The 54,081-nt window shown below is 57.5% G+C and carries 63 protein-coding genes (1 of these 63 only partly in view); 37 read left to right on the top strand and 26 right to left on the bottom strand.

The window, feature by feature from the left end:
• Positions 1 to 213 carry the start of a metal-dependent hydrolase gene (locus AC2FIP_RS18725; RefSeq protein WP_496787678.1) on the bottom strand. The gene continues 282 nt to the left of window position 1, outside the view, so only the first 213 of its 495 coding nucleotides appear in the window; it begins with the start codon at positions 211 to 213; the stop codon falls past the left edge of the window.
• Positions 213 to 983 (bottom strand): FCD domain-containing protein, encoded by a 771-nt coding sequence (locus AC2FIP_RS18720; RefSeq protein ID WP_142639185.1) that lies wholly within the window; start codon positions 981 to 983, stop codon positions 213 to 215. Before AC2FIP_RS18720 ends, AC2FIP_RS18725 begins: the two co-directional genes overlap by 1 nt.
• Positions 984 to 1,133: 150 nt before the next feature.
• Between AC2FIP_RS18720 and AC2FIP_RS18715 the strand changes: the two genes are divergently transcribed.
• The 5 genes from AC2FIP_RS18715 to AC2FIP_RS18695 all read left to right on the top strand — a co-directional run bounded on the left by AC2FIP_RS18715 (position 1,134) and on the right by AC2FIP_RS18695 (position 7,737).
• A complete protein-coding gene (locus AC2FIP_RS18715) occupies positions 1,134 to 2,324 on the top strand; it encodes an aminotransferase-like domain-containing protein (protein WP_496787676.1) in 1,191 nt (396 codons plus the stop codon).
• A gap of 44 nt (positions 2,325 to 2,368) precedes the next feature.
• Positions 2,369 to 2,776, top strand: coding sequence for a hypothetical protein (locus tag AC2FIP_RS18710; protein ID WP_496750815.1), 408 nt, complete (start codon positions 2,369 to 2,371; stop codon positions 2,774 to 2,776).
• Positions 2,777 to 2,916: 140 nt separating this feature from the next.
• Complete coding sequence (locus tag AC2FIP_RS18705; protein WP_496787674.1) at positions 2,917 to 6,372, top strand: chromosome segregation SMC family protein; 3,456 nt, start codon at positions 2,917 to 2,919, stop codon at positions 6,370 to 6,372.
• A gap of 54 nt (positions 6,373 to 6,426) precedes the next feature.
• Complete coding sequence (locus tag AC2FIP_RS18700; protein WP_496698455.1) at positions 6,427 to 6,777, top strand: hypothetical protein; 351 nt, start codon at positions 6,427 to 6,429, stop codon at positions 6,775 to 6,777.
• Between the two features lie 162 nt (positions 6,778 to 6,939).
• Positions 6,940 to 7,737 carry a class II glutamine amidotransferase gene (locus AC2FIP_RS18695; RefSeq protein WP_271951405.1) on the top strand — a complete coding sequence of 266 codons (798 nt, stop codon included), beginning with the start codon at positions 6,940 to 6,942 and terminating at the stop codon, positions 7,735 to 7,737.
• Between the two features lie 20 nt (positions 7,738 to 7,757).
• Here AC2FIP_RS18695 and AC2FIP_RS18690 read toward each other — a convergent pair whose 3' ends face one another.
• From AC2FIP_RS18690 to AC2FIP_RS18680, 3 genes are read right to left on the bottom strand one after another with little or no spacing between them, the layout of a single operon-like run.
• Positions 7,758 to 8,921 carry a lytic murein transglycosylase gene (locus AC2FIP_RS18690; protein ID WP_496787672.1) on the bottom strand — a complete coding sequence of 388 codons (1,164 nt, stop codon included), beginning with the start codon at positions 8,919 to 8,921 and terminating at the stop codon, positions 7,758 to 7,760.
• Positions 8,922 to 8,932: 11 nt separating this feature from the next.
• Positions 8,933 to 9,853, bottom strand: coding sequence for an adenosylcobinamide-phosphate synthase CbiB (gene cbiB, locus AC2FIP_RS18685; RefSeq protein WP_496709619.1), 921 nt, complete (start codon positions 9,851 to 9,853; stop codon positions 8,933 to 8,935).
• Positions 9,850 to 10,815, bottom strand: coding sequence for a threonine-phosphate decarboxylase (locus AC2FIP_RS18680; protein ID WP_496787669.1), 966 nt, complete (start codon positions 10,813 to 10,815; stop codon positions 9,850 to 9,852). The genes cbiB and AC2FIP_RS18680 overlap by 4 nt, the downstream gene beginning before the upstream one ends.
• Before the next feature lie 182 nt (positions 10,816 to 10,997).
• Between AC2FIP_RS18680 and AC2FIP_RS18675 the strand changes: the two genes are divergently transcribed.
• Positions 10,998 to 11,360 carry a response regulator transcription factor gene (locus tag AC2FIP_RS18675; RefSeq protein ID WP_271951393.1) on the top strand — a complete coding sequence of 121 codons (363 nt, stop codon included), beginning with the start codon at positions 10,998 to 11,000 and terminating at the stop codon, positions 11,358 to 11,360.
• On the opposite strand, the gene AC2FIP_RS18670 is transcribed toward AC2FIP_RS18675, so the two are convergent.
• Positions 11,342 to 12,331: a glutathione S-transferase family protein gene (locus AC2FIP_RS18670; RefSeq protein WP_496787667.1), complete on the bottom strand. Its 990-nt coding sequence runs from the start codon at positions 12,329 to 12,331 to the stop codon at positions 11,342 to 11,344. The two genes, AC2FIP_RS18675 and AC2FIP_RS18670, sit on opposite strands and share 19 nt — an antisense overlap.
• A 212-nt stretch (positions 12,332 to 12,543) precedes the next feature.
• On the opposite strand from AC2FIP_RS18670, the gene AC2FIP_RS18665 reads away from it, so the two are divergent.
• Positions 12,544 to 12,897 carry a hypothetical protein gene (locus AC2FIP_RS18665; RefSeq protein ID WP_496787666.1) on the top strand — a complete coding sequence of 118 codons (354 nt, stop codon included), beginning with the start codon at positions 12,544 to 12,546 and terminating at the stop codon, positions 12,895 to 12,897.
• Between the two features lie 35 nt (positions 12,898 to 12,932).
• Here AC2FIP_RS18665 and AC2FIP_RS18660 read toward each other — a convergent pair whose 3' ends face one another.
• Positions 12,933 to 14,105 (bottom strand): MalY/PatB family protein, encoded by a 1,173-nt coding sequence (locus AC2FIP_RS18660; protein ID WP_496787665.1) that lies wholly within the window; start codon positions 14,103 to 14,105, stop codon positions 12,933 to 12,935.
• Positions 14,106 to 14,199: 94 nt separating this feature from the next.
• On the opposite strand from AC2FIP_RS18660, the gene def (AC2FIP_RS18655) reads away from it, so the two are divergent.
• Genes def (AC2FIP_RS18655) through AC2FIP_RS18635 form a run of 5 tightly spaced genes read left to right on the top strand, consistent with a single transcriptional unit; the run spans position 14,200 to position 16,607 of the window.
• Positions 14,200 to 14,718 carry a peptide deformylase gene (gene def / locus AC2FIP_RS18655; RefSeq protein WP_496787663.1) on the top strand — a complete coding sequence of 173 codons (519 nt, stop codon included), beginning with the start codon at positions 14,200 to 14,202 and terminating at the stop codon, positions 14,716 to 14,718.
• Positions 14,715 to 15,209, top strand: coding sequence for a peptide deformylase (gene def / locus AC2FIP_RS18650; protein ID WP_496787662.1), 495 nt, complete (start codon positions 14,715 to 14,717; stop codon positions 15,207 to 15,209). The genes def (AC2FIP_RS18655) and def (AC2FIP_RS18650) overlap by 4 nt, the downstream gene beginning before the upstream one ends.
• A gap of 2 nt (positions 15,210 to 15,211) precedes the next feature.
• Positions 15,212 to 16,126, top strand: coding sequence for a methionyl-tRNA formyltransferase (fmt, locus tag AC2FIP_RS18645; RefSeq protein ID WP_496787660.1), 915 nt, complete (start codon positions 15,212 to 15,214; stop codon positions 16,124 to 16,126).
• 6 nt (positions 16,127 to 16,132) lie between these two features.
• Complete coding sequence (locus tag AC2FIP_RS18640) at positions 16,133 to 16,369, top strand: hypothetical protein (protein WP_142639214.1); 237 nt, start codon at positions 16,133 to 16,135, stop codon at positions 16,367 to 16,369.
• Between the two features lies 1 nt (position 16,370).
• Positions 16,371 to 16,607: a GlsB/YeaQ/YmgE family stress response membrane protein gene (locus AC2FIP_RS18635; protein ID WP_496714026.1), complete on the top strand. Its 237-nt coding sequence runs from the start codon at positions 16,371 to 16,373 to the stop codon at positions 16,605 to 16,607.
• A gap of 7 nt (positions 16,608 to 16,614) precedes the next feature.
• On the opposite strand, the gene AC2FIP_RS18630 is transcribed toward AC2FIP_RS18635, so the two are convergent.
• The 6 genes from AC2FIP_RS18630 to AC2FIP_RS18605 all read right to left on the bottom strand — a co-directional run bounded on the left by AC2FIP_RS18630 (position 16,615) and on the right by AC2FIP_RS18605 (position 20,442).
• A complete protein-coding gene (locus tag AC2FIP_RS18630; RefSeq protein WP_496692194.1) occupies positions 16,615 to 17,244 on the bottom strand; it encodes a trimeric intracellular cation channel family protein in 630 nt (209 codons plus the stop codon).
• Positions 17,241 to 17,708, bottom strand: coding sequence for a ribonuclease HI (rnhA, locus tag AC2FIP_RS18625; protein WP_496692195.1), 468 nt, complete (start codon positions 17,706 to 17,708; stop codon positions 17,241 to 17,243). Before rnhA ends, AC2FIP_RS18630 begins: the two co-directional genes overlap by 4 nt.
• Positions 17,701 to 18,285 (bottom strand): class I SAM-dependent DNA methyltransferase, encoded by a 585-nt coding sequence (locus AC2FIP_RS18620; RefSeq protein ID WP_496787659.1) that lies wholly within the window; start codon positions 18,283 to 18,285, stop codon positions 17,701 to 17,703. Before AC2FIP_RS18620 ends, rnhA begins: the two co-directional genes overlap by 8 nt.
• Positions 18,282 to 18,734, bottom strand: coding sequence for a DUF3429 domain-containing protein (locus tag AC2FIP_RS18615; RefSeq protein ID WP_282022242.1), 453 nt, complete (start codon positions 18,732 to 18,734; stop codon positions 18,282 to 18,284). The genes AC2FIP_RS18620 and AC2FIP_RS18615 overlap by 4 nt, the downstream gene beginning before the upstream one ends.
• On the bottom strand, positions 18,731 to 19,681 hold the full coding sequence (gene ispH, locus AC2FIP_RS18610; protein ID WP_271951367.1) for a 4-hydroxy-3-methylbut-2-enyl diphosphate reductase: 951 nt from the start codon (positions 19,679 to 19,681) through the stop codon (positions 18,731 to 18,733). Before ispH ends, AC2FIP_RS18615 begins: the two co-directional genes overlap by 4 nt.
• A 191-nt stretch (positions 19,682 to 19,872) precedes the next feature.
• Positions 19,873 to 20,442: a LabA-like NYN domain-containing protein gene (locus AC2FIP_RS18605; protein ID WP_142639223.1), complete on the bottom strand. Its 570-nt coding sequence runs from the start codon at positions 20,440 to 20,442 to the stop codon at positions 19,873 to 19,875.
• Positions 20,443 to 20,582: 140 nt separating this feature from the next.
• Between AC2FIP_RS18605 and folK the strand changes: the two genes are divergently transcribed.
• The 13 genes from folK to recO all read left to right on the top strand — a co-directional run bounded on the left by folK (position 20,583) and on the right by recO (position 30,553).
• Positions 20,583 to 21,152: a 2-amino-4-hydroxy-6-hydroxymethyldihydropteridine diphosphokinase gene (gene folK / locus AC2FIP_RS18600; protein WP_496787658.1), complete on the top strand. Its 570-nt coding sequence runs from the start codon at positions 20,583 to 20,585 to the stop codon at positions 21,150 to 21,152.
• Between the two features lie 94 nt (positions 21,153 to 21,246).
• On the top strand, positions 21,247 to 21,600 hold the full coding sequence (gene rpoZ / locus AC2FIP_RS18595; protein WP_142639234.1) for a DNA-directed RNA polymerase subunit omega: 354 nt from the start codon (positions 21,247 to 21,249) through the stop codon (positions 21,598 to 21,600).
• A 26-nt stretch (positions 21,601 to 21,626) separates the two neighbouring features.
• A complete protein-coding gene (locus tag AC2FIP_RS18590) occupies positions 21,627 to 23,759 on the top strand; it encodes a RelA/SpoT family protein (protein WP_142639236.1) in 2,133 nt (710 codons plus the stop codon).
• 16 nt (positions 23,760 to 23,775) lie between these two features.
• Positions 23,776 to 24,474, top strand: a complete 699-nt coding sequence (locus AC2FIP_RS18585) for a DUF2062 domain-containing protein (protein ID WP_142639238.1) — start codon at positions 23,776 to 23,778, stop codon at positions 24,472 to 24,474.
• A complete protein-coding gene (locus tag AC2FIP_RS18580) occupies positions 24,467 to 25,213 on the top strand; it encodes a pyridoxine 5'-phosphate synthase (protein ID WP_281995877.1) in 747 nt (248 codons plus the stop codon). The genes AC2FIP_RS18585 and AC2FIP_RS18580 overlap by 8 nt, the downstream gene beginning before the upstream one ends.
• Positions 25,210 to 25,833: a LysE family translocator gene (locus tag AC2FIP_RS18575; RefSeq protein WP_271951355.1), complete on the top strand. Its 624-nt coding sequence runs from the start codon at positions 25,210 to 25,212 to the stop codon at positions 25,831 to 25,833. The genes AC2FIP_RS18580 and AC2FIP_RS18575 overlap by 4 nt, the downstream gene beginning before the upstream one ends.
• Positions 25,830 to 26,249 (top strand): holo-ACP synthase, encoded by a 420-nt coding sequence (gene acpS, locus AC2FIP_RS18570; protein WP_142639245.1) that lies wholly within the window; start codon positions 25,830 to 25,832, stop codon positions 26,247 to 26,249. The genes AC2FIP_RS18575 and acpS overlap by 4 nt, the downstream gene beginning before the upstream one ends.
• Positions 26,250 to 26,306: 57 nt before the next feature.
• Entirely contained in the window at positions 26,307 to 27,146 is an 840-nt protein-coding gene (gene lepB / locus AC2FIP_RS18565; protein WP_271951346.1) for a signal peptidase I, read from the top strand.
• A complete protein-coding gene (gene rnc / locus AC2FIP_RS18560; RefSeq protein WP_142639249.1) occupies positions 27,143 to 27,823 on the top strand; it encodes a ribonuclease III in 681 nt (226 codons plus the stop codon). Before lepB ends, rnc begins: the two co-directional genes overlap by 4 nt.
• 202 nt (positions 27,824 to 28,025) lie before the next feature.
• Positions 28,026 to 28,934, top strand: coding sequence for a GTPase Era (era, locus tag AC2FIP_RS18555; RefSeq protein ID WP_496787656.1), 909 nt, complete (start codon positions 28,026 to 28,028; stop codon positions 28,932 to 28,934).
• A complete protein-coding gene (locus AC2FIP_RS18550; protein WP_496690317.1) occupies positions 28,931 to 29,260 on the top strand; it encodes a DUF1491 family protein in 330 nt (109 codons plus the stop codon). Before era ends, AC2FIP_RS18550 begins: the two co-directional genes overlap by 4 nt.
• A gap of 97 nt (positions 29,261 to 29,357) precedes the next feature.
• Positions 29,358 to 29,732, top strand: a complete 375-nt coding sequence (locus tag AC2FIP_RS18545) for a SemiSWEET transporter (RefSeq protein ID WP_496787655.1) — start codon at positions 29,358 to 29,360, stop codon at positions 29,730 to 29,732.
• A gap of 95 nt (positions 29,733 to 29,827) precedes the next feature.
• Positions 29,828 to 30,553, top strand: a complete 726-nt coding sequence (gene recO, locus AC2FIP_RS18540) for a DNA repair protein RecO (protein WP_496787653.1) — start codon at positions 29,828 to 29,830, stop codon at positions 30,551 to 30,553.
• Here the strand turns inward: recO and AC2FIP_RS18535 are convergent.
• Positions 30,537 to 30,929, bottom strand: a complete 393-nt coding sequence (locus AC2FIP_RS18535; protein ID WP_142639257.1) for an META domain-containing protein — start codon at positions 30,927 to 30,929, stop codon at positions 30,537 to 30,539. The two genes, recO and AC2FIP_RS18535, sit on opposite strands and share 17 nt — an antisense overlap.
• Positions 30,930 to 31,161: 232 nt before the next feature.
• On the opposite strand from AC2FIP_RS18535, the gene AC2FIP_RS18530 reads away from it, so the two are divergent.
• Entirely contained in the window at positions 31,162 to 32,391 is a 1,230-nt protein-coding gene (locus AC2FIP_RS18530) for an SGNH/GDSL hydrolase family protein (RefSeq protein WP_496787652.1), read from the top strand.
• A 2-nt stretch (positions 32,392 to 32,393) separates the two neighbouring features.
• Here AC2FIP_RS18530 and AC2FIP_RS18525 read toward each other — a convergent pair whose 3' ends face one another.
• Positions 32,394 to 32,948: a hypothetical protein gene (locus tag AC2FIP_RS18525; RefSeq protein WP_496692201.1), complete on the bottom strand. Its 555-nt coding sequence runs from the start codon at positions 32,946 to 32,948 to the stop codon at positions 32,394 to 32,396.
• 214 nt (positions 32,949 to 33,162) lie between these two features.
• Positions 33,163 to 34,854 carry an acyl-CoA dehydrogenase family protein gene (locus AC2FIP_RS18520; RefSeq protein WP_496787651.1) on the bottom strand — a complete coding sequence of 564 codons (1,692 nt, stop codon included), beginning with the start codon at positions 34,852 to 34,854 and terminating at the stop codon, positions 33,163 to 33,165.
• 144 nt (positions 34,855 to 34,998) lie between these two features.
• Here AC2FIP_RS18520 and AC2FIP_RS18515 point away from each other — a divergent pair, with 144 nt between their 5' ends.
• Positions 34,999 to 35,763 (top strand): sulfite exporter TauE/SafE family protein, encoded by a 765-nt coding sequence (locus tag AC2FIP_RS18515; RefSeq protein WP_496787650.1) that lies wholly within the window; start codon positions 34,999 to 35,001, stop codon positions 35,761 to 35,763.
• Here AC2FIP_RS18515 and AC2FIP_RS18510 read toward each other — a convergent pair.
• The 3 genes from AC2FIP_RS18510 to AC2FIP_RS18500 form a co-directional block, all read right to left on the bottom strand.
• Positions 35,760 to 36,302, bottom strand: coding sequence for a hypothetical protein (locus AC2FIP_RS18510; protein ID WP_271951321.1), 543 nt, complete (start codon positions 36,300 to 36,302; stop codon positions 35,760 to 35,762). The genes AC2FIP_RS18515 and AC2FIP_RS18510 overlap by 4 nt on opposite strands.
• Positions 36,303 to 36,338: 36 nt before the next feature.
• The gene (locus tag AC2FIP_RS18505) at positions 36,339 to 36,716 is read right to left on the bottom strand and encodes a hypothetical protein (protein WP_246097302.1); all 378 of its coding nucleotides are present in this window, start codon (positions 36,714 to 36,716) and stop codon (positions 36,339 to 36,341) included.
• 272 nt (positions 36,717 to 36,988) lie between these two features.
• Entirely contained in the window at positions 36,989 to 38,587 is a 1,599-nt protein-coding gene (locus tag AC2FIP_RS18500; RefSeq protein ID WP_142639267.1) for a phosphoenolpyruvate carboxykinase, read from the bottom strand.
• A 347-nt stretch (positions 38,588 to 38,934) separates the two neighbouring features.
• Here AC2FIP_RS18500 and AC2FIP_RS18495 point away from each other — a divergent pair, with 347 nt between their 5' ends.
• Genes AC2FIP_RS18495 through AC2FIP_RS18465 form a run of 7 tightly spaced genes read left to right on the top strand, consistent with a single transcriptional unit; the run spans position 38,935 to position 44,358 of the window.
• Positions 38,935 to 39,639: a response regulator transcription factor gene (locus AC2FIP_RS18495; protein WP_142639269.1), complete on the top strand. Its 705-nt coding sequence runs from the start codon at positions 38,935 to 38,937 to the stop codon at positions 39,637 to 39,639.
• 32 nt (positions 39,640 to 39,671) lie between these two features.
• Complete coding sequence (locus tag AC2FIP_RS18490; protein WP_496698416.1) at positions 39,672 to 41,390, top strand: sensor histidine kinase; 1,719 nt, start codon at positions 39,672 to 39,674, stop codon at positions 41,388 to 41,390.
• 4 nt (positions 41,391 to 41,394) lie between these two features.
• The gene (locus AC2FIP_RS18485; RefSeq protein WP_496787649.1) at positions 41,395 to 41,865 is read left to right on the top strand and encodes an HPr kinase/phosphorylase; all 471 of its coding nucleotides are present in this window, start codon (positions 41,395 to 41,397) and stop codon (positions 41,863 to 41,865) included.
• Positions 41,862 to 42,743 (top strand): RNase adapter RapZ, encoded by an 882-nt coding sequence (gene rapZ / locus AC2FIP_RS18480; RefSeq protein WP_496698411.1) that lies wholly within the window; start codon positions 41,862 to 41,864, stop codon positions 42,741 to 42,743. Before AC2FIP_RS18485 ends, rapZ begins: the two co-directional genes overlap by 4 nt.
• Entirely contained in the window at positions 42,740 to 43,153 is a 414-nt protein-coding gene (locus AC2FIP_RS18475; protein ID WP_142639275.1) for a PTS sugar transporter subunit IIA, read from the top strand. Before rapZ ends, AC2FIP_RS18475 begins: the two co-directional genes overlap by 4 nt.
• A complete protein-coding gene (locus AC2FIP_RS18470) occupies positions 43,150 to 43,419 on the top strand; it encodes an HPr family phosphocarrier protein (protein ID WP_142639277.1) in 270 nt (89 codons plus the stop codon). Before AC2FIP_RS18475 ends, AC2FIP_RS18470 begins: the two co-directional genes overlap by 4 nt.
• A 39-nt stretch (positions 43,420 to 43,458) precedes the next feature.
• Entirely contained in the window at positions 43,459 to 44,358 is a 900-nt protein-coding gene (locus AC2FIP_RS18465; protein WP_271951305.1) for a lysophospholipid acyltransferase family protein, read from the top strand.
• A gap of 65 nt (positions 44,359 to 44,423) precedes the next feature.
• Here AC2FIP_RS18465 and AC2FIP_RS18460 read toward each other — a convergent pair whose 3' ends face one another.
• On the bottom strand, positions 44,424 to 45,299 hold the full coding sequence (locus AC2FIP_RS18460) for a 3-hydroxybutyryl-CoA dehydrogenase (RefSeq protein ID WP_142639281.1): 876 nt from the start codon (positions 45,297 to 45,299) through the stop codon (positions 44,424 to 44,426).
• A gap of 162 nt (positions 45,300 to 45,461) precedes the next feature.
• Here AC2FIP_RS18460 and AC2FIP_RS18455 point away from each other — a divergent pair, with 162 nt between their 5' ends.
• Positions 45,462 to 46,283, top strand: a complete 822-nt coding sequence (locus AC2FIP_RS18455; protein ID WP_496787647.1) for a DUF6473 family protein — start codon at positions 45,462 to 45,464, stop codon at positions 46,281 to 46,283.
• 61 nt (positions 46,284 to 46,344) lie between these two features.
• Here AC2FIP_RS18455 and AC2FIP_RS18450 read toward each other — a convergent pair whose 3' ends face one another.
• The 6 genes from AC2FIP_RS18450 to AC2FIP_RS18425 form a co-directional block, all read right to left on the bottom strand.
• Positions 46,345 to 47,274, bottom strand: coding sequence for an electron transfer flavoprotein subunit alpha/FixB family protein (locus tag AC2FIP_RS18450; RefSeq protein ID WP_142639283.1), 930 nt, complete (start codon positions 47,272 to 47,274; stop codon positions 46,345 to 46,347).
• A complete protein-coding gene (locus AC2FIP_RS18445; protein WP_142639285.1) occupies positions 47,274 to 48,032 on the bottom strand; it encodes an electron transfer flavoprotein subunit beta/FixA family protein in 759 nt (252 codons plus the stop codon). Before AC2FIP_RS18445 ends, AC2FIP_RS18450 begins: the two co-directional genes overlap by 1 nt.
• Before the next feature lie 264 nt (positions 48,033 to 48,296).
• The gene (locus AC2FIP_RS18440; RefSeq protein ID WP_142639287.1) at positions 48,297 to 48,869 is read right to left on the bottom strand and encodes a cob(I)yrinic acid a,c-diamide adenosyltransferase; all 573 of its coding nucleotides are present in this window, start codon (positions 48,867 to 48,869) and stop codon (positions 48,297 to 48,299) included.
• On the bottom strand, positions 48,870 to 49,073 hold the full coding sequence (locus AC2FIP_RS18435) for a twin transmembrane helix small protein (protein ID WP_142639289.1): 204 nt from the start codon (positions 49,071 to 49,073) through the stop codon (positions 48,870 to 48,872).
• A gap of 80 nt (positions 49,074 to 49,153) precedes the next feature.
• The gene (locus AC2FIP_RS18430; protein ID WP_496692210.1) at positions 49,154 to 49,981 is read right to left on the bottom strand and encodes an SDR family NAD(P)-dependent oxidoreductase; all 828 of its coding nucleotides are present in this window, start codon (positions 49,979 to 49,981) and stop codon (positions 49,154 to 49,156) included.
• Positions 49,982 to 50,049: 68 nt separating this feature from the next.
• The gene (locus AC2FIP_RS18425; protein WP_246097307.1) at positions 50,050 to 50,652 is read right to left on the bottom strand and encodes an SH3 domain-containing protein; all 603 of its coding nucleotides are present in this window, start codon (positions 50,650 to 50,652) and stop codon (positions 50,050 to 50,052) included.
• 201 nt (positions 50,653 to 50,853) lie between these two features.
• Here AC2FIP_RS18425 and AC2FIP_RS18420 point away from each other — a divergent pair, with 201 nt between their 5' ends.
• Together AC2FIP_RS18420 and AC2FIP_RS18415 are read left to right on the top strand one after the other, a co-directional pair.
• Entirely contained in the window at positions 50,854 to 53,202 is a 2,349-nt protein-coding gene (locus tag AC2FIP_RS18420; RefSeq protein WP_496787646.1) for a DNA topoisomerase IV subunit A, read from the top strand.
• Positions 53,203 to 53,297: 95 nt separating this feature from the next.
• Positions 53,298 to 53,888, top strand: a complete 591-nt coding sequence (locus AC2FIP_RS18415; RefSeq protein WP_496787643.1) for a hypothetical protein — start codon at positions 53,298 to 53,300, stop codon at positions 53,886 to 53,888.
• Positions 53,889 to 54,081: the final 193 nt, after the last annotated feature.

Genomic DNA, 54,081 nt, shown 5'->3' with positions numbered 1-54,081 from the left:
CAGGCCGAGCGTCAGGATGCCGAGCCAGATCAGAGGGCGGTGTGTGAGGTATTCGTGATGGTGGTGGCTGCGATTGTCTACGAAATAGAACCACAGCAAATCGATATCCGGGGCGATGGAACCAATCATCGCAGCGGCAAACGCAGCTTTATCCAATCCGGGCGTCGCAGTGCGAAAGACCAGATACGCACCAGGTAGGTGCCCAATGAACATCAGTGCTGTCCTGTCTCATGGTCCAGGCGCTGCTGCGCAATGGCTTCGTTCCGCAGGGCTTTCTGGTGGTCTTCCATGCAGATGCGAACAAAGCCCAGATGCTCCTGGACTGCAACGCGCGCCGCCTCAGGGTCGCGAGCCTGCAGCGCTGAATTGATTTCCCGGTGCTGATCCAGAATGGCGTCTCGCGTCGTACGCTGCCGGAACATCATCTGCCGATTGTAGAAGACACCCTGTCGTAGCAGGTCGAACATCGACCGCATCATATGCAGCATGACCACGTTGTGACTGGCCTCAATGATGGCCATGTGGAACTGCGCATCCAGATGGGCCTCTTCCTCGGCCGCATTGCGGGCATGGGCGGCTTCCATCTTGTCAAAGATCGCCTGTACGACCTTCAGGTCGCTTTCCGACCCCAGTCTTGCCGCGCGTTCTGCTGCAAGCCCTTCCATGTCCCGGCGGAAGGACAGATAGTCGAAAACCGCCTCGTCATGGCTGCTGAACAACCGGATCAGAGCCGGTGAAAAAGCCGAGCCTAAGACTTCGGCAACATAGATTCCTGACCCCGCCTTGGCTGTCAGCAAACCCTGATGCTGAAGATCAGAAATCGCTTCGCGCAGTGAGGGGCGTGAAACGCCCAGACGGTCGGCCAGTTCCCGTTCTGCAGGTAAACGTTCTCCCGGGCGCAGGATCCCGCGCAGAATCAGCAACTCGATTTGTTTGACCACCGCAATGGACAGCTTTTCAGTTTGGATCTTTTGGAAGGGCATGGCGGCGCGTTTTCGAAATTGGTCAATTCATATGACCACGTATCCGGGCCTGGTTCAAGCAGGGGGGTGGAGTTGAATTTAGGTCAGTAATATTGACATTATAAAATTTGCACCTAGGGTGGGTCGCAACAGGGCAGGAGGAGGCCAAAGATGACCCAGAATCTGTTTGCAACGCGGGCGTCCCGGATGAAAGCATCGGAAATCCGCGAGTTGTTGAAACTTCTTGATCAGCCGGGAATCATCTCGTTCGCGGGCGGCATCCCAGACCCAAACCTGTTTCCCACCGAGGCCTTTGCCCAAGCTTGTCAGGCCGCTTTGAGTGCTGGGCCGCAGGCGCTGCAATATTCAGTCAGCGAGGGCTATGTTCCATTGCGCGAATGGCTTGTGCAGCATATGCGCGAGATCGGCGTCGATTGTAGTGTCGATAACATCCTGATCACCTCGGGATCGCAACAGGCCTTGGATTATCTGGGCAAGCTCTATTTGTCGCCAGGGGATACTGCGTTGATCGGCTGGCCGACCTATCTGGGGGCGATCAACGCCTTTGATGCCTACGAGCCCCGGTTCGACCGTCTCATGCTTAATGGCAATAGAGGTGCCGCCGAATATTCCGAAGCCGCAGGCGAGGGCGCGGTCAAATTCGCTTATCTGTCGCCTGATTTCGCAAATCCAACCGGTGAGACCGTTGACCTACGTGGTCGAGAATACCTGCTGGATCTTGCCGATGATCTGGATATCGCAGTGATTGAGGACGGCGCCTATCAGGCTCTGCGCTATGAAGGAGATGCCATCCCTCCGGTTTTGGCGTTAGAACAGGCGCGAAAAGGGTCGATCGAGTCCTGCCGTACGATCTATTGCGGTAGCTTCTCGAAAACGCTGTCTCCCGGTTTGCGCGTTGGCTGGGTGGTGGCCGCCAAGCCCATTATCTCGCAACTGGTATTGGTCAAGCAGGCGGCGGATTTGCATTCGCCCACGTTGAACCAGATGGCAGTTGAGCAGGTTGCCCGCGCGCATTTTGACACGCACATCCCGCTTTTGCGCCAGACTTATGGTGCCAGGCGCGATGCTATGCTGGATGCGTTACAACAGAACATGCCCGATGGCGTTCAGTGGACGCATCCCCTGGGTGGCATGTTCATCTGGGTGACTCTGCCTACTGGTATGAACGGGGCAGACCTGCTGGCCCGTGCGCTCGACACAGTGAAACTGGCCTTTGTACCGGGTCGGGCCTTTTTCGCAGATGGCTCGGGCGCCAATACGATCCGGTTGAGTTTCTCGAACTCGGATGAGGATACGATCCGCGAAGGTATTCGCCGCTTGGGAATAGTACTTAGGGCCTGAGCGAAGGAAAGGTTCTGTTAACCAGTTTTGGCAATGATGCGGATATGATCCGGATTTTGTCTTTTCTGATGCTGGCAGCATGTTCGGCCGGGACCCCTCACTTTAGCGATGTTCAGGCGACGCGTATCGCTGTGAATGGCAGCGTATTTGATGTTCGCGTGCGCGGAGATCTGGCCGAAGCCGTTCGGGTCAATTCGCAATACGCTCCGCGTCTTGGCCCGATCCGCGAACGAGCGGCCATGGCGATGGCTCAGGTTTCGGGGTGCCCGATACTGGATGTCCTGGGCGACGCGGCCGTGACCGTTGGCGTTTTGGGTTGTGACCGCGCCATGGGCAAGCGGTTGCTGCTGACGGCGGTTTCAGTCCCGAATTACGAATGCATTGATACCGGGCTGTTTCAAGACCTTGGTGACGGCGACGGCTATCAGGTCTTTGAGTGTACAGCCTACTGAATCGCGCTTTTTCTTGCGGATTTAGGCAAGATGTTGTGGATAAGTGGGTCATATATCCCATATCCTGCGCGACTCCGTTGACTCACCCCCAATCCGTTGCGCAGACTTCGAAGGTATAGGAATCACGGGACCCATTGCCTTTGCGCTTTAGCAAACTCAAACTCACCGGCTTCAAAAGCTTTGTTGATCCGACCGATCTGATTATCGCGGATGGGTTGACCGGTGTTGTGGGGCCTAATGGTTGTGGCAAATCCAATCTGCTGGAAGCTCTGCGTTGGGTGATGGGGGAAAACCGACCCAAATCGATGCGCGGTGGCGCGATGGAAGATGTGATTTTCGCCGGGGCCGCCACGCGGCCGGCCCGCAATTTTGCCGAAGTTGTGTTGACCATGGACAACTCCGAGCGGCTCGCGCCCTCGGGTTTCAATGACAGCGACCAGCTTGAGATTGTCCGCCGCATCACCCGAGATGTCGGCAGCGCCTATAAGACCAATGGCAAGGATGTGCGGGCGCGTGATGTGCAGATGTTGTTCGCCGACGCGTCAACGGGTGCACATTCTCCGGCGCTGGTCGGACAGAACCGCATTGCCGAACTGATTAACGCCAAACCCCGCTCTCGCCGCCGCATTCTGGAAGAGGCGGCCGGAATTTCGGGCCTCTATCAGCGCCGACACGAGGCCGAGTTGAAGCTGAAGGGTACCGAGGCCAACCTTACCCGTGTGGATGACGTGCTGGAACAGCTGGGCGGACAGCTGGCGCAGCTGGCCCGTCAGGCGCGTCAGGCCGCCCGCTATCGCGAAATCGGAGAGCAGCTGCGCCAAGCCGAAGGCATGTTGCTCTATCGTCGCTGGAAAGAGGCCGACATGGCCCGCCAGCAGGCCGAGGAAAAGCTGCGCGAACGCCTGACCGAGGCGTCGCGCGCCGAAGCTGATGCACGCTCTGCCGTCGCAAGTCGGGCGGAAATCGAAGAAACCCTGCCACCCCTGCGCGAGGAAGAGGCCATTGCCGCCGCCGTCCTGCAGCGCCAACAGGTGCAGCGGGATCAGTTGTCGGATCAGGAAACCCGCGCCCGTCAGACGATTGAGACATTGACCAATCGCATTCAGCAGCTTGGCAACGATATCGAGCGCGAGGCCGGGCTGAACCGCGATGCGGGGCAGATGATCGAACGGCTGGAATGGGAAGCTCGTGAATTGGCCAAGGCTGCCGATGGCCACGACGAAAAAGTCGCCGAGGCCGCCGAGGTCGCGCGCGAAGCGGCCACTGTCCTGCAAGACCGCGAAGACCACTTGTCACAAGAGACTGAGGATATGGCGCGTCTGGTTGCGCGCCACCAGTCCGGCCAGCGATTGGTCGACGACAGCCGCAAAACGCTGGCCAGGTCGGAAGGTGAAGAGGAAAAGGCCCGCGCAGCGGTGGATGAGGCGAAAACAGCCCTGACCCGCGCCGCCGAGGCATTTGAGGCCGCGCAAGAGGGTGAAGAAGAGGCTCGCGAGGCCTCTGAAGCCGCCGAAGAGGCACTGGCCGCCGCTGACGAGTTACGCAATGAAACCCAGGGCCGCGAGGCCGAGGCGCGTGCGAAAAGATCCGAAGCTGAAGGTGAGCTGGGTGCGATCCGCGCCGAGACCACAGCTCTGGCCAAGCTGGTTGAACGGGATACCGCAGAAGGCGGGCAGGTGCTCGACATGCTGCGTGTGGCTCCGGGTTATGAAAAGGCATTGGGCGCTGCGCTTGCGGATGATCTGAGGGCACCCTTGGTCGAGGGCGACGGGCCATCAGGCTGGGTTCCGGTTGCTGGCTATGATGCCGATCAATCGCTGCCCAATGGGGCCGAGCCGCTGGCCTTGCATGTATCCGGACCGGATCGCCTCAGCCGCCGGATCGCGCAGATCGGTTTGGTTGACGCGGATCAGGGCGCACGCTTGCAAGCCTCGCTGAAACCTGGTCAACGGTTGGTTTCGCGTTCGGGCGACCTATGGCGGTGGGACGGATTCCGTGCCTGGGCCGAGGATGCGCCAAGTGCGGCCGCCCTGCGGCTTGAACAGCTCAACAAACTTGAGGCACTGAAACAGGAACTGGCCCGGACCGAGGCGCAGGCCGACGGGGCCCGCGCCGCGCACGAGACGCTGTCGCAACAACTGGCCGACGTGACCGAGGCTGATCGCCGCGCCCGCGAGGCACGCCGCGCCGCCGATCAGCGCATGGCTGAAACCGCGCGTCTGCTCAGCAGGGCCGAGGCCGATCGCAATCTGGCGCAGGGCAGGCTGGAAACGCTGGCGCTTGCCGTTGATCGCCACAAAGAGGATGCGATGTCCGCCCGTGCCCAGCTGCGCGAGGCCGAGGGCGCCTTGATCGGTCTGGGCAATCTCGACAATGCCCGCGCGCAGGTCGAAGACATCAAACAGACGGTCGAGGCGGCGCGGATCACGATGCTGACTCACCGCTCGTCCCATGACGAGCTGCGCCGCGAGGGCGAGGCCCGTACCCGCCGTACACAAGAGGTCACCAAAGACCTCAGCGGTTGGCGGCACCGCCTGGACAGCGCCGAAAAGCGGATCTCGGAACTGGCCGAGCGCAAGGAAAGTTCCGAGGAAGAGCTATCCGAAGCGATGGCTGCTCCGGGCGAAATCGCCGAGGCGCGTGAAGAGTTGAACGAATTGATTGAAACTGCCGAAGCCCGCCGGGCCGAGGCCGCCGACAAGCTGGCTGCCGCCGAGTCCCGCCAGCGAGAGATTGTGCTGGCTGAGCGCGAAGCGGAACGTTTGGCTTCGGAAGCGCGCGAAAGCCGCGCCGCCGCTGAGGCGCGCTGTGATGCCGCCAAAGAGGCCGTATCGGCAGCGGCCGAGCGTATCGCTGAGGATCAACAGCTAACCCCGAACCAGTTGCTGAACCAGCTGGATGTGAATCCCGACCAGATGCCGGCTGCCGATGCTCTTGAGGCCGAGGTCAACCGCCACAAACGCCAGCGAGATGCGATGGGCGCGGTAAACCTGCGTGCCGAAGAGGACAGCAAAGAGGTTCAGGAAGAATTCGACACGCTGAACGGCGAAAAGGCCGATCTCGAAGAGGCGATCAAAGCGCTGCGCAGCGGCATCTCCAGCCTCAACCGCGAAGGACGCGAACGGCTACTGACCGCGTTTGAACAGGTGAATTCGAACTTCGCCATGTTGTTCAAGCATCTCTTTGGCGGTGGCGAGGCCAATCTGGTCATGGTCGAAAGCGACGACCCGCTGGATGCAGGCCTTGAAATCATGTGCCAGCCGCCGGGCAAGAAACTGTCGACGCTCAGCCTGCTTTCGGGCGGTGAACAGACCCTGACCGCGACGGCCCTGATCTTTGGCGTCTTTCTGGCGAACCCGGCTCCGATCTGTGTTCTGGACGAGGTCGATGCGCCGCTGGATGATGCCAACGTCACCCGGTTCTGTGACCTGCTGGACGAGATGTGCCGCCAGACCGATACGCGTTTCCTGATCATCACCCACCACGCGGTGACCATGGCGCGGATGGATCGTCTGTTCGGCGTCACCATGCAAGAACAGGGTGTCAGCCAGCTGGTTTCGGTTGATCTGAAGAAAGCCGAACAGATGGTCGCCTGACCTCTCACTGCAACGTTATGAGCGGTTTCGTAAGAATTGGGTTAGGCTGCTGCCATGACCCGTTTCCTGATCATCGCCCTACTGACTGCTACCCCTTTAGGGGCCGCGGAATGGACGACCAAGCCCGATGACGTCCCTCTGACCCAACAAGAGTTGATGGCGCTGGCGGGTCGGACGCTGACCTTTTATGATGACGGGCAGTCGCGATACTCGGCTGGCGGGGCCTATTCCTATACCTATGCCAGCGGAGAATCCGCGTTCGGAACCTATTCCATCGCGGAGGATGGCAGTATCTGCGTGCAATACAGAAACGGGTTCGGTCGATGTGATCTTTATGTCCTGAGTGCTGGACGCCTGATCCTGATCACGGAAAAGGGAGAGCGTTTCCCGGTACGGCCCGAGTGACATTGAAGAAACCGCGGCAACTATTGAAATTGATCTGAATATGTGGGTTTTTGGTGGTCATTTAATCGTAATATTTCAAAATTAGATGGGGATCAGGGGCGAATTCTCACCCCGCGTTGTTGTAAGTTCCCGTATCAACAACGGATCAAAAGAGGCGGGTCGATGTGCAGATTTCTGGCTTGGGCGGGTGCGAAACGGTTTCTGGACGAACTTGTTATGGACCAGGAACAGTCGCTGGTGCATCAAAGCAGAAACGCCCTGATTGGCAAAACGCCAATCAACGCGGATGGTTTTGGGTTGGCCTGGTATTCCGGGCGCGAAACGCCGTGTTTTTACAAAGACACCAACCCGGCTTGGTCGGATGCCAACCTGAAACAGTTGACCCATCACACGAAATCGCACCTGTTCCTGGCGCATGTACGTGCCTCAACGGGGACTGCCACGTCGCGGAACAACTGCCATCCCTTTGGCTGTGGTAAGTGGAGCTTTATGCATAACGGGCAGGCCGGCGGCCATGACCGTATCCGCCAACAGCTTGACGGGATGATACCTAGCCACCTGTACGATCATCGCCTTGGCGCAACTGAAAGCGAGGCGATTTTTCTGATTGCCCATGGCGAAGGGTTGGACGCCGAACCCATCGCCGCGATGGAGCGTGCGGTGCACCGTGTCGAGGTGCTTGCCCGCGCCAAAGGAAGCCTACCCCATATGCGCTTTGCCGCCTGCTGGTCCGATGGAGATCGCCTGTTTGCTGCGCGCTATGCCTCGGACCGTTTCGCACCCAGCCTGCATTACAGGCCCTGCGATGATGGGATCATTATCGCGTCTGAGCCGCTGGATGCGAAGAATGGCGATTGGGCCGAGATCCCGGCAAATACCGCCATCGAAACACGCGGCGATAGGCTGCAGATGCATGTGTTTGAGCCGAACGGGCGATCTTTGGACGCCGAAGTCGCCTAGATCGCCGTATCGAAGAGCGACTAGAGCCGGTTCAACAACTCAGCCGTTGGCCAGGCATCCGCAGGCAGGCCTAGTCGTGCTTGCTCTGACTGGACAGCCGCGCGCGTCCCTGCGCCCAGAATCCCGTCGATCTTGCCCACATTATGGCCGCGCGCCTGCAGCTTGCTTTGCAGCTGCTTCATCTGTGCACCCGATAAGCCTTGGGCCGCGTTGCCCGCGTCATAGACCTGTGCCCCTTCAAGCCGGGTGCCGAAATAGGCGGCGGTCAGCACATAGACAAAGCTCTGGTTCCATTCGAAATACACATCAAAATTTGGATAGGCCAGAAAGGCAGGCCCGTTATGCCCTTGCGGTAGGATCAGCGAGGCGGGCAGGTTGGTGAGAGACCCGTTGCGTGCCTGAACGCCCATCGCCTGCCAGTCAGAAACCGAACGCGGTTTGCCCGGGCCCGATAGCGACCAATCCATCCGTGCGGGTACGGTGACCTCTTGCAGCCAAGGCTGCCCCGGTTGCCAGCCCAGATGCGACAGCATCTTGGCGCCCGACATAAGCGCATCGGGCGCAGAGGTCTTTAGCGAAACCTTGCCGTCACCATCGCCATCGATCCCGTTTTCCAGAATGTCTCGGGGCAGCATCTGCACCATTCCAATCTCGCCAGCCCAAGCACCTGACGTGCGGGCCGGGTCGAAATTTCCCCGGCTGTACAGCTCAATCGCAGCGAACACCTGAGGCCGGAACAATTCTGGACGACGGCAATCATGCGCCAGTGTCACCAGCGCATTGCGGGTGTTGAAATCCCCCTGAAACGACCCGTAATCCGTTTCGAACGCCCAAAATGCCAACAGCACCCCGCGCGAGACGCCATATTGCTGCTCGATCCGGTCAAACACTGCGTCGTATTTGCGCGACATGGCCTGCCCGCGGTCGATCCGGTTTTGCGAAATCAGGTGCCGCGAAAAATCAATGAACGGTTTCTGGAACACGCCCTGCGCCCGGTCGGCCCTTAAGACCGCGTTGTCTTGTTTCACACCTTTGAAGAAGGCATTGACGGTGGATTTGTCAAAGCCTTGCTGAACGGCCTCGGCCTTCAACCCCTTCACGAAGGAATTGAAACCCCCGCCACATTGGGCAAACGCAGGTGAAGCAAACAAGGCGGCGGCAACAAGGCCGGAAAGAAAACGCATGGACAGGTCCGTCAGATTATGAAGCTGACCCCAACCCACACTGACACGAGGCCAAGCGCAAGCCCCCATATCCTCCAAAGCATGTCACATGCGCGGAAAACCTCTGGCGCGCCGATGTCGCGCGGGGCCTCGCCGTTGACCCAGGCCAGATCACGGAGCTTTCCGTCATAACTGCGCGGCCCGGCAAGGGCCACGCTCAGTGCGCGTGCCATTGCCGCCTCGGGCCAGCCAGCATTGGGAGAGATATGGCGGCGCGCATCGCCGACCATCTCGCCCCATCTGGCCCATTGGTTTGACAAGATGACGATTAACAGAAAGGTCAGTCGCGCGGGGATCAGGTTGAGGAGATCGTCCAACCGCGCAGCTGCCCATCCGAAATCACGGTATTTATCCGTGCGATAGCCGACCATGCTGTCGGCGGTATTGATCGCCTTGTAGACCAGAAGCCCTGGCAGGCCACCCACCAGAAACCAGAAGGCCGGCGCGATGACTCCGTCGCTGAGGTTTTCAGCCGCGCTCTCGATCGCGGATCGGGCGACCTGTGCTTCGGTCATGTCCTTGGTGTCGCGTGACACGATCATGGCGACCTTCGCGCGCCCATCGACCAGCGAGGTCTGCAAACCCTCGCCAACAGCGCGGACATGTTCCACCAGCGATTTTTGTGCCAACAGCACAGCGCAGATAATGGTGCCGATGATCGGGCCAAGCAAAGACAGAAGCCCCCCAAGCCCAGCGGCACCTGCGACCAGCAGCGCGGCAACAGCTATGCCCTTGAGGCGACGATACGAGCCATGGTTCAGGCGGTCGTCAAGCCACCCGATGAGTTTACCGATCATGACGGCGGGGTGCCCGACGCGCGACCACAGCCAATCCGGCTCGCCCAGGGCCGCATCCAGACACATGGCGCAGACCAGGATAAAGGCGGTGCTCACAAGGCCGCCTCAAGCCGCGCCCAGCCATCTGCCGGTGGCAGGCCAAGGCGCAGATAGGTTTGCGAATAGGGGAATACACGACTCCAGATATGTGCGCGGGCCAGACGGTCTTGCCAGGCACTGGCGTCGTCGACCTGATAGAGCCGGAACAGGCTGGTGCCGCCGATCAGCTGCGCGCCTTTCTGCGTTACCATCCGATCCATCCGAGCGGCATCGGCCGCCAAAAGCAGGCGGGCCTCGTCAGCCCAAGCCGTGTCGCTCAACGCTTGCTCTCCGATCCGCAAGGCGGGACCTGAGACCGCCCAAGGCCCGGTCAGATCGTTCAAACGTGCGATCAGATCGGAGCGTGCGATGGCAAATCCCAGCCGTAGCCCCGCCAGCCCCCAGAACTTGCCAAAGCTTTTCAGCACGATAACTCCGGGCCGGTCGGCAAGATGGATCAGCGAGGCATCGGGCGTGACGTCGCAAAAGCTCTCGTCGATAATCGTCAGGGGGGCATTCACATCGTTCACGCTCCAGATGCGCCCATCTGGGTTGTTGGGGTGCACGATCACGCGCGCCTCGACTGGGCCGGAGTTCTGTAGCGTCCAGCCCTGCGCGGCAAAGGCGGCGGCATGTTCGTTATAGGTCGGAGTGGTAATCTGAACCCGGCCGGTTGCAGCCAACGCAGGAATGCGGGCGATCAGAGCAGATGCGCCGGGTGCAGGCAGGATCTCTGCTCCCTCGGGAACTGACCAGAAACTGCGGGCCGCATCGGCCAGCCGTTCAAATGCGCCATGGTCGGGCAATTCCATCCAATCCGATGGGGTGAGCCCGGCAACTTCGTATGGAACCGGATTGATTCCGGTGGACAGGTCGATCCAATCGGTTCGCTTGCCGCCATAAACTGACATGGCTCCATCCAGCCCACCGCCATGGTCCCGAGCGGCCCGCGGATTCAAATCTCTATTTTCGCGCGCCATCGGGCCCCTCGCCGGAATCACCAAATTTTGCCTGTTTCAAGCGGATTTTTGCCAGTTTTACAAGCAAATCCGCGTGATCAGGGGCGTGCTCCGGCTCGGTTAACACTTTGTTAATGAATTGGCGTGAACACAAACCTTAGGGGTCGGCACCACTCACCATATATGTGCCGAGGTTGTTGAGAATGAATGTATTGATTGTTGAGAGTAACCCCGATTTAGGTCGGGTTTGGAAAAGGCATCTTGAACGCCAGGGTGCCGATGTCACGCTTGTGGCCGGTCAGGAGGATGCAATCCTCGCCCTGTATGGGGCCGAGTTTGAAATCATCGTTCTGGATTTGGTGCTGGAGACCGGCAGCGCTTTGGCCGTGGCTGACTTTGCCAGCTATCGCAGGCCCGAGGCTCGTGTGATTTTCGTGACCAACACCACTTTCTTTTCGGATGGCTCGATCTTTGCCCATAGCCCGAATGCCTGCGCCTATGTGCAAAGCGGCACGCCGCCAGAGGATCTGGCGGCGATGGTTGAGCACTACGCGGCGGGACGCTGATCGCGCCCGTGGGGCTCCAGATAGTTCAGGATCGGGTTCGTCGGGATGATCCGGTGCGGGTTAATGCTCTCATGGCTGTAGTGATAGTGGCGCACGATATGGTTTAAGTTTACGGTCCGCGCGACACCCGGCCACTGGTACAGCTCGCGGGTATAGGCCCACAGGTTGGGATAGTCGATCAGACGCCGCCGGTTGCATTTGAAATGCAGATGGTAGACCGGATCAAACCGGATCAGCGTGGTGAACAACCGCCAGTCGGCCTCGGTGATGCGGTCGCCCATCAGATAGCGGCTGGTGGACAGCCGGTCTTCGAGCCAGTCCAGCGTGTCAAAGAGCGGGCCAACGGCTGCGTCATATGCCGCCTGGCTGGTGGCAAAGCCGGATTTGTAGACCCCGTTATTGATGTCGGAATAGACGCGGGCATTGACCTGTTCGATTTCGTCACGCATCGCCTCGGGCCAGTAATCATCGGTGTTCCCGGTGATCCCGTCAAAGGCCGAGTTGAACATCCGGATGATTTCCGAGCTTTCGTTCGAGACGATGGTTTCCTGTTCCTTGTCCCACAGGATTGGAACGGTTACGCGCCCCGAATAGGCCGGGTCAGCCTTGGTATAGATTTGGTGGGCATAGTCCATTCCGTACAGTACGTCGCCCGCCGCCCCGTGTTCGTCGGTTGCAAATGTCCATCCCTTGTTCAGCATGTCTGGGTGTACGACCGAAACCGGGATCAGATCGGACAGCTCTTTCAGTTCGCGGAATATCAGTGTCCTGTGGGCCCAGGGGCAGGCATGGCTGACATAAAGATGGTACCGGTCAGGTTCGGCTTTGAAGCCGCCCGTGCCGGAGGGCCCGGCGCTGCCATCAGCGGTCAACCAGTTGCGAAATTGCGCCGCGCTACGTTTGAAGGCGCCGCCTGTGGATTTGGTATCATACCATGTGTCGTGCCATTTGCCGTCGACCAATAGGCCCATGGTTGGATCCTCCGTAATGCGGTTTCCCGGAACATACGCTTTGAAGGGGACCGATCCTATGCGAGCCGCCGCGCATTGTGCCTGCGTTTTCGCACAGGTTGGAATGGGATTTCCGTGCAACAGGTTTGGATTCGACCGCGTTGAGTGATCGGCTTCACTGGATTTTTACAGTCTACGTTCCAAAATAGAGTCCGCTGCGGGGGAGTTTTGATATGAGTACCTATGTTTCCAAAGAAATCAGCGCCGAATTGGATGCTGCGCGAATCGCGAGTCTGAAGAAAACCAGCCGACTTCGTGTCGAATTGGGTGACAATACGTACAAAATTCTCCGATTGTGGAGGGATGGCTTCACCGTAGAGGCTGCAACCACGCCTCGATTGCGCGGATTGGTCGATATCTACGATGGCGCGCGTCACTTATATCAATGCCTGATCATTGCCGATGAATGTGAGGCAGGCGAAATGCGCTATGAATTCAAGCGCAGCACGGCAGCCTCCGACAAGGCCCCATTGGATTTCTATCGATCTCCGGACGCGCCCATCGCGCTGCTTGGAAACAAGGACTAGGCTTTTGCCCATCGGGTCTGCCGATGGGCATTCCGCTATTGCAGATCGGAAAACGCGTGTTTCAGCCGTTTGCTGGCCTCTTCAACACGCCCGCGTTGCGTCGCTAGATTGAACCGCTCGAATGTCTCTCCGCCCGCACCAAAGCCGGGGCCAGGCGAGGTGGCGATTTTTGCATCCTCGCGCAGACGCCGGGTAAATTCTGCGTGGTCCATTCCGGTGCCCGAGAAATCAATCCAAGCCAGATAGGTTGCCTGTAAGGGCATTGACCACAGGCCAGGGATTTCTGCGATTGCAGCGTCAAAGATTTTTCGGTTGCTATCAAGATGGGCGATCTGTTCATCCACCCAAGCGGCCCCTTCAGGCGAATAGGCAGCGGTGATCATTGCGACTCCCAATGCGCTGGGATCATAATCCAGTGTCTGGATTCGGTGACGCATCGCAGCGCGCAGGTCCGAGTCGGGGATGATCATATTCCCCGTCCGTTGACCGGCGATGTTGAAAGTCTTGGACGCTGCCGTCAGTGTCACGGTCCAGGGCCGCGCATCCGGCGCGGCGACATCCATCGGAACAAAGGTCGTGCCGGGATAGACCAGATCGTGGTGAATCTCGTCCGAAACCAGAATAAGGTCGTTCCGTTCCGCAAATGCCGCGACTGCGCGCAATTCCTCTGGCGTCCAGACCCGGCCCGAGGGGTTCTGAGGCGAGCACCACAAAAGCATCTTCTCGGTTCCATCCAGCCGCGACTGCGCGTCTTCCAGATCAAGGCCATAGCCGTCGCCGTCGCGCATCAAGGGGCATTCCACCACGCGCCGACCCGACTTGTTCACCTTATGTGCAAACTCATGGTAGACGGGTGTAAAGATGACCACTCCGTCGCCCGGACTGGTCCAGACATCGAGGCAGAGCGCAATCGCATTTCCCAGACCCTGCGACGTCAGAATCCAATCAGAATCGATCTCCCACCCGTGGCGGTTCTTCATCCACCATTGGATGGAATTCAGGTAGTCCGGGTGCATCCAGGAATATCCGAAAACACCGTGATCCGCCGCGTTACGCACAGCGTCGATCACACAAGGCGCCGTAGAATAGTCGGAATCGGCCGTCCACATTGCCAGACCGTCATCCGGCGAAAGGCCATACAGCTTTTCAAGCTTGTCCCATTTCGAACTGTTGGTGCCGCGGCGGTCGATCAGGTCGTTGAATGTCATATCTGCTCCATCTGTCCGGATGAAAGCTAGCCGCAAATTCGGCAGGTGCAAGGGGGGCGTTGCGGCTTAGGGCGTGATGGCCTAAATCAACCTCATGAAACGCAATATACTGATCCATCCCGACCCCCGCCTGAAAAAGATCTGCTCTCCCGTAGTGGATCTGACGGACGAATTGCGCCAGCTGGCTGATGACATGCTTGAGACGATGTATGATGCGCCTGGTATCGGGCTGGCAGCGCCTCAGATTGGGATGCTGGACCGGCTGATCGTTATGGACTGTGTCAAGGAAGAGGACGAGGCTCAACGCCCGCTGATTATGTTCAACCCCGAAGTGGTCGCGTCGTCGGACGAGACGAATGTCTATGAAGAAGGTTGTCTTTCGATCCCTGAACAATTCGCCGAAGTGACACGCCCAAAGGTCGTGGACGTGGCTTGGATCGATCGTGATGGTAACGCGCAGCGGGAAACATTCGATGGCCTTTGGGCAACCTGTGTCCAGCATGAGATTGACCACCTGAACGGGAAGCTGTTCATCGACTATCTCAAGCCTATGAAACGCCAGATGATCACCCGAAAAATGCAAAAGCTGAAACGCGAGCAGGCGCGCGAATGACTATTCGTACCTGCCTGCCATGGCCTGATAAGCGTCTGCGGACCAAAGCCGAAGATATCACCGAAATTACTGACGAGGTTCGTGCCATCTGGGATGACATGATCGACACAATGGAGGCGATGCCCGGCGTCGGCCTTGCCGCACCGCAGATCGGCGTGATGCTGCGGCTCGCGGTGGTCGATGGCTCGACCGAGCGGGGGCGGGCCGTGCGGCTGGCAAACCCTGAGATCCTGCACAGATCGGTCGAATTGCGCGAGCATGAAGAAGCCAGCCCAAACTTGCCTGGCGTGTCGGCCAAGGTGAAACGTCCTCGGGCTGTGACGGTAAAGTTTCTCAATGAAAAAGGCATCATCGACCGCCGTGACTTTGTCGGAATCGAAGCCACCAGCGTGCAGCACCAGATCGACCATCTAAACGGGCAGATGTATTTCGACAGGCTCAGCAAGGTCAAACGCGATATTCTGCTGCGCAAAGCTAAAAAGCTGGGGTAGGCATGCGGCTGATCTTTATGGGGACACCCGATTTCTCGGCTCCGATGCTGGACGCGCTGATTGATGCGGGGCATGAGGTTGCCGCCGTCTACTGCCAGCCTCCGCGCCCAGCGGGCAGGGGCAAAAAGGATCGTCCAACCCCCGTTCATGCTCGGGCCGAGGCATTGGGCCTGACCGTTCGGCATCCGGTCTCATTGAAATCAGCGGAAGAACAGGACGCCTTTGCCGCGTTGAATGCGGATGTGGCTGTCGTCGTGGCCTATGGCCTGTTGTTGCCACAACCGATTCTGGATGCGCCTACTCAGGGATGTCTGAACATTCATGCAAGCCTGTTGCCGCGCTGGCGGGGGGCTGCGCCGATCCATCGGGCGATCATGGCGGGTGATGCGCAAACCGGAATCTGCATCATGCAGATGGAGGCTGGTCTGGATACCGGGCCAGTCCTGTTGCAGCGGGCCACCGACATTGGTGCGCAGGAGACCACAGGGCAGTTGCATGACCGGCTGTCCGAAATGGGCGCTTCTCTGATCGTCGAGGCACTGTCCAAACTGCCGAACCTGACGCCCGAGCCTCAACCCGACGTCGGCGTGACCTATGCCGCCAAGATCGACAAGGCTGAGGCGCGTGTTGACTGGGCCAGACCCGCGGTCGAAATTGACCGTCAGATCCGTGGCCTGTCCCCCTTTCCCGGCGCCTGGACCGAGATGAATGGGGAGCGGATCAAGCTGCTTGGTTCCAAATTGGCCGAGGGGCAGGGTGTTGCAGGAGAGGTTCTTGACGACCAACTGAAGGTTGCCTGTGACGATGACGCGATTGAGCTACTGCGCTTGCAACGGGCGGGTAAAGGGGCGCAGGATAGGGACACTTTTCTGCGGGGGTGGCCGATTGCCGTTGGTACCCGCCTGTCATCGGAGTAGGCCACCATGTTCATGATCCTGATGGGGACTGTCGTTATTGCTGGGATTGTCGGCTATCTGTCCGAGAAATCCGGCTTTACCCATAATGGCATTCTGCAGTCGATCATCATCTGCGTCGGTGGTGCGTTCTTGTTCTATTTCGTGCGCATCATGTTCGGGGTCAGCTTTGGCCCGCCTGGTCTGGATGCAGTGCTGTCCTCGATCGGGGCGCTGATCATCGTTCCGACCCATTGGAGGAAGTGACATGCCCGTCATCGCCCTGATCGTCATCGGCGCCGCTGCGGGTTTTCTGGCCACCCGCCTGATGCGGATCGAGGCAGATATCCCAACCACCATGCTGATCGGTATCATTGGTGCCTTGGTTGGTGGATTTCTTCTGCGGGCATTGGTCACGATGATGGGCTGGCTGTCCGGGTTCATCGGCGCTGTGCTGGGCGCGCTTCTGGTGATCTGGATCTGGCAGACCTATATGCGCCGCTAAGCCTTGATCAAGGGCGACTGCGTGGCGGGCGGCTTTTGTAGACGGGCAGTTTCCAGCCGAACAGCAGCGATCCTGCCCGCAATGCCCAGCAGATCAGGGCGCAGGCGGCAAGCACGGTCAGCTCCTCGAACCCCATCCGGTTGGCAATAACGGCCGCTACCGAGCCTGCAAGGGCGCAAGACACATAAAGCTCACCCTGTTTCAGCACCAGCGGAACCTCGTTGCAGACCACGTCCCGCATCAGGCCGCCAAAGCATCCGGTGGTGACACCCATCAACACCACGATCGTACCGGATTGGTCCAAGGATAATGCGACGCCCGTGCCGGCAGCGACCGCGATGGACAGGGCGAAACTGTCCAGCCAGACCAGCCAGTTATACCGGCTTTCGACCAGATGGGCTGTAAAGAACACAAGGACTGCCGCACTGCAGGCCATCAGGACATAGCTGGGCTGGCCAACCCAGAACACGGGATTCCGATCCAACAGCAGGTCACGCACCGTGCCGCCGCCAACGGCGGTCAGGCAGGCGATAAAGGCAAACCCTACAAGATCAAGCTGCGCGCGACTGGCGACCAATGCGCCGGTCAGCGCAAAAACCAGAACCGAGGCATAATCGAGCAGGTCCAGGCCGTTCATGGCTGCGTCTTCTTGGGCTTGAACGGGGCCATGCCTGCACGGGCCAGTTCGTCGGCTTTTTCGTTTTCCGGGTGACCCGCGTGGCCCTTGACCCATTCCCAGGTCACATCATGACGCACCTGCGCCTCATCCAGCCGTTGCCACAGGTCGACATTCTTGACCGGTTTTTTGTTCGAGGTTTTCCAGCCGTTCTTTTTCCAACCGAATATCCAGCCGGTGACGCCGTTTTTCACATAGGCGCTGTCAGTAATCACGGTGATTTTCGAGGCACGTTCGAGCGTTTCAAGCGCGCTGATTGCGGCCAGAAGTTCCATTCGGTTGTTGGTGGTTTCAGCTTCGCCGCCGCTCAGTTCACGCTGTTTCAGGACGGTGTCGCCGTCCATTGCACGCAGCAACACACCCCAGCCACCCGGGCCTGGATTACCGGAACAAGCACCGTCAGTATAGGCAAACAGTTCAGGCATGGGCCAGCACCAGAATGAAGCCATCGTAAGAACCCGCCAGACCTTTGCCGATCCCGGTCCTAATCCCGTCGATGGTAAAGCCGGCATCTGCCAGGGCCTCCACGATCTCGGTCTGCGAGAAGTAGCTATAATAGCGATCCAGATGATCGCGATGTTCGCCCGTGCCCAGTTTGAGGCCCAGGAAAAAAAAGCCCTGCGGTTTCAGCGCCCGGTGGATGGCCACCAAATGGCGTGGGAAATCCTTGCGGGGCGCGTGCAGCAGCGAGAAGCTGGCGTAGATGCCGTCATATGCGGCCACTTCGGTCACGTCATCGAAAGTACCCAGATGCGCGTCCACGCCATTGGCGCGCGCATAATCAACAAAAGCGGGCGTCGCATCCAGCGCATGCACGCTCAGGCCCTGGCGTAGAAAGAACGCGCTGTCTGACCCGGGGCCCGAGCCCAGATCCAACACATGCCCCTTACCGACGGCATCGACAAATTCCTGACGCGATGTCAGCTGCTCCGGTGGTAGAGGAACCTTGAGGTATTCGGCCACGTTGTTGGTATAGGCGTTGATGGTTTTGGGATCGCTCACAGATAGACTCCGACGGCAAGGCAGGCCAATACGACTGCGGTCAGCAAAATGCGCAACCGCATCCACCAGACCGGTGTTAGCCGCCAATACGAAAAGATGGCATCCAACACCAGTAGCCCGCCAAATCCCCACATCAGATTTGTGCCAGTGCTGACAGGCCCGCTGCCGGTTTTCAGAAAGGCCCACAGGGCGGGTAATGTGGACAGCGCATAACAGGTCGCGGCCTTGCTGCCAGAGGTTTTACTGGAAAACCCCCACAGCACGCCGGACATAAAGCTGAGGATGATCGCCCCATAATACAACTGGATATACGGACCGACAAAACGTGCGCCCAGAGCCTGTCGGCCCCAGTCGTTCAGATCGTCGTTCAGATAGGTCAGAGCGCCCCAGATGAAGGGGATCAGCCCGGCCAACCCCAGAAACAGCGGCGCCCTTGGTATGCCGCTCATGCGGGTTGGCGCAGGACGCGCGGGACTTTGAATTCGACATTCTCGGTCGCTGTTTCAACCATTTCGACCGTCACATCGTAATGCTGTCTGAACGCATCGATAACTTCGTTGATCAGAACCTCGGGGGCAGAAGCGCCTGCTGTCAGAGCGATCGAAGAGATACCTTCGAGTGCGCGCCAGTCGATGTCGGTCGCGCGCTGCACCAGTTGGGCATAGCTGCATCCCGCGCGTGCCGCGACCTCGACCAAACGGCGAGAGTTAGATGAATTCGGCGCCCCCACAACCAACAGGGCATCTGACTTCCGGGCCACAACCTTGACTGCTTCTTGCCGGTTGGTTGTGGCGTAACAGATATCTTCTTTGTGAGGGCCGACGATAGATGGAAATCGGGTCTGAAGCGCTGCAATGATATCCTTTGTATCGTCAACCGACAGGGTCGTCTGAGTGACAAAGGCCAGTTTGTCAGGGTCGCGGACCTGGACGTCTGCAACGTCTGCAACCGTTTCGACCAGCAAAACCTCTCCTTCGGGTAGCTGTCCCATCGTTCCGATAGTTTCGGGATGGCCCTTATGTCCGATCATGATCATCTGCAGCCCGGCTTCGGCGTGGCGCTGTGCTTCGACATGGACTTTGGAGACCAGCGGGCAGGTGGCGTCGACATAGACCATCTGGCGCTGCGCCGCCGTCGCGGGTACCGATTTGGGAACCCCGTGCGCCGAGAATATCACTGGGCGATCGTCGGGGCAGTCTTCCAGTTCATCGACAAAGATCGCACCTTTGGCGCGCAGTCCATCGACCACGAATTTGTTATGGACAATCTCGTGCCGAACATAGACCGGGGCACCCCATTTCTGCAGCGCCATCTCGACAATCTTTATGGCCCTGTCGACACCAGCACAGAACCCGCGCGGGGCGGCGAGATAGAGGGTCAGGGGGGGCTTGGTCATGTCGCGTTCTCCTTACCGACACAGGTAAGTCTTTTCACGGCCATGGTCCAGTCAGGACAATGTCATTGATCCGACATGGTTCAATGCTAGCCAATAGGTGTTTTCAGCACCTGATCTTTGTTTAAAAAGCGCGGCCAGGGTTTCCCCTGACCGCGCTAATTTTCAACCGAGTTTGCTTTGGGGCCAGGTTATTACCCGCCTGCGGCAACGGTGCGCGGTTCCATCGGCATTTCGCGCGGCGGACGACCGATCACGTCGCGGAGATCTTCCAGCTCGATGAAGTTGTCGGCCTGGCGGCGCAATTCGTCCGAGATCATGGGGGGCTGGCTGCGGATGGTCGACACCACAGAAACGCGTACCCCCTGACGTTGCAGGCTTGCGATCAGCGGGCGGAAATCTCCGTCGCCGGAAAACAGCACGATATGGTCTACACGTGGTGCAAGCTCCATGGCATCGACGGTCAGTTCGATATCCATGTTACCTTTGACTTTCCGACGCCCCATGCTGTCGGTGTATTCTTTTGCCGGTTTCGTAACCATGGTGAAGCCATTGTAATGCAGCCAATCAACCAGTGGACGGATGGGCGAATACTCGTCATTTTCAAGTAGCGCTGTGTAATAGAAAGCTCTGAGCATCTTACCGCGGCGCATGAATTCCTGGCGCAGCAGTTTATAGTCAATGTCAAACCCCAGTGCTTTTGCGGCTGCATAAAGATTCGAGCCGTCGATGAACAGCGCTAGCCGTTCGTCTTTATAAAACATAAATAGGTCCTTCCGGTACAAATCAGCGCGCTGCGTGTTACGTGAGTGAGTCTTGGGAAAATACAGCGCATTGATATCTCCATAATTAGGGGTTTTATGGTGTATCGCAAGTATGCAATTCGCCGAATATAGGGAGTAGGATGCGCAAAACCACCTCAAAAGCAGTGCTTGCCCTCGGTGCAAATCTCAAAGTGAGAGGTTTTGAGCCCCATCTGACGCTACGGCATGCCATTGACGCGATTTTGCGCCAGGGGCTGTTGATTCGGGCTGAAAGCCGCTTTTATGCGACCCCTTGTTTTCCTGCGGGCGCGGGCCCGGACTATGTGAATGCGGCCGTGTTGATCGAGACTGAAAGGTCACCCATTGAGTTGCTGCAGATATTGCATGGAATTGAACATGATTACGGGCGCGAGAGGATTCAGCGCTGGGGAATGCGGACGTTGGATCTGGACCTGGTCTGTTACGATGATCTGGTTCTGCCCGACCGCGAGGTTTTTCAAAGCTGGTTATCGCTGCCGCCCGAAGATCAGAAACAGCAGGCGCCGGATCAGTTGATCCTGCCGCACCCAAGGGTACAGGATCGTGCGTTTGTGCTTGTTCCCATGGCGGATGTTGCCCCGAATTGGCGGCATCCGATACTGGACCTGACCGTCAGGGAAATGCTTGCGGGGCTTCCTTCGGACGATATTGCGGCAGTTACCCCGTTATGATTGGTGCATTTGCAGCATTTCCTGCTTGTCAAGGCAGGGATTCGCCCTTAGATAAACCTCTTCCTGACATGGATTCAGTAACGGAGAGCGCCCCATGGCCCGCGTGACGGTTGAAGATTGCGTAGACAAGGTTCCGAACCGGTTTGAACTGGTGATGCTTGCCGCCCATCGTGCGCGCGAGATTTCCGCCGGTGGTCCGATCACCGTTGACCGTGACAACGACAAAAACCCAGTTGTTTCTCTGCGTGAGATCGCTGACGAGACCCAGAGCGCTGATGAGCTGCGCGAGCGGCTGATTGAGGCCAACCAGACCCAAATCGAGGTCGACGAGCCCGAAGAAGACCAGATGGCGCTGCTGATGGGTGCGGAAACAGACAAGCCTGCGGATGACGACATGTCCGAAGAAAAGCTGCTGCGCGCTCTGATGGAGGCTCAAGGCCAGGGGTAATCCCCACAAATGAAGGTGCGGACCGGATGATTTCTGCTGAAGACCTGATTGCGCTGGTCCGCAACTACAATCCAAAAACGAATGCAGACCGCATTGCCAAGGCGTATGAGTTCGGCAAGCAGATGCATGATGGGCAGTTCCGCCATTCTGGCGAGCCCTATTTCACCCACCCCGTTGCCGTTGCCGCCATCCTGACCGAACAGCGTCTGGATGATGCGACTATTATCACGGCGCTACTGCACGATACGATCGAAGACACCAAGGCCAATTACGGCAAAGTGTCTGAGCTGTTTGGCGAAGAAGTCGCCAAGCTGGTTGATGGGGTCACCAAACTGACAAACCTTCAGCTGTCCAGCCGCGAAACCAAACAGGCCGAGAACTTCCGCAAGCTGTTCATGGCGATGTCCAAGGATTTGCGGGTCATTCTGGTCAAGCTGGCAGACCGTCTGCACAATATGCGCACAATCAAGGCGATGCGGCCCGAAAAGCAGATCGTCAAAGCGCGCGAGACGATGGATATCTACGCGCCGCTCGCAGGCCGTATGGGTATGCAATGGATGCGGGAAGAGCTGGAAGACCTCGCCTTCCGCGTTCTCAACTCTGAAGGCCGCCAGTCCATCATCCGCCGCTTCATCACGCTGCAGCGCGAAACGGGTGACGTGATCCACCGGATCACCGGCGACATGCGGCACGAACTTGAAAAGGCCGGGATTGAAGCCGAGGTTTTTGGCCGTGCCAAGAAACCCTATTCGATTTGGCGTAAAATGCAGGAAAAGGACCAGGGGTTCTCGCGCCTGTCCGACATTTACGGGTTCCGCATCATTACGCAAAGCGAAGAAGACTGCTATCGAACCCTTGGCGCGATCCACCAGCGTTGGCGCGCCGTGCCAGGGCGGTTCAAGGATTATATCAGTCAGCCGAAATCGAACGGTTACCGGTCGATCCACACCACCGTTTCAGGCCGTGACGGCAAGCGGGTCGAGGTTCAGATCCGCACCCGTCAGATGCATGATGTCGCCGAAACCGGCGTGGCCGCGCACTGGTCCTATCGGGATGGCGTGCGTTCGGAAAACCCCTTTGCCGTCGACCCGGCTAAGTGGATCGCCAACCTGACCGAGCAGTTTGACAGCGAAGAGGATCACGAGGATTTCCTCGAGGCGGTCAAGCTCGAGATGTATTCGGACCAGGTCTTTTGTTTCACGCCTAAGGGGGACGTGGTGAAACTGCCGCGTGGTGCGACGCCGATCGACTTTGCCTATGCCATCCACACGCGCATCGGGCACGCCTGTGTAGGGGCCAAGGTTGATGGTATTCGCGTGCCACTTTGGACCCGGATCAAAAACGGGCAGTCGGTGGATATCATAACAGCTGACGGTCAGACTCCCCAAGTCACGTGGTTGGAAATTGCCGTCACCGGCAAAGCCCGTACAGCCATTCGTCGCGCCCTGCGCGAGGTTGACCGAGAGCGGTTCATCAAGCTGGGCAAAGAACTCGCGCGATCGGGATTTGAACATGTCGGGCGCAAAGCGACCGACAAGGCGCTGGACACTGCTGCCAAGCATCTGCGCCTGAAAGACCGGCATGAGCTGCTGGCGCGCCTGGGCAGTGCAGAACTAACTGCCCATGATGTGGTCAGCGCCGTCTACCCGGAACTGACGCAGGATGATGGTGATGCCATTCCGATGCGCCGGGCCGTGATCGGTCTTGAGCCGGGGCAGAAGTTTGACCGCGCCCCTTGCTGCCAGCCATTGCCGGGTGAACGGATCGTCGGGATCACTTATCGCGGCAAAGGTGTTGTCGTGCATGCAATCGACTGCGATCGCCTGAGCGAATACGAGAGTGAGCCCAAACGCTGGGTCGATCTGCACTGGCACTCGGGAACTCACCCGGCTGTTTACGGGGCAACGATTGATGTTACGATTGGCAATGACGCAGGTGTGCTGGGTCGCATTTGTACATTGATCGGCGAGAAAAAGGCCAATATCTCGAACCTAGAATTTGTGGATCGCAAACCGGATTTTTACCGCCTGCTGGTCAACGTAGAACTGCGCGACCTAGAGCAGTTGCATTCGTTGATGTTGATGCTTGAGGCCGAAAGCGATGTTGCAGCGGTTGAACGTTTCAGAGACAGAGCTAAATCCGCAGTTGCGGCTGGCTGAGAAGGGGTGATCAGGAGTGGTATTCAAGCGCCGAGATCGACGCTCGCCTGTCCAGATCGCATCGGAATTCGTCTATCCTCGTGGTGGCTGGACCCGGGCCTTTCACTATGTGAAACACCGCGTCCGGCGATTGCCGGATTCACCTGAACGCATCGCCCGTGGGGTAGGGTTTGGAGTGTTTGCGGCCTTTACACCTTTTTACGGGCTGCATTTTGGCATTGCCGCCCTGGCTGCGCGATTGTTCAACGGCAATATGCTGGCTGCACTCAGCGGTACGTTTTTCGGAAACCCATTGACCTATGTGCCCATCGGGGTGGTTTGCCTTCAGACCGGGCATTTCCTGTTGGGCACCGAGTTTGAAGAGGGCGACACCCATGGGCTTATGGGGAAGTTCGCCAATGCGATCGGTGATCTCAAAGACAACCTGATTGCAGTATTCACCGACCGGGTGGCTGACTGGCACGGGCTGGGAATTTTCTACGACGAGGTTTTCTTTCCGTACCTGATTGGCGGCATTCTTCCCGGATTGCTGGCTGGGGTGGTTTGCTACTATCTAAGCCTGCCGCTGGTCCACACCTATCAGCAACGGCGTCGCGACAGGATCAAAAAGAAGTTTGAAGAAATCAAACGTCTGGCTGAATCCGAGGCTGCCGTTCCAGAGTCAAACCAACTAGGCTCGAGCCAGGATTTGGGAAAGGAATCAAAGGATGTCTGAGAACCGTTTGCGTCTCGGTGTGAATATCGACCATGTGGCCACAGTGCGGAATGCACGTGGTGGGGTCTATCCCGACCCTTTGCGCGCGGCCACGCTGGCCGAGCAAGCCGGTGCAGATGGCATTACTGCCCATCTGCGCGAAGACCGCAGGCATATTTCGGACGCAGATATTGACGGGTTGATGGAGGTTCTTTCGGTGCCTCTGAATTTTGAAATGGCAGCCACGCCCGAGATGCAACAAATCGCTTTGCGCCATAAGCCGCACGCGGTCTGCATCGTCCCCGAAAAGCGCGAGGAACGGACCACCGAAGGCGGGCTGGAAGTCGCGCGCGAAGAAAACAAACTGGCCCATTTCATTGCACCTTTGCGTGATGCGGGCTGTCGCGTGTCGATCTTTATCGCCGCCGACCGTCGCCAGATCGAGGCCGCGCATCGCATCGGGGCCGAAGTGATCGAACTGCACACAGGCGCCTATTGTGACGCCCATGCCGAAGGCAAACTGGATGAGGCAGCGCAAGAGCTGGAAGGCCTGCGCGACATGTCCACCTTTGCCCATTCGCTTGGCCTCGAAGTGCATGCCGGACATGGTCTGACATACGACACGGTCAAACCTGTCGCCGCTTTCCCCGAGGTGCGCGAGTTGAACATTGGTCACTTTCTGATTGGCGAATCGATCTTTTTGGGCATGACCCCCGCCATTCAGGAAATGCGCCGCCTGATGGATGAGGCGCGGGGATGATAACCTCGGGTTTCATAGCAATCTGGATCGCCTGGTTGATGGCCGGAGGCTCACCCGGTCCGGCAACCATGGGCATCGCCGGAACTGCAATGAACGAAGGCCGCCGCGCCGGTCTGGTCTTTGCACTGGGCATCTGTGCGGGGTCCGCTGCCTGGGGCATCGCCGCCGCGCTGGGCCTGTCGGCGATCATGCTGGCCAATGTCTGGGTGTTCGAAGTAATCCGCTATGTTGGTGTAGCCTATCTGGGCTGGCTGGCGCTCAAGGCCCTGAAACGGGCGCTGTCATCGGATGAGATGGCGTTGGGCAACCCGGTCACCGGCTCGCTACGCACCATCTTTGCCAAAGGCGCGGCGATTCACCTGACCAACCCCAAGGCGATCCTCAGCTGGGGCTCGATCTACGCTATCGTTGCCCCGAATGACGCCAGCTTGTCGATGCTGCTTGGCTATTTCGGCCTGCTTTACGCAGGCTCGCTGCTCATTTTCATCAGCTATGCATTCCTTTTCTCTTCCGAACGCACAGTCCGCGCCTACCGCCGCGCCCGCCGCTGGTTCGATTTTGCCTTTGCCGGATTCTTTGGGGTGGCAAGTTACAAGATTTTGACGGTGCGGTTGTCATGATCCTAGGCATCGGCACAGACCTCGCAAACATAGACCGCATTCAGGGCACGCTCGACAGGTTTGGTGACCGGTTCCGTAATCGCGTTTTTACCGACACTGAACAACGCAAGGCTGAACGCCGCGCCGACACAGCAGGCACATACGCCAAGCGCTGGGCCGCGAAAGAGGCGTGCTCCAAGGCGCTGGGCACCGGGCTTCGTATGGGGATTTCCTGGAAGGACATGGCTGTAACCAACCTTAAAACCGGCCAGCCAGTGATGCATGTGACCGGTTGGGCGGCGGAACGGCTCAACGATATGACCCCCGAGGGTCATGCGGCGATCATCCACGTCACCCTAACCGATGACCACCCCTGGGCGCAGGCCTTCGTGGTGATCGAGGCGCGCCCAATTCGCGAACGCAGCGCTCTGTCTTGACTAACCCCGCCGCGCCGCGCATGTAGCACCCCAACAAACCAAGGACCGGAGAGCAGTATGGCCGAGGACGTCAAAACCGGAAATCCCGTGTGGGAGACGATCAAAACCATCGTCTATGCGCTGTTGATCGCGGGCGTTTTCCGTACCCTGTTCTTTCAGCCGTTCTGGATTCCGTCAGGGTCGATGAAACAGACCTTGTTGATCGGGGATTTCCTGTTCGTCAACAAAATGGCCTATGGATATTCCTATGCCTCTTGCCCCAGTCTGATTATTCCAAGCGTCGGCCTCAATATCGACGCCGAGGATGTTTGTGGCTGGATGCAAAGTGATGACAACACCCGTATCTGGGCCGGCGATCCCGAGCGCGGTGATGTGATCGTATTCCGTCATCCGGTAACGGGCCGCGATTATATCAAACGCCTGATCGGCCTGCCCGGCGATCGTATCCAGATCATCGAGGGCCAGATCATCCTGAACGGTACTCCGGTTCCGCAGCAACCCGATGGCGTCTTCACCGAGGTCGCGGCGCCGCAAGGTCCGCAAGGGTTGCGCCCGCGCTGTGAAAACGGCCCGGTTGGCCGTGGTGGCGTGTGTGAGAAATCCCGCATGATCGAAACCCTGCCCAACGGGGTGTCCTATGATGTGCTCAATATCGGTAATCAGGGGTCGGACAATACCGGCGTCTATACAGTGCCCGAAGGCGAATACTTCTTTATGGGCGATAACCGCGACAATTCCAGCGACAGCCGCCTGCCGCAATCGGCCGGGGGTGTCGGATATGTACCCTATGAAAACCTGATTGGTCGTGCAGATCGTATCATGTTCTCATCCGCTGGCCGGTCGATGCTGTTCTTCTGGACCTGGCGCGGAGACCGCTTTTTTAAGGCTGTGAATTGAAGCTTTCCGCCGAAATAAAGGCGTTTCAAAAACGTCTGGGGCATGAATTTGCCAACCCCGAGCTGCTGGTGCGCGCGTTGACCCATGGATCGGTATCCTCGGCCACGCGCCCGGACAACCAGCGGCTCGAATTTCTGGGCGACCGGGTGCTGGGTCTGGTGATGGCGACGGCCTTGCTGGAGGCGGACAAAAAGGCCAGCGAAGGTCAGCTTGCCCCCCGGTTCAACGCGCTTGTGCGCAAAGAGGCCTGTGCAGATGTGGCGCTGCAGATTGATTTGGGTGCTGTACTGAAACTGGGCCGATCTGAAATGCTGTCCGGAGGGCGGCGCAAACAAGCTTTGCTTGGCGACGCGATGGAGGCAGTCATTGCTGCGGTTTATCGCGACGCCGGGTTCGAGGTCGCCAGCGCCGTTATCTTAAAGCTCTGGGGTGATCGCATCCACGATGTCGAGGCCGACGCCCGTGACGCCAAAACGGCGCTTCAGGAATGGGCGCAGGCACGGGGCCAGAAACCGCCCAGCTATGTCGAAGTCAGACGCTCTGGCCCGGACCATGCGCCGGTCTTCACCATTGCTGCGCGTCTTCAGGACGGGGCAGAAGAGCAGGCAACAGCAGGGTCAAAGCGTCAGGCCGAACAGGCGGCTGCCAAGTCGTTGCTGGACCGTTTGCAGAATTAGTCTACCGGGTAAAAACAGCCGGTCTCCTGAGGGCTGGCCGGAAATGCCTATCGGTCGAACCCGGGTCATTTCCGGTGACGGGTCGCCCACCATACCCCACCCAATGCCATCCTGAACGCATGTGCCAAAGCTGCAAATCGCTCTGGTCCGCTGCCTCTTTCTGCGATAGGGAGGCCCATCTGCAAACAGGATCAAACCCCAGATGACGACACGCGCCGGATTTATCGCCCTGATCGGAGAGCCCAACGCAGGCAAATCCACCCTTCTGAATCGCATGGTCGGGGCCAAGGTCTCGATCGTGACACATAAGGTTCAGACGACCCGCGCCCGCATCCGGGGCGTGGCGATGGAAGGTGATGCACAGCTGGTCTTTGTGGACACGCCGGGCCTTTTCAAACCGCGTCGCCGTCTGGATCGGGCAATGGTGGCCGCCGCATGGGGCGGGGCCGCGGATGCCGATGTGGTTGTCCTGATGGTCGAAGCGCATCGTGGCATCACTGAGGGCGTAGAGCGCATCCTTGAAGGTCTGAATGAGATCGGGCAAGGCCGCACCGTCGCGCTGGCCATCAACAAGATCGACAGGGTGCAGTCGGAAACGCTGCTGGCCCTGACCAGCGATCTCAACTCCCGCTATTCTTTCGCCGAGACATTCATGATCTCGGCCGAGAAAGGCCATGGGGTTGACGATCTGCGTAAATGGCTGGCAGGCGAATTGCCCGAAAGCCCGTGGCTGTATCCCGAAGACCAGATCGCTGATCTGCCATTGCGTATGATTGCTGCGGAAATGACACGCGAAAAGCTGACCCTGCGGCTGCATCAGGAACTGCCCTATCAGCTGACCGTCGAGACCGAGAATTGGGAAGAGCGCAAGGACGGGTCGGCAAAGATCGACCAGATTATCTATGTCATGCGCGACGGCCATAAAGGTATCGTTCTGGGCAAAAAGGGCGAGACCATCAAGGCCGTCAGCCAGGCGGCCCGGGCCGAGCTGGAAGAGTTCCTTGATCGCAAGATCCACCTGTTCCTCCAGGTCAAGGTCCGGCCAAACTGGCTGGAGGAATCCGAGCGCTATTCGGAAATGGGTCTGGAATTCAAAGACGGAAACGCATGACGCGACTGACGGCAGACTTCTGGGTTCACGCCTATCTGGCACGGTTGCGATTTCAGGAAATACCGGCCTTTGTTGTGGCCCATGGTGACGACACAGCCGGCGCGGTTTTGATCAAGCTCAACACGTTGGACGGTCAGGCCACAGCCTTCCAGCGCAGCTTTGATCTGATGAGCGGTGAGCGCAAGTGGGTTGAACTCTCCTCTGGTCCCGAGGCCGATGTGGACGAGGCTATCCAACGCCAGCGCAGCTTTGACCCTGACCTCTGGGTGATTGAGGTCGAAGACCGGCAGGGGCGCCATTTGCTGGGTGAGGACGGTCTGGATTAGCGGTAGTAGCACAGACGCGGTGCAGGCCTCTGCCAAAGTTATGTCATAGGTCTTGGTAAGACGGTCCATTTTCGCTATTTGTATGCGTATTTAACGGATGGTGCTGAAACGGGTTGTTGCGGCATATGTCAAGGATAGAGGTCTTACGTTGGCTGAAACATTTAGTCAGAAGTTCATAAAGTCAAACCTTGGTCTCGTGATGAAGCACTTCGAGGGTTTCATGGTATTTGTCGGCATTTTAGGCCCATTTGCCACGCTTCCACAGCTTGTGAAGCTCTTCTTTACCCACTCTCAACATGCGTCGGGCCAATCGCTGTTAACATGGTCGCTCTATGCGGCGTTGTCTTTGCTTTGGTTCATCTACGGTCTGATCGTCAAGAAGTTGCCCATCTATATTGGCAACGGCATTTCTATGGTGCTGAATCTTCTTATGGTACTGGGTATCCTGATCCACGCGGGGGTCACGTTCTGACCCAATAGGTCGACGATTTCCCGGTCTCTCTTGCAGTGGTCCCGGCTTTGCGTTCTTTTGCTCGGGCAGGACTGACCCACAAGATTGGACACGCTTTGGACTGGCGCGACCACGGCATACTTCTGACCTCACGCCGCCATGGCGAAACAGCGGCGATTATCGAAGTCTTTACCGAAGGCCACGGTCGTCATGCCGGCGTCGTACGTGGTGGAACCAGCCGCAAGATTGCGCCGATCCTGCAGCCCGGGGCGCAATTAGATGTGCTTTGGCGCGCACGGCTCGAGGAGCATATCGGCACTTTTCAGGTCGAACCCCTGCGGTCGCGGGCGGCGGCGGCGTTTTCGGGTAGGCTTGCGCTGGCCGGATTGAATGCGGTGGTGGCCCTGCTCTCGTTCTGTTTGCCTGAGCGCGAAGCGCATCCGCGCATCTATAAACAAACCGAACAGTTGATGGACCTGCTGGGTCAGGACGAAATTTGGGTGCTTGCCTATCTGCGGTGGGAATTGTCGCTGCTGGAAGAACTGGGGTTTGGCCTTGACCTGACACGCTGTGCCGTGACGGGTGTAACAGAAGGTTTGGATTATGTTTCTCCGAAAACAGGTCGTGCGGTCAGCGCTGATGGGGCAGGGGACTGGGTGGATAGGTTGCTTCCCTTGCCACCTTGCCTGCGTGGCGTGGGCGACGCGCCGGATACCGAATTGGTGCAAGGATTGTTGACCACCGGACATTTTCTAGAGAACCATGTTGCTCCGTCGTTGGGGAACAACCCTCTGCCCGGCGCACGGGCGCGGTTTATTGATCAGATCAATCGGCAGCTTTGAACACCATTTCCTGCCCGTCCTCATTGCGCAATATCAGCAGGTTCCCTGATACTTCGGATTGGGTCATGGCAAGCAGGGCGGCGAAATAGATCCCTTCTGCCTCAAGCCCGGCACAGGCGGCACGGGTTGCTGTCAGGCCGGTCAGCTCAAACCATGGATAGGGCGCATTAAGCCTGCCCGTGTAGCTGTTGCAGGGGGCGTTGCCCGCTACTTTGCCTTCTTCCAGAAATCGCAATAAGGCACTGGCATTGTAGGGTTGACCGTTGATCTCTTGCAGGGCCCATTCCCGTTCGGCAGCACCATAGGCCGCAACGGTTTCATCCTTCTGACATTGGAGTAATCCGGAAAGGGAAAGCAGCATTATGTAACGCAACATGGCAGAATTCCTGAAATCAGCGAAGAACAGTTTCCTGCGCTTGGACGCATTGTTTTGAACCGACTAGGTAAAGGATCGGATACAATGCTGACCGTTGACTTGCAAAACATCTTGGACATATTGAAAGCGAATAACGGGCCTTTCCTAAGATTTGGGCAGTTAGGTGGAATTTTTACACCGGTATCTACACCAGGTTTATTTGATTTTGACCTGATAGAATTGGAGCTTCGTAGTGAGCGGAAATGATGATGTTGGCATGGGGCGGATGCGGCCTGTAACCAAGTTTTTTATGATTTTGATCTATGCCCTCTTTCTCGTCCTGCTGGTTGAACTGCTTTCGTATTTCACCGTGGTTTATGTGTATGACAACACGCTGGGCAATACGGCAGAGCGACATCTATACTCTTCGATCCGTGGTCACAAACTGAACCCAGACTATCAGCGAGGATTTGATACTGGCGGACAGCGTATCCATTCCGATCAAGGGTTCCGCCACGATACGCTGATTGAACAGCCAAAACCCGACGACACGTTCCGCATTTTTCTGATGGGTGGCTCAACTGCTTATGCCATCGGATCGCAGGGCAGTATTTATCCTGACCACCCAACGCTCACCAATCAGGAAACGGTTGCGTATTTCCTGCAGCAGGACCTGCACGAGCGGTTGGGCGATCAGATGCCCGGTGTGACGATTGAGGTGATCAACGCCGGAGTTGTTGCGTATCACAGTTTTCAACATGTGTTGTACCTGTACGAGACGCTATATGAGTACAGCCCGGACATGATTGTGTTTCTGGATGGCCACAATGATTTTTACAATGTTGGGGTCGATAATCCGGTCCAAAGTTATGCTTACTCGTCCGCACGCATGATTGACGCCTTGAATGATCGCAAACCCTTCTTTTCAGCCTATGCGTTCCTGCGGTACCCGGCGCAGTATTCCTATACCTTCAAACTGGCTTCGAAATTTACGCAAGGCTTGTTCGACCGCTATGAAATCCCCAAAAATATCACGTATGGGGATGTTACCGCCTTGCAAAGAGACTTTTCAGCAGAGCTTGCGCAGACTGCAAAGGTCGGATTTTTGCGCAATTACAAGCTGATCGAAACATTCGGCGACTACCACGGGTTTTGCTATCACGTCTTTTTGCAGCCTGAGGTCGTCTATGAGGACACCAATGTCCTAAGCGAGACCGACCGCGAAATCGCCCAGCTCACGCGGGATTGGTACAAGCCGGGACGCGAAGATTTGATGCATCGCGCGCGGGTCGATTTCCCTGCTTTGTTTGAAGAGGCCAATGTGCCTTTCACCGATATTGCCGAGATCGGCGGCCCCCTCCACAAAGACAAGGTGCTGTATGTCGATTACACGCATCTGACGCCCGAAGGGTCAAAGCTGGTGGCTGCGCGGATGCTGCCCGTGGTGGCGGAACGGATCAGCCAGTGTAAGACCCCGTCCTAAACTCAGTAGGGTTGCTCTCCGTTTAGCAAAGCGGTGCGCACCTCCATGCGGGTACGCCAGTTGTATCGCGTATCTTCGCGCGTTGGCGCCCATGTCAGCGCGCCACTGTTGCGCCATGGGTCAAGGACGATGCCCTCGAACATCGTGTCGCCCTTTGCGCTGATCACTGCGGAATGGTGGATGATCCTCAGCGGTGTTGGCGGTGATGTAGCCCAGTGCATTTCCAGGGTGCGGAAGTTTTCGGCCCTTAAACGGCTGGTCATCGCTTCGGCCCAGTCGTTGCACAGGCCGCGCTCACGAAATCCGTTGATGACCTTGGCGTTGTGGATGATGGCCGGGTCGGTGACCTGCCATTCTCGGGCCAGACGCTGCGAATAGGTATAGGCAATGGTGGCCGCCTTCTGTGCCTCGGCTGGATCAACCTTAGGGCCCATAGAACGGATGGCGAGCGCCAGCTCGTCTATGTCGTTCTGCGTTGCGGTCGGTTGAGGGGTGGCACAGCCGGCAAGGGCCAGTGCCGCAAGCGTGGCCAGAAGGACAAGAATGGATCGGGTCATGTGTTCGCCGCTGGTTCGTGATCAATCGCTGATCTACCGGGATAATCGACGCAGTGATAGGGGGAAGTTTGTGCTGCGGCTGGTCATGGTCGAGCGTGGACATGAGGGCAGGTATCAATAATAATACTGGGAACAGAAGATTGTAGTATTGCGGGCAAAAAAAACCCGGCGCGTGCGCCGGGTCGAGTTGGGGAAACAGGATTGCCGTAACAGGTCAGCCCAGCAGACGCCGCGCGATCACCTGTGCCTGAATTTCGGCAGCCCCTTCAAAAATATTGAGAATACGTGCGTCACACAGCACGCGACTGATCTTGTATTCCAGTGCAAAGCCGTTGCCGCCGTGGATCTGCAGGCCGTTATCGGCAGCAGCCCAGGCCACGCGGGCGCCCAGCAGCTTGGCCATCCCGGCCTCAAGATCGCAGCGATGACCGTTGTCTTTTTCCCAAGCCGAGAAATAGGTCAGCTGTCGTGCGATCATGATCTCGACCGCCATCATCGCCAGCTTGCCGGACACGCGGGGGAAGTTGATCAGGGACTTGCCGAATTGCTTGCGGTCCTGCGCATATTGCATGGCGATGTCCAGCGCGCTTTGGGCCACACCGATGGCGCGGGCCGCGGTCTGAATACGGGCAGATTCGAAGGTTTCCATGAGCTGTTTAAAACCCTTGCCTTCTTCGCCACCCAAAAGGTTCTCACCCTTGACTTTGAAGCCATCAAAGCCCAGCTCGTATTCCTTCATGCCGCGGTAACCCAGCACTTCAATCTCACCGCCAGTCATGCCGGGGGTGGGGAAGGGGTTCTCGTCCGTTCCAGGTGTTTTTTCCGCCAGGAACATCGACAGGCCTCGGTGATCGGTACTGTCGGGGTTGGTGCGGGCTAGCAGGGTCATCACATGGGTCCGAGCCGCGTGGGTGATCCAGGTTTTATTGCCGGTGATCTGGTAATCGCCATGCTCATCCTTGACGGCGCGGGCGCGCAGACTGCCAAGGTCCGAACCTGTGTTGGGTTCAGTGAATACGGCGGTCGGCAAAATCTCAGCGTTGGCGATTTTAGGCAGCCAATTGGCTTTTTGCTCGTCTGTGCCGCCTGCGATGATCAGCTCGGCCGCAATTTCGGACCGGGTACCCAATGAGCCAACGCCGATATAGCCGCGCGACAGCTCTTCCGAGACCACACACATCGAGGCTTTGGACAGGCCAAATCCGCCAAACTCTTCGGGGATGGTCAGACCGAAAACACCCATTTCGGCCAGTTCCTCAATGATTTCCATCGGGATCAGCTCGTCTTTGAGGTGCCAATCGTGGGCGTTGGGTTCGACTTTTTCCTGCGCGTAGCGGCGGAACTGGTCGCGGATCATCTCAAGTTCTTCGTTCAGACCGGAAGCGCCAAACATTGTGGCACCGGCCTGATCTTCCATCAACTGAACAAGACGCGTACGGGCGGCCTGAGAGTTGGCCTGCGCCATTAGTGTCTGCACTTCTGCGCATTGAAAACCGGACAGGGCGTCCCAGCCCAATCCCATATCCTGAAGGCGCAGAACCTCACCCTGGTTCATCGGGATGCCGCCCGCGACCTGATGCAAGTATTCACCAAAGGCGATTTGGTGCAGCAGCTGTTCGATCTCGCCGAATTTGCCTTCTGCCTCCAAAGCATCGGCCCAGCGTTGCATTTGCTGCAGCGACTGGTTGTATGTCGCCAGCCATGCCAACCCATGAGCGGCGGTCTGATTGGCCTCGATCAGAGCGCCGGACACGCGACCATCTTCTGTCACCATCGCGCGGACCGACTCGCGGGCGCGTTCGAATACGGTGTCCACGGCGGGCAGAGCCGCACGTGTCAGCGTTAGAAGCTCGGGCAAAATCGCGGATGTAATCATCTGGGTCATATCCTGTCCGTCATGGGCCATGAATCAGCTTTCTCCTAAAGTCGTCTGGTCATATCATGCTGCACGTGCAGCGCAACAAAAATACGAATTATGCGACTAAAAAGTTCTAAAGTTGCTTGATCATTTTTGCAGTGCAGCACCTGTCAGGAGTGATATCAGGGAGCCATGACGTTGTTTTCTATGCTCTCTGCCCAAGAACTGCTGCTGGCCTGTGGGGTTGCCTTCATTGCCGGTTGGGTCAAAGGCATGGTCGGGTTTGCCATGCCAATGGTTCTGATCTCGGGGCTGAGCATGTTCCTTTCGCCGGATATGGCGATCGCGGGGCTTATTCTGCCAACCCTGGTGACAAATGGGGTGCAGGCATTGCGCGGGGGTGTTCCGGCCGCCGTGTCCTCGATCCGTCAGTTCCGTGTATTTCTGGTTGTCGGGTTGGTGTTTCTGCTGATTGGTGCTCAGTTGGTCAGCGCAGTGCCAGAATCAACTTTTTTGTTGATGATTGGCATCCCGGTGACAGTCTTTGCATTGATCCAAGTATTGGGTCTGCGTCTGAAATTGGCCAGCCCATCTGCCCGAATAGAAGCCATGATCGCCGCGGTTGCAGGCTTTGTCGGGGGGATGTCTGGAATTTGGGGACCACCAACCGTGGCCTATCTGACCGCCTTAAACACCCCGAAAGCGGTGCAGATGCGTGTGCAGGGGGTCATCTATGGTTTGGGGGCGTTGGGCTTGCTGTTCGCGCATATGGGCTCCGGGATTTTCCGCGCCGAAACCGCTCCGTTCTCGGCTGCTCTGGTGCTACCGGGGCTGGCTGGCATGTGGGTAGGGTTGCAACTGCAGTCGCGCATAGATCAGGCGCTGTTTCGCAAGATCACCCTGTTCGTGCTGCTTATCGCAGGGCTGAACCTGTTGCGACGCGGGCTGATGGGCTAGGCACGCCGATCTATCGCGCGCAGCGTGAAATAGAGCCCCAGCATCAGAAAGAACAGGCCCGAGATATCGCCGATCAGGAAGGCGATATATTCCAGCCCACCGCTGCCAAAAGCCAGGTTGGTCAGTACGGACACCAATACTGACGTGACGATCCCGACCCCCATCACGCAGGACCAGCATGGTTTGCGGTCCGGGTGGGGAAACAGATCGAAGCCGACCCATTTGCATAGGTAAAATACAGCAGGAACGGTTGTGACGGCGATTGCTATGGCGGCCAGACGGTTGGGCAGGAAGACGTCGCTTCCGCCGAGAAAGGCAAAGACAAGAAAGACACCGGGCAAGAGCGCAAAAATCGCCCGCCACCCCAACAACCAAGCAGAGAGCACACGCACACCATGCGGGAGAAACAGCAGGCTGGCCTTGCTGGGATATTCGGGGAAGAATACGTTCTGCAGTGGCATCAGAACCTCGAACGTAAGGAACGAGGCAATTACGTAGGCCAGTGAGGCAAAGAACGTTTCAGAGGCCCATCTGCGCACGGCGGTCAGCCAGCAATGCGCAGATCAAACGCTTTATTACTTAGGCGCATGCACAACATACCGTCCACGGTTCGCGCTACCGCTTTGTGACAAATACCCCTTCTGCACCAGCGACTTCAGCGCACGAAAAAAGGTCGGGCGCGAGACGCTTTGCACAAGCGTGTGTTCAATCAACCCAAATGTCCGAACTTCCTGGTCAGCTTTGGACAGTTCTTCGGCGGCGTAATAGATATCGCGCTCTACCGGTGAGAGTTGTTCCAGCCCCAACGTGCGCTCCATGCTTTGCATCAGTTTGCGCAGTTCGGTCAGTTTCAAGATTTCAGTCATTTCGTTACCTGTCGTTTCCCATGTCACGCGCTGCGACAAAGCAGCGGTATGAGACGAACTGAAATCTGAATGTTCAGAAAGTCTCATATTGACACTCATCCCCATTGGCATACACTTGCTATCTGATTAGGTTTCTCAATTCGCGAATGTGAGTGCGCGGCTGAGTTACCCAAGGTATTTTTAAACAACGCCCGGCGCGATTGCGTCGGGCGAATTTGTCTTAATGACATCATTGGATAGCTTAAACCGGCAAATCGGGCAACGAATTTGTAAGGACACCTTACGTTAGACGAATAAGGACGATTGCCTGCAGATGTGCTGTCCGAAAAAAGGGGAGAGGTTGGCCCCCTTTTGCAACATTAGCCGATTGCTACGGCTTTGATGTCTTCGTCGATGAAAGGCAGATACTGCTCAAAGTTTTCGGCAAACATCTGAACCAGCTTCTCAGCCTGTTTATCGAAAGCGGCCTGGTCGTCCCAGGTGCGACGCGGATCCAGCAGAACTTCGGCGACACCGGGGACGGAAACCGGCACATCAAAGCCAAAATTTGCATCCTTGCGGAATTCCGCATCCCGAAGCGATCCATCCAGAGCGGCAGTCAGCAAACCGCGGGTCGCACGGATCGGCATCCGGCTGCCAACGCCATAGGCGCCGCCAGTCCAGCCGGTATTCACCAGCCAGCAGGTCGCGCCGTGCTGGGCGATCTTGTCGCGCAGCAGGTTGCCATAGACTTCTGGGCGACGCGGCATGAACGGCGCGCCAAAGCATGTCGAGAATGTGGGTTGGGGCTCGGTCACGCCGCGCTCTGTGCCAGCAACCTTCGAGGTGAAGCCCGACAGGAAGTGGTACATCGCCTGAGCCGGGGTCAGCCGCGCAATCGGGGGCAGAACACCAAACGCGTCACAAGTCAGCATGATGATGTTCTTCGGATGCCCGCCCAACGCGCTTTTCGAGGCATTGGAGATATACTCGAGCGGATAGGCGCAACGCATGTTTGCGGTCAGCGAGTCATCTTCGAAATCCAGCTCCTTGGTCTCGGGATCGAAAACCATATTCTCGATCACGGTGCCGAATTTGCTGGTGGTTGCATAGATCTCGGGTTCGGCCTCGGCGTTCAGGTTGATCGTCTTGGCATAGCACCCGCCCTCGAAGTTGAAAGTGCCACGGTCTGACCATCCATGTTCGTCATCGCCAATCAAGGTGCGGGCCGGATCAGCGGACAGGGTGGTCTTGCCAGTTCCCGAGAGGCCAAAGAAGACTGCGGTATCAACGGGATTGCCGACCGCGTGGTTCGCCGAGCAATGCATCGGCATCACGCCTTTTTCGGGCAGCATGTAATTCAGCAGGGTGAAGACGGACTTCTTGTTTTCGCCGGCATATTCTGTGCCGCCGATCAGAATCAATTTGCGGTCGAAGTTCAGTGCGATCACTGTCTCGCTACGGCAGTTGTGCTTGGCCGGATCAGCCTGGAAGCTGGGACAGTTGATGATTGTGAAATCCGCGATGAACTCATCCAGGTCTTCACGATCCGGGCGGCGCAGCAAGTGACGGATGAACAGATTATGCCATGCCAGTTCGGTGACCATGCGCACATTGATCGAATAAGCGGGGTCGGCGCCACCGACCAGATCCTGCACAAAATAGTCACGACCCTTCATGTGCTCGATCATATCGGCATAAAGCGTTTCGAAACCCTCGGGACTCATCTCGGCGTTGTTTTCCCACCAGATCGAATCGGCGACACTGTCGGTGCGGACAACATGTTTGTCCTTGGGAGAACGGCCAGTGAACTTGCCGGTACTGACAAGAAAAGCTCCGCCATTGCCAAGTGTACCTTCACCCCGCTTGAGGGCTTCTTCAATCAGTGCCGGTTCCATGAAGTTGTAATAGACATTGCCCAGACCCTCGATGCCCTGATCTTCGAGGCGGAATTGCGGGTTCACCCGTCCAGATGTCATGTGTGTCTTCTCCTGTGGCGGCGCGGCGGCAGATTGGCCAAGGTGCGCTCTTGGGGCAGTGTACCGGGAAAACCGGCGATTGGGCGGGTCTTATCATGGTCGTTTAGGGCGTGAACAGGACGGTTTGGCGCAGTTAGCGCAACCAAGTTCAGGTTTAGCGCCACCATGTTTTTTCTGCCGGAAATACAGACACTTTTCGAAGACCATTAACGGCTTTTTTGCCGCATGTGTGTGACAACAATCGCACGATTCGTAGATGGTGATTGATTCGCGGCCATAAAAACGACAAAAATGCCCTACAAATAAGCGAATTGTTTCGTATGAGAGCAGGAATAGGGGTTAACCCGATGTCAAAGATTGCACTGGTGGATGACGACAGGAACATTCTGACGTCCGTATCCATGACGCTCGAAGCCGAGGGTTTCGAGGTAGAAACGTATAACGACGGGCAGGCTGCTCTGGATGCGTTTAACAAGAAGCTGCCCGATATGGCAGTGCTGGATATCAAGATGCCGCGTATGGATGGCATGGATTTGCTGCAGCGACTGCGGCAGAAGACCCAGATGCCGGTGATCTTTCTGACTTCGAAAGATGACGAGATCGACGAAGTTCTGGGTTTGCGTATGGGTGCTGATGATTATGTCAAAAAGCCCTTTTCGCAACGGTTGCTAGTAGAACGGATACGGGCCTTGCTGCGCCGTCAGGAAGCGACCTCGGGTGATCCCGTGGCTGCCAACACAGGCGACGCCAAGGTGATGGAACGGGGCGAATTGCGGATGGACCCCTTGCGCCACGCGGTGAGCTGGAAGGGATCGGATGTCTCTTTGACAGTGACCGAGTTCCTGCTGCTGCAGGCCTTGGCGCAGCGTCCGGGATTTGTCAAAAGCCGCGATCAGCTGATGGATGTTGCCTATGACGATCAGGTCTATGTAGATGACCGCACGATCGACAGCCACATCAAGCGTCTGCGCAAAAAGATGCGCGCTGCTGATCCGGAGTTTTCGGCCATCGAAACGTTGTATGGTATTGGGTATCGGTACAACGAAGAATAAGCGTGGCCTAAGTTAAGGGGTTACTGGGTCTCGTGCGCGATACTGAGCAAGAAAACGAGTTACGCGACGGTGACGTCGTTCTTGGGGATGACTGGGTCATCCCCCAGAGCGACGATTCCGCCGAACTCAGGGCCACACGCGGCCGCCGCAATCTGTTTTCTCTGCGGGGCTCGCCTCTGGCGCGCAAGATCATCACATTCAACATGATTGCATTGGTGATTCTGGTCACCGGATTGCTATATCTGGATAATTCGCGAGAAGAACAGGTGCAGCAGACCGCCCGGAACCTGGTTGGTGATGCGCAGTTGGTCAGCAACGTATTTGAAACCCAGCTGCGACAGAATGTGACTGGCATTACCCGCGACGCGGCCATCCTGGATGTCAAAGATACGTTGGCTGGTCTCAGCCTGCCGGTCGGCGGTGAAGTCTTTGTTTACGATGCCCGAGGGACGCTGATTGGTTGGACGCGCGGCGCGCCTGCGGTCTCAGAGATGCCGGTCATGCTGCGCTCAGAAGCTGATGCGCAGACTGGAAGCACACTGATCAGTGATGCCTTGAACGCGGTCTGGACCGGGCTGTCCAAAGTGTTCAAACAAGATGAAACCAGCGAAGCGCCAACCTTGGCCCAACGCGTTCAGGCCATCATTCCACAGGCGCTGACCGGACATATTCAGGTTCAGGCGGTTCAGGATGACGCAGGCGAAACGGTTATCGTTGCTGCGGCCCCGATCCAACTGGATGGAAAGCCCGTTGGCGCGGTTGCCATGGCCGGTCCCGCCGGAGAAATCGACGCATTGGCCCGCCGTGATCAAGAGCGGATCCTGCGCATGTTCGTCGTGGCGCTTTTGGTGTCCGTCGGATTGAGCCTTGTCCTTGCATCGACCATCGCCAACCCGTTAGCCGACCTGGCATCCGCCGCCGAGATGGGCAAAGACCGCGGTGCGGGGGTCAACCCGGGCCGCATCCGCATCCCCGATCTGAGCGCGCGACCGGACGAAATCGGACGACTCAGCCGAGCTTTGCGCGGCATGGTTACCGCGCTGTACAACCGGATTGATGCAAACGAACAATTCGCGGCAGATGTGGCGCATGAGATCAAAAACCCCCTAGCCAGCCTTCAATCCGCTGTGGGCACGTTGCGCATGGTTAAAAGAGACGACCAGCGCGACAAGCTGATGGGGGTGATCGAACATGATGTCCGTCGGCTGGATCGTCTGGTCAGCGACATTTCGAACGCCTCGCGCCTGGATGCCGAACTGGTCAAGGAGGAAGAGCAGCCATTTGATTTGTTGAACCTGATCGGAAACCTCGGTCAGTATCTGGGCGAGGATGCGCGCGCCAAGGGAATCGATTACATCACTGATCTGCCGCCCGAACCAATCACCGTGACCGGGCTTGAGGCGCGATTGGCGCAGGTGTTCGTAAACCTGATCACCAATGCGATTTCCTTCTGCGAAGAAAGCGATGCCATACGTGTGTGGGTACGCCGGCGCGAGGATCGGGTTCTGGTTGTTGTTGAAGACACCGGCCCAGGCATCCCCGAGCAAGCCCTGACCAAAGTGTTCAAAAGGTTCTATTCCCAGCGACCAGCCGAGCATTTCGGCAATAATTCGGGGTTGGGTCTGGCAATTTCCAAGCAGATCGTCGAGGCGCATGGCGGGGTGATTTGGGCCGAAAATATCCGCCCGACCGAAGCGGACATAACATCAGACCCTCAAGGCGCGCGATTTGTCGTGGGCCTGCCGGTTTGATGCGGTGAGCACGTCCGCACTCTCCGCTGTTGAACACCATGATACTGCCATCGTTCACGCCTCTTGCGTCGCGGTAGCAGACCGTGCTGTTTTGATCGTGGGGCCTTCGGGCACCGGGAAGTCAGCGCTGTCTTTGCAGATGATGGCGTTGGGGGCCGATCTGGTCGCGGACGATCGGGTTCGGTTGTATATGGATGGCAATCTCGCCCTGGCAGAGGCGGCTCCAAATATAGGTGGACTGATCGAGGCAAGAGGTCTTGGCCTGTTGCGGGCAGTCTCTGTTGGGCCGGTGCCGGTTGGCTTTGTGGTGGACATGGCGCAAGAAGAACCCGCGCGCCTGCCAGAACCCCGTTCAATTCTTATCCTGAGGCAAACTGTTCCCTTGCTTCGGGGCGCTGGCGTCTCCAATTTACCAGCAGCGCTCTTGCAACTGATGAAAAACGGGTGCGCAGACCCGGAATGGTCCAATCAATGACGACCCAAAGACGCATCGTACTTGTCACCGGCCCATCCGGCGCAGGCCGGTCCACCGCAATCCGTGTGTTAGAGGATCTGGGGTTCGAGGCCATCGACAACCTTCCCATGGGTCTTTTGCTGCGTCTATTAGACGGGCCAAAAACCGACCGTCCCATGGCGCTGGGTATTGATGCGCGCAACCGCGATTTTTCCACGATTGGCGTCATCGAATTGCTGGCTAAGCTTCGGTGGATGGAACAGGTTGACCTGACCACGCTTTATCTCGATTGCAGCGATGAAGTCCTTCTGCGTCGGTATTCGGAAACCCGCAGACGTCACCCGGTGTCTGCGGATGCCAGCCCTGAAACCGGAGTGCGCCAGGAAAAAGAGTCGCTGGCCCCAATTCGTGAACTCGCAGATACGTTGATCGACACCACGCCACTGAATGTTCACCAACTGCGCGAAGAGGTTGAGCGCTGGTTTGCACCTCAGGGTGGGCGGCATCTGGCGGTAACCATCGAATCATTTTCCTATAAGCGTGGCTTGCCTCGCGGATTGGATATGGTCTTTGACTGCCGTTTTCTCACCAACCCGTACTGGCGTCCCGAGCTACGGGCCGAAGATGGTCGCAATTCGGATGTGGCGAGCTATATTCAAACCGACGCGAACTATGCGCCTTTCTTCGAAAGGGTGGTTGACCTGCTGACTTTGTTGTTGCCCGCCTACCGGGCCGAGGGCAAAGCCTACCTGTCCGTGGCCTTTGGGTGTACCGGAGGGCAACACAGATCGGTTGCAATGGCCGAAGCGGTTGCAAAGGCCCTTGCAGAGGGGGGGCAGCAAGTGGCAATTAGGCATCGCGAAATGGAAAGACGATCGTTGAATGTGAGGCCGGATTGATCGGGATCGTACTCGTAGCACATGGTGGGCTGGCCAAAGAATATTTGGCCGCGATGCAGCATGTGGTCGGCAATCAGCCCGGCCTGGCCGCGATCTCGATCGAGGCCGATCATGATCGCGAAGCGAAGCAATCGGAAATCTGTGCGGCCGCCGACAGTGTTGATGTTGGTGACGGTGTTGTCGTCGTGACCGATCTGTTTGGCGGAAGCCCGTCGAATCTCAGCCTGCGTGCCTGCGCGCCGCAGGATCGCCGTATCCTTTACGGCGCAAATCTTCCCATGTTGATAAAACTGGCCAAATCCCGCCACCTGCCGATTGGCGAAGCCGTGCGGCAGGCAATGGAAGCTGGACGTAAGTATATCAATGCGCAAAATGTGACGTTTGACGAGAACCGGACAGATAAAGAATGACCACCCGAAGCTTGAAAATTATCAATGAAAAGGGCCTGCATGCCCGCGCCTCGGCCAAGCTGGTCGAGTTGGTAGAAGGGTTCGACGCTCAGGCCGAGGTGTCGAAAGACGGGCTTTCCGCATCCGGTGACAGCATTATGGGTCTTTTGATGTTGGCAGCGTCTCGTGGAACGACTATTGACGTCGAGACGTCCGGACCGGATGCTGAGGCGTTGGCTGATGCGTTGGAGACTCTGGTGAACGACAAGTTCGGAGAAGGTTTCTGACCGCACCCGCCGTGATACGAAGAACGGGATAACCAGGAATTGGCGGAAACAACGCACGAGACCAAGACAGGCCCGGTGGTGGATGGGACCAAGGACCAGGGCGAGATCTATGATCGTAAGACCCTGACCTACGCAAACTCGTTCGACGACCCTTGGACTGCAACAGCGATCCGCACCATTGAATGGTGTACGGGTAAGTTGACCATTTTGGGTATGGTTAACAAGTTCGAGAAGCAGAATGAACAATTCCGCGGCCAACGGTTCTGGGCAGGTGCGCTTAATATAATGGGCATCGACCTGACCACGCCAGAGGAACAGATCGCGCGTATTCCGAAAACGGGGCCTGTGGTCGTCGTAGCCAACCATCCCCATGGCATGGTCGACGGCATGATTCTGGCAGAGCTGATCGGCAGGGTCCGCAGCGACTATCGGATCTTGACCCGTTCGGTTCTGACAGGTTTGGACGAGGCGGCGACGTCGTTCATGATTCCGGTGCCCTTCCCGCACGATCCCGAGGCACAGGCCAAGATGCTTGAGATGCGCGGCAATGCGATGGAGCATCTGAAAAACGGGGGCGTTGTGGCCTTGTTCCCGTCGGGCGTCGTGATGTCTTCGGATGACTGGTTCGGGCCGGTGATCGAGCGTGAGTGGAACGTGTTCACGGCCAAAATGATCCGTCGATCCGGCGCGCAGGTCCTGCCGATCTTTTTCCCTGGCAGGAATTCGCGTGCCTACCAGATCGCCAACAAGCTTTCTGCGATTCTGCGCCAGGGTTTGTTGCTGCACGAGATCGTTCGATCCTGCAACAAACCGCAATCCCCGGTGATCGGAGAACCGATCTCGGATGAGGATATGCAGCTGCTGGAACGAGATCCGCGCGGCTTTATGGCTTGGCTCAGAAAACACACGCTGGGTCTGGGGCAGGCAACCAAGCTCTGACCTGCAATTTCACTTGATCAGGACAATCTCGTGGCTGCGCCCGGATGAATTCCGGGCGGTGGCCTTTACCGGGTCGGCACTGGGGCCTCGCCCCGATAGTCATAAAAACCACGCTGCGTTTTACGTCCCAGCCAGCCCGCTTCGACATATTTCGTCAACAGCGGACAAGGGCGATATTTGGTATCGGCTAATCCATCATGCAGCACGTTCATAATGGCCAAACAGGTGTCCAGGCCGATAAAGTCAGCCAGTTCTAGTGGTCCCATCGGGTGGTTTGCGCCCAATTTCATCGATTGGTCAATCGACTGAACATTCCCCACGCCTTCATACAGGGTGTATACGGCCTCGTTGATCATCGGCATCAGGATGCGGTTGACAATGAAAGCCGGGAAATCTTCGGCGCTGGCGGCGGTTTTGCCCAGGCGGTCTACAACGGCCTTACAGGCAGCAAATGTTGGTTGATCCGTAGCAATGCCCCGGATCAGTTCAACTAGTTGCATCACCGGAACTGGGTTCATGAAGTGAAAACCCATAAAGCGTTCGGGCCGGTCTGTTCGGCTCGCCAGACGTGTGATCGAAATAGATGACGTATTTGACGTCAGGATAGTATGCGGTTGCAGATGTGGCAGCAAACTTTCGAAAATGGCTTGTTTGACGGTCTCACGCTCGGTTGCGGCCTCGATCACCAGGTCAGTCTGGCCCAGCTGTGGCAGCTCCATTGTAGTCGTGATGCGTTTCAGCGCGGATTGCATCTCCTCATCCGAAATTTTTCCGCGCGATGCCTGGCGCGCCATATTTCCTTCAATCGTCGCCATGGCGCTGTTCAGCGCGTCCTGGCTAACGTCGTTCAGCAGAACGTCATATTCCGCCAAAGCCAGTACGTGGGCGATACCATTGCCCATTTGGCCTGCGCCAATCACTCCGACTGATTTTACATCCATTTTTTGATGCCTCTGTGCCACGGGGTAGGATGACACTATCGGCAGATCGGGGCGGGCGGCAAGGGGATCAGACCGTTCGACTTTGCTTCAAATGCGCACATTAGGAGATTCTCAAGACTTGCGGCTGCAAGATGGCATCCGGGTGAAAATTGGGTGAGTGATATGAGCTATCATCAAGCTGGCTCGGGGCGACTCGAGCATGACGTGTGCCAATACGGTGAGTCACGATTATGGTTTCGTGGGCCAATGCGTTCGCTGGAAACGTCATTTGTGGCCTGCGCAGGTGGAACCGAAACATTCGGGCGATTCGTCGAGCAGCCATTCGCGGCAGTTCTCGAAGAGAGGTTGGACAGGCGATGCCTGAATTTCGGAAGTCTTTTTTGCGGCGTAGATGCGCTGTGCGATGACACGGAGTTGAAGGGTTTACTGAACCAAGCAGAGCTCTGCGTGGTGCAGCTTAGCGACATATTGGGGCAGTCCAATCGATTCTACCGGGTTCATCCCCGACGCAACGACCGTTTTCTGGCTCCGACAGAGGATCTGAAATCTCTCTATCCCGAGATCGACTTTGCTGATGTCCATTTCGTACATCACCTGATGATTTTGTTGCAGGGCCGCAATGATGCGCGGTTCGAGGTAATCGCAGAAGAGCTGCGACGGAATTGGATCGACCGCATTGGGGGGCTTGTTGAGGCGCTTGAAGCGCCTGTTGTCTTGTTGAATTTGCAGGTCCTGCGTGAGGCAGAAAGTGATCAGCCCAAGCACGGTGCTGATATTCGGATCACGCCACAGATGATCGAGGCCCTGCGCCCTCTCAGCGCCGAGATCGTTGAGGTGACGGTCAGCGTGTCGGGGCAGTCCGATGAGTTTGAAGATATGCTGTTTGGAACACTGCAACAGCCCATGGCGGAATATATGATAGGTCCTGCGGCACACAGGTCGATTGCTGACGCCTTGGTCGGTCCGATCAGAAACCTGCAATGAAAAGGGCCCGCCGATGGCGGGCCCAATGCAAGATTCTTCGTGGAAAAGTCTAGCCCGTTGATCAGCCGAGTTTCTCGGTCAGTTCCGGAACGGCCTGGAACAGGTCGGCGACCAGACCGTAATCGGCAACCTGGAAGATCGGCGCTTCTTCGTCTTTGTTGATCGCCACGATGATTTTCGAGTCTTTCATACCTGCCAGATGCTGAATCGCACCCGAGATGCCGACAGCGACATACAGATCCGGGGCAACAACCTTGCCGGTCTGACCCACCTGCCAATCGTTCGGAGCGTAGCCCGAGTCGACTGCGGCGCGCGATGCGCCAACTGCGGCCCCCAGCTTGTCAGCGAGACCTTCGATCAGCTTGAAGTCCTCTTCAGAACCGACACCACGGCCACCCGACACAACAACGCCAGCCGAAGTCAGCTCGGGGCGGTCGCTTGTGGCTACCTTGTCTTCGACCCAGGACGATAGACCGGGGTTCTCGCCGACCGAGATGGTCTCAACGGCTGCCGAGCCATCTTCGCCCGCAGCATCAAAACTTGCGGTTCGGAAAGTGACGACTTTTTTGGCGTCCACAGATTTGACGGTTTGGATCGCGTTGCCCGCATAGATTGGGCGTTCGAAGGTCGAGCCGTCGACGACACCGGACGCGTCCGAGATGACCATGACGTCCAGCAGCGCGGCAACGCGCGGCATAACGTTCTTGGCATCGGTTGTGGCGGGGGCAACGATGTGCTCATAACCATCAGCCAGACCTACGATCAGCGCAGCAGTGGATTCTGCCAGGCGATGGCCCAGCGATTCGTCCTCGGCGACCAGAACCTTTGAGACGCCGGTGATCTTGGCGGCAGCTTCACCGGCAGCAGCAGCGGAACCGCCTGCGGCCAGAACGGTTACATCACCCAGTGCCTTTGCTGCGTTTACAGCTTTGGCGGTTGCGTCCAGCGCCAGTTCACCATTGTTGACTTCGGCGAGAAGAAGAACAGCCATTACACAGCCCCCGCTTCTTTGAGTTTCGCGACAAGCTCGTCTACCGAGCCGACGATGATGCCAGCGGCACGTGCCTGTGGTTCTTCGGTTTTGACGACTTCCAGGCGCGGCGAGACGTCGACGCCGTAATCAGCGGCGGTTTTCTCGTCCAGCGGCTTTTTCTTCGCCTTCATGATATTGGGCAGCGACGCGTAACGGGGCTCGTTCAGGCGCAGGTCCACGGTCACGATTGTCGGCATTTTGACGCTGATGGTTTGCATGCCACCATCGACTTCGCGAGTGATCTTTGCGCTGTCGCCGTCGATGTCGATGTCGGACGCAAAGGTGCCTTGTGACCAGCCCAAAAGTGCTGACAACATCTGACCAGTTGCATTCATGTCGTTGTCGATAGACTGCTTGCCGCAAAGAACGATACCGGGCTGCTCTTCCTCGACCACTTTGGCCAGGATCTTGGCAACGGCCAGGGGTTCTATGTCCTGATGGACATCATCTGCAGCAACGACCAGGATGGCACGGTCCGCGCCCATGGCCAGCGCAGTGCGCAGTGTTTCCTGGGCTTGTTTTACGCCGATAGAAACAACGACGACTTCGTCTGCCTTGCCGGCTTCTTTCAGACGGATTGCCTCTTCGACAGAAATTTCGTCGAACGGGTTCATCGACATTTTGACATTGGCGAGATCGACACCGCTGCCATCCGCTTTGACGCGAACTTTAACGTTATAGTCAATCACGCGTTTGACAGGCACGAGTACCTTCATTTTGCGCTAGCTCCTCACAAAAAACGGCAAGCCGCGTCGCGACTCCACCAATGTTCATGAGGGCTTGAATAGCGATTCAATTCAGGCGGCAACAGGGCAAAATCGTCACGTCATCTGCTACGGACGTCGCGTTTTGCTATTTTTGACGTGACCAAGCACCACACATCCACCCAAAAGGCAGGAAGCTATCGGTTTGCGCCCGCCCGTCGGGCCGGGGCTTCGCCCTTCCGGTCGCCGCCGCGTCCACTGGACGCAACGCCGCTTTCAGCGGTTCGCGCCCGGAACCCATAGAACATCTTGGGTTCCGTTTTCATTGGCACAACGGGCTGCGACGAAGAACCAATCGCTCAGACGGTTCAGGTACTTGACTGCGGTTTCGTTGACCGGCTCCATGTTGGTCAACTCAACCGCAAGCCGTTCGGCCCGGCGAGATACGGTTCGACATACATGCAGATGCGCCGCAAGACGCGAGCCACCGGGCAGGATGAAACTGCGCAGCGGTTCCAAGGCTTCGTTCATCGCGTCGATTTCAACCTCGAGCCGGTCAATCTGCGAGGGCACGATGCGCAGAGGCGGATAGTCTGCTTCGGCATCCTTTTCCATGTCGGGACGACAGAAATCCGCGCCCAGATCAAACAGGTCATTCTGAATGCGGGCGAGTGCAGCTTCGACATCCCCATCTGCCTCGGTCCGGGCGACGCCGACAAAGGCGTTCAACTCGTCAACGGTGCCATAAGCGGTGACGCGGCCCGAGTATTTGGCAACGCGTTCGCCATTGCCGAGTGCGGTTTTGCCATCATCACCGGTGCGGGTGTAAATCTTGTTCAATACGACCATTTACTGACCTCCCTGACCGCGCAGCCAGACGTAAAGCACGATCAGAATCACGGCGATGAACTGAAACAGGATACGCAGGCGCATATACTTGTTGCTTTTCAGTGCCGCGTCCCTGCCGCTTTTGCCAAAATTCGAGATGCCAAGCGCCAATACGACGACAACCGCCGCCATGGCCAAAAGCAAAATGACCATCATTAGGTCCATGAGTACACCGTCCGCGTTTCTGTTTGCCTAGGGCTATCATCTAGCCCCGTGCGTGCCAAAAGCGAACGGGTTATTTCGCCTCAGACCCCTGCAAGGATGCGGTCAATCGCACGTGTCGACAGGATGCGGCGCAAACAACCGGCGATAAATGTAGGTGTTGTCACATAGTATCGGGGGCGCGGGCGCTTGGATTCTACGGCGTGGGCCAGCTTGGTCGTAACCGCTGATGCGGGCAGTTCAAACCGATCCGGCCCCGACGATTCGTACAGTCTTTTCAACAAAGAGGACTCATAACGTTCGCGCAGGGCCGAGTTTTGCCAGTTGATGAACCGCTCGAAGAACGGGATTGAGTTTTCGCGGATTTTAGATGTGATCGGGCCGGGTTCGATCAAAATGACCTTGATCCCCGTATCAGCCAGTTCCAGGCGCAGTGTATCCGTCAGCCCTTCGATTGCATATTTCGTGGCCACATAGGCGCCGCGCCACGGATAGGCCACCAGACCCAGCACCGAAGAGTTCTGAACGATTCGCCCGTGTCCTTGATTGCGCATTATCGGGATGACCTGTCTGGTCAGTTCGTGCCAGCCAAAGAAGTTCGCCTCGAAAATCTGACGCAGGCCTTCGGTCGGCAGGTCCTCGACCGCGCCGGGCAGGCCATGTGCGCCATTGTTGAACAGCGCGTCCAGGGTGCCTCCGGTGGCCTCCAACACTTCGTTCAAACCCGACGATATGCTGGCCGTGTCGGTATAATCAATGCGCGGGCTTTCAAACCCCTGCGCCCGCAACCGGTCGCAATCGCGCTGTTGTTTGCACGAGGCAAACACGCGCCAACCCCGCGCGCGCATCCCATGCGCCGCATCCAGTCCGATGCCCGATGAGCAGCCAGTAATTAGAATGGTTTTCTGCATGATTTTCCCGATTCTGAACCAGCCCCAAGCTAGGGTGCACAGAGTATGGGGACAATCATTGCTCCACGTCAGTCTGGTGTTTTTCTGACCAAAGAGGTCGAAATCCACCCCACCTGTTGCTGCGGCAACACGCGCAGTCGCAACCATCCGGTGCCCGAGTCACTTAGCACCTCGACCTTCTGGCCGATGCGCGCTTTGCCAACAATCGGGTAGATCGTTCCAGGGCCGTCACGCATGTTCACGCGGGTCCCGGAGATTTCCCGGATATCTTTCCTGGGTTCAGGCTGGGCGGCGGGTTCAGGCTGCACGTCCTTGGTGATTTGCTTCAGGCCAGTTACACCGTCTTCCAGAGACGCAAGCGTGATGCTGGCAGTCTGATCGTCAAACACCGAAAGCGCGTTGAAAGTGTCCAGACTGGCGGGTTCTGCGACAATCGCTGCGACTGCTGGCTGGGGATCAATCGGGCGCTCGCGCACGACCGGCGAGCGCATAGCGACATTTGTCACAAGCTCTTTTGCCGGAGACGGTGCTACGGTTTTGGGGGCCGCTTTCGAGGCGACTCGCACAGGCTGTTCCGATCGCACACCGCGCGGCTCGAAATTAGGCCCGCCACTCATGACGTAAAAGCACCAGCCAAGTGCAGCGAAACTCATTACAATCAGGCGCGTCATGGCGCATCCCCCGGTCGATCAATCAAAACAAAAAAAGGCAGCAGACTAATGTCAGACATCCTAGCATAATTCGCGACCCAAGTCGAAAAACGGGGGAAATCGGGGGGTTGCCTCCCCCTGTTGCAAAAAGCGCCACTTGTCCCCAGTAAAATATGTCTTGCTTGCTTTACCCGCGCGCCCTTGCGTCGTATCACATCATCTATGAATGATACGATCGACGACCCCAATATGGTGGCCCCCGAGAACGGGGGCGAAGTAGCCGAACCGCTGCGCCGCGCGATTGGTGAACGTTATCTGACCTATGCGCTGTCCACCATCATGCACCGGGCCTTGCCCGATGCACGGGATGGTCTGAAGCCGGTGCATCGGCGAATCCTCTATGCGATGCGCGAACTGCGACTGAGCGCGACGGGGGGCTTCCGTAAATCGGCGAAGATCTCTGGTGACGTGATGGGCAACTATCACCCGCACGGCGATGCCGCGATTTATGACGCAATGGCGCGTTTGGCGCAGGATTTTAATGTGCGCTATCCGCTGGTCGACGGGCAGGGGAATTTCGGCAATATCGACGGCGATAACCCGGCGGCCTCTCGTTATACCGAAGCTCGGATGACCATCGTGGCCGAGGCTCTGCTTGAGGGTCTGAACGAGGATGCTGTCGATTTCCGTGACAACTATGACGGCACGCTGACCGAACCGGTGGTTTTGCCCGCGCAATTTCCGAATCTGCTGGCCAATGGCTCCAGCGGTATTGCGGTGGGCATGGCGACGAATATCCCGCCACATAACATCTCGGAACTGTGTGACGCCTGTTTGCATCTGATCAAGACGCCGGATGCGCGCGACGATACGCTTCTGAACTACGTGCCCGGACCGGATTTCCCAACCGGTGGCGTAATCGTTGAACCGCCTGCGAATATCGCGCAGGCCTATCGCACCGGGCGCGGGTCATTCCGCCTGCGCTGTAAGTTCGAGGTCGAGGATCTGGGCCGCGGTCAGTGGCAGATTGTCGTCACCGAGATTCCCTATCAGGTTCAGAAATCGAAGCTGATCGAAAAGATCGCCGAGCTGATTCAGACCAAGAAAATCCCGATCCTTGGCGACGTTCGTGACGAATCCGCCGATGACATCCGCCTGATCCTTGAGCCGCGTTCCAAGAATGTGGACCCCGAGGTTCTGATGGGCATGCTCTATCGCAACTCGGACCTTGAGGTGCGGTTCAGCCTGAACATGAACGTGCTGATCGACGGGGTGACACCCAAAGTCTGCTCGATGAAAGAAGTGCTTCGCGCCTTCCTTGATCACCGGCAAGAGGTTCTGCTGCGCCGGTCGCGCCACCGGATGGCCAAGATCGACCATCGGCTGGAGGTGTTGGAGGGCTTTATCGTTGCCTTCCTGAATCTTGACCGCGTGATCGACATTATCCGCTATGACGATGACCCCAAGGCTGCGCTGATGCGCGAAGACTGGGGCATCGACCATGTCCGCGCCACCAATGAGGCCGACTATGTCTCGCCCAAACCGGGCGAGGGCGAGCTGTCCGAGGTCCAGGTCGACGCAATTCTCAACATGCGTCTGCGCAGCTTGCGCCGTCTGGAAGAGATGGAGCTGGTTCGCGAACGCGATGAGCTGATGTTGGAACGTGCCAATCTCGAAGATCTTCTAGCCGACGAAAGCCTGCAATGGGCCAGCATCGCCGAGCAGTTGAAAGAGACCAAGAAAACGTTCGGCAAGGATTATGAGGGCGGCGCGCGGCGCACCCAGTTTGCCGAAGCCGGTCAGGTCGAAGAGGTCCCGCTTGAGGCGATGATCGACCGCGAACCGATCACGGTTGTCTGCTCTCAGATGGGCTGGATTCGCGCCATGACCGGCCATATCGACCTGAACCGCGAGTTGAAGTTCAAGGATGGCGATGGGCCACGGTTTATCTTCCATGCGGAAACCACCGATCGGCTGCTGGTCTTTGCCTCGAACGGTCGATTCTATACCATCAGTGCCGCGAATCTGCCCGGCGGTCGGGGTATGGGCGAGCCGCTGCGCCTGATGGTCGACCTGCCGAATGAGGCGCAGATAATCGACATCCTGATCCACAAACCGGGGCGCAAGCTGCTGGTGGCCTCGGATGCGGGTAACGGCTTCACCGTGCCCGAGGATGACGTGCTGGCACAGACCCGAAACGGCAAACAGGTGCTGAACGTCAAAGGCGACGAAACAGCGATTATCTGTAAGGCGATCGAAGGTGACCACGTTGCAGTGGTTTCTCAGAACGGCAAGTTTCTGGTCTTCCCGACCGAGGAACTGCCTGAAATGACCCGCGGCAAGGGCGTTCGCCTGCAGAAATACAATATGGCGCGCGGGCGGCAGGGGACGCTGGAATTGGACGGCGGGCTGTCAGATATCACCACCTTCAACTGGGAAGAGGGCCTGAAATGGTCCATGGGTGGCGACAAGACCCGGCACGAGGCAGATCTTTCGCAATGGCTGGCCAAGCGTGCCAGCGTCGGGAAAAAGCCGCCATACGGCTTCCCGCGTGATTTTAAATTCTCCTGATCAGGCCCGGTCACAGAGGATTTATGCCGATACGGCTTGGCACAAGCCGTATCGGTGCGTTAGATCAAAGAAAAACAGGCCTATCGAGACGAGACATGTTGCGCATTTTGACACTGATCACCGGATTGGCCCTGATGGGCGCCTGCACCCAAACGCAGGTTTACGAAGAGCCTGAGTCGCTGGGCGAATTCAAGTTGCGGGTAAACTATGCCTTTGCCGATAAGGCGGTGCAGGGGCCGGTAAGCCGGGATGCGACGCCCGACGAATGGACTGCGGCCATTCAAAACGCGGTGGGCATCCGCCTTGGGCGCTATACGGGCGCTCAGGAATACGACATCGGCATCAGCCTCGAGGGCTACATGCTGGCCCCTCCCGGAATTCCGGTGATCTACAACCCCAAGAGCACTGCGATTGTTCTGGTCAATGTTTATGACGTGAACAAGAAAGAGTTTCTTGCCAAAGGTAAGCAATTCCAGGTGCTGGAAGACACAACCGGCGGTAGTGCCCTGAAAGGGTCGGGTCATGAACGGACGAAACAAGAGCAAATGAGCGGGCTGGCACTGAAAGTTGCAGACCGAGTCGAAGAATGGTTGGCCGAGGAACATTTGGAAAACGGTTGGTTCGACCGGCGTCCCGAACTGATCCAGCCACTCGATTCAGGTGAAGCAACGCAAAATCCGGCTTAAAGAACGGCATTTCCCGCAGGATGTGCTTGATTTTCTCCTTTGAACCCAATATCTCGCGCGCGCAGATGTAACCACGGGACCAAGGGTCCCCCAAAGCACAAAAGGGCGCCTGAGGAATGGCAAAGGAAAAGTTTGAGCGTAATAAGCCGCACGTCAACATTGGCACGATTGGGCACGTTGACCACGGCAAGAC

This window comes from Ruegeria sp. CDSB114 (genome assembly GCF_059611025.1).
This window is presented reverse-complemented; position numbering and strand designations above follow the sequence as displayed.

Bases quoted from the DNA above. Each gene is read 5' to 3' on its own strand.
- AC2FIP_RS18435 (WP_142639289.1), bottom strand. From the start codon at position 49,073: ATGGACCTAATGATGGTCATTTTGCTTTTGGCCATGGCGGCGGTTGTC.
- AC2FIP_RS18665 (WP_496787666.1), top strand. From the start codon at position 12,544: ATGAGTACCTATGTTTCCAAAGAAATCAGCGCCGAATTGGATGCTGCG.
- lepB (WP_271951346.1), top strand. From the start codon at position 26,307: ATGGCCGAGGACGTCAAAACCGGAAATCCCGTGTGGGAGACGATCAAA.
- AC2FIP_RS18505 (WP_246097302.1), bottom strand. From the start codon at position 36,716: ATGAGACTTTCTGAACATTCAGATTTCAGTTCGTCTCATACCGCTGCT.
- AC2FIP_RS18515 (WP_496787650.1), top strand. From the start codon at position 34,999: ATGACGTTGTTTTCTATGCTCTCTGCCCAAGAACTGCTGCTGGCCTGT.
- AC2FIP_RS18420 (WP_496787646.1), top strand. From the start codon at position 50,854: ATGAATGATACGATCGACGACCCCAATATGGTGGCCCCCGAGAACGGG.
- AC2FIP_RS18440 (WP_142639287.1), bottom strand. From the start codon at position 48,869: ATGGTCGTATTGAACAAGATTTACACCCGCACCGGTGATGATGGCAAA.
- AC2FIP_RS18425 (WP_246097307.1), bottom strand. From the start codon at position 50,652: ATGACGCGCCTGATTGTAATGAGTTTCGCTGCACTTGGCTGGTGCTTT.
- rapZ (WP_496698411.1), top strand. From the start codon at position 41,862: ATGACGACCCAAAGACGCATCGTACTTGTCACCGGCCCATCCGGCGCA.
- AC2FIP_RS18430 (WP_496692210.1), bottom strand. From the start codon at position 49,981: ATGCAGAAAACCATTCTAATTACTGGCTGCTCATCGGGCATCGGACTG.
- AC2FIP_RS18415 (WP_496787643.1), top strand. From the start codon at position 53,298: ATGTTGCGCATTTTGACACTGATCACCGGATTGGCCCTGATGGGCGCC.
- AC2FIP_RS18630 (WP_496692194.1), bottom strand. From the start codon at position 17,244: ATGAACGGCCTGGACCTGCTCGATTATGCCTCGGTTCTGGTTTTTGCG.
- AC2FIP_RS18520 (WP_496787651.1), bottom strand. From the start codon at position 34,854: ATGGCCCATGACGGACAGGATATGACCCAGATGATTACATCCGCGATT.
- AC2FIP_RS18495 (WP_142639269.1), top strand. From the start codon at position 38,935: ATGTCAAAGATTGCACTGGTGGATGACGACAGGAACATTCTGACGTCC.
- AC2FIP_RS18445 (WP_142639285.1), bottom strand. From the start codon at position 48,032: ATGAAGGTACTCGTGCCTGTCAAACGCGTGATTGACTATAACGTTAAA.
- folK (WP_496787658.1), top strand. From the start codon at position 20,583: ATGCGCAAAACCACCTCAAAAGCAGTGCTTGCCCTCGGTGCAAATCTC.
- AC2FIP_RS18590 (WP_142639236.1), top strand. From the start codon at position 21,627: ATGATTTCTGCTGAAGACCTGATTGCGCTGGTCCGCAACTACAATCCA.
- AC2FIP_RS18670 (WP_496787667.1), bottom strand. From the start codon at position 12,331: ATGGGCCTATTGGTCGACGGCAAATGGCACGACACATGGTATGATACC.
- def (WP_496787662.1), top strand. From the start codon at position 14,715: ATGACTATTCGTACCTGCCTGCCATGGCCTGATAAGCGTCTGCGGACC.
- AC2FIP_RS18660 (WP_496787665.1), bottom strand. From the start codon at position 14,105: ATGACATTCAACGACCTGATCGACCGCCGCGGCACCAACAGTTCGAAA.
- AC2FIP_RS18715 (WP_496787676.1), top strand. From the start codon at position 1,134: ATGACCCAGAATCTGTTTGCAACGCGGGCGTCCCGGATGAAAGCATCG.
- AC2FIP_RS18500 (WP_142639267.1), bottom strand. From the start codon at position 38,587: ATGACATCTGGACGGGTGAACCCGCAATTCCGCCTCGAAGATCAGGGC.
- AC2FIP_RS18720 (WP_142639185.1), bottom strand. From the start codon at position 983: ATGCCCTTCCAAAAGATCCAAACTGAAAAGCTGTCCATTGCGGTGGTC.
- AC2FIP_RS18640 (WP_142639214.1), top strand. From the start codon at position 16,133: ATGTTCATGATCCTGATGGGGACTGTCGTTATTGCTGGGATTGTCGGC.
- def (WP_496787663.1), top strand. From the start codon at position 14,200: ATGAAACGCAATATACTGATCCATCCCGACCCCCGCCTGAAAAAGATC.
- AC2FIP_RS18615 (WP_282022242.1), bottom strand. From the start codon at position 18,734: ATGAGCGGCATACCAAGGGCGCCGCTGTTTCTGGGGTTGGCCGGGCTG.
- AC2FIP_RS18710 (WP_496750815.1), top strand. From the start codon at position 2,369: ATGATCCGGATTTTGTCTTTTCTGATGCTGGCAGCATGTTCGGCCGGG.
- AC2FIP_RS18455 (WP_496787647.1), top strand. From the start codon at position 45,462: ATGAGCTATCATCAAGCTGGCTCGGGGCGACTCGAGCATGACGTGTGC.
- AC2FIP_RS18695 (WP_271951405.1), top strand. From the start codon at position 6,940: ATGTGCAGATTTCTGGCTTGGGCGGGTGCGAAACGGTTTCTGGACGAA.
- AC2FIP_RS18700 (WP_496698455.1), top strand. From the start codon at position 6,427: ATGACCCGTTTCCTGATCATCGCCCTACTGACTGCTACCCCTTTAGGG.
- AC2FIP_RS18525 (WP_496692201.1), bottom strand. From the start codon at position 32,948: ATGACCCGATCCATTCTTGTCCTTCTGGCCACGCTTGCGGCACTGGCC.
- era (WP_496787656.1), top strand. From the start codon at position 28,026: ATGACGACACGCGCCGGATTTATCGCCCTGATCGGAGAGCCCAACGCA.
- AC2FIP_RS18535 (WP_142639257.1), bottom strand. From the start codon at position 30,929: ATGTTGCGTTACATAATGCTGCTTTCCCTTTCCGGATTACTCCAATGT.
- AC2FIP_RS18680 (WP_496787669.1), bottom strand. From the start codon at position 10,815: ATGGCGCGCGAAAATAGAGATTTGAATCCGCGGGCCGCTCGGGACCAT.
- ispH (WP_271951367.1), bottom strand. From the start codon at position 19,681: ATGACCAAGCCCCCCCTGACCCTCTATCTCGCCGCCCCGCGCGGGTTC.
- AC2FIP_RS18690 (WP_496787672.1), bottom strand. From the start codon at position 8,921: ATGCGTTTTCTTTCCGGCCTTGTTGCCGCCGCCTTGTTTGCTTCACCT.
- AC2FIP_RS18450 (WP_142639283.1), bottom strand. From the start codon at position 47,274: ATGGCTGTTCTTCTTCTCGCCGAAGTCAACAATGGTGAACTGGCGCTG.
- fmt (WP_496787660.1), top strand. From the start codon at position 15,212: ATGCGGCTGATCTTTATGGGGACACCCGATTTCTCGGCTCCGATGCTG.
- AC2FIP_RS18470 (WP_142639277.1), top strand. From the start codon at position 43,150: ATGACCACCCGAAGCTTGAAAATTATCAATGAAAAGGGCCTGCATGCC.
- AC2FIP_RS18580 (WP_281995877.1), top strand. From the start codon at position 24,467: ATGTCTGAGAACCGTTTGCGTCTCGGTGTGAATATCGACCATGTGGCC.
- AC2FIP_RS18545 (WP_496787655.1), top strand. From the start codon at position 29,358: ATGGTGCTGAAACGGGTTGTTGCGGCATATGTCAAGGATAGAGGTCTT.
- AC2FIP_RS18635 (WP_496714026.1), top strand. From the start codon at position 16,371: ATGCCCGTCATCGCCCTGATCGTCATCGGCGCCGCTGCGGGTTTTCTG.
- AC2FIP_RS18675 (WP_271951393.1), top strand. From the start codon at position 10,998: ATGAATGTATTGATTGTTGAGAGTAACCCCGATTTAGGTCGGGTTTGG.
- acpS (WP_142639245.1), top strand. From the start codon at position 25,830: ATGATCCTAGGCATCGGCACAGACCTCGCAAACATAGACCGCATTCAG.
- AC2FIP_RS18575 (WP_271951355.1), top strand. From the start codon at position 25,210: ATGATAACCTCGGGTTTCATAGCAATCTGGATCGCCTGGTTGATGGCC.
- rpoZ (WP_142639234.1), top strand. From the start codon at position 21,247: ATGGCCCGCGTGACGGTTGAAGATTGCGTAGACAAGGTTCCGAACCGG.
- AC2FIP_RS18460 (WP_142639281.1), bottom strand. From the start codon at position 45,299: ATGGATGTAAAATCAGTCGGAGTGATTGGCGCAGGCCAAATGGGCAAT.
- rnhA (WP_496692195.1), bottom strand. From the start codon at position 17,708: ATGCCTGAACTGTTTGCCTATACTGACGGTGCTTGTTCCGGTAATCCA.
- AC2FIP_RS18550 (WP_496690317.1), top strand. From the start codon at position 28,931: ATGACGCGACTGACGGCAGACTTCTGGGTTCACGCCTATCTGGCACGG.
- AC2FIP_RS18605 (WP_142639223.1), bottom strand. From the start codon at position 20,442: ATGTTTTATAAAGACGAACGGCTAGCGCTGTTCATCGACGGCTCGAAT.